50 protein-coding genes, 1 pseudogene and 1 riboswitch (2 of these 52 running past the window's edge) are annotated in these 57,671 nt (G+C 72.3%); of the genes and pseudogenes, 16 read left to right on the forward strand and 35 right to left on the reverse strand.

Translation table 11 applies throughout. The features are described 5' to 3' along the window. Positions 1-255, forward strand: a pseudogene (locus tag ACZ56V_RS25950) (alkaline phosphatase D family protein) (its annotated part extends 1,434 nt beyond the left edge of the window); the annotation flags it as partial. Here the strand turns inward: ACZ56V_RS25950 and ACZ56V_RS25955 are convergent. Continuing rightward, positions 243-833, reverse strand: a complete 591-nt coding sequence (locus ACZ56V_RS25955) for a dienelactone hydrolase family protein (RefSeq protein WP_398912732.1) — start codon at positions 831-833, stop codon at positions 243-245. The pseudogene ACZ56V_RS25950 and the gene ACZ56V_RS25955 overlap by 13 nt on opposite strands. Positions 834-938: 105 nt before the next feature. Between ACZ56V_RS25955 and ACZ56V_RS25960 the strand changes: the two genes are divergently transcribed. Then, a complete protein-coding gene (locus ACZ56V_RS25960) occupies positions 939-2,087 on the forward strand; it encodes a mechanosensitive ion channel family protein (protein ID WP_356363043.1) in 1,149 nt (382 codons plus the stop codon). A gap of 24 nt (positions 2,088-2,111) precedes the next feature. Here ACZ56V_RS25960 and ACZ56V_RS25965 read toward each other — a convergent pair whose 3' ends face one another. The 5 genes from ACZ56V_RS25965 to ACZ56V_RS25985 all read right to left on the reverse strand — a co-directional run bounded on the left by ACZ56V_RS25965 (position 2,112) and on the right by ACZ56V_RS25985 (position 6,668). Beyond that, positions 2,112-3,698, reverse strand: coding sequence for a Na+/H+ antiporter (locus ACZ56V_RS25965; protein ID WP_356363045.1), 1,587 nt, complete (start codon positions 3,696-3,698; stop codon positions 2,112-2,114). Between the two features lie 103 nt (positions 3,699-3,801). Continuing rightward, positions 3,802-4,290, reverse strand: coding sequence for a GNAT family N-acetyltransferase (locus ACZ56V_RS25970; protein WP_398912734.1), 489 nt, complete (start codon positions 4,288-4,290; stop codon positions 3,802-3,804). Next, complete coding sequence (locus tag ACZ56V_RS25975; protein WP_356363049.1) at positions 4,287-5,231, reverse strand: RluA family pseudouridine synthase; 945 nt, start codon at positions 5,229-5,231, stop codon at positions 4,287-4,289. Before ACZ56V_RS25975 ends, ACZ56V_RS25970 begins: the two co-directional genes overlap by 4 nt. A gap of 61 nt (positions 5,232-5,292) precedes the next feature. Then, the gene (lspA, locus tag ACZ56V_RS25980; RefSeq protein ID WP_356363051.1) at positions 5,293-5,898 is read right to left on the reverse strand and encodes a signal peptidase II; all 606 of its coding nucleotides are present in this window, start codon (positions 5,896-5,898) and stop codon (positions 5,293-5,295) included. 68 nt (positions 5,899-5,966) lie between these two features. After that, a complete protein-coding gene (locus tag ACZ56V_RS25985) occupies positions 5,967-6,668 on the reverse strand; it encodes a TraR/DksA family transcriptional regulator (protein WP_356363054.1) in 702 nt (233 codons plus the stop codon). Positions 6,669-7,217: 549 nt separating this feature from the next. Between ACZ56V_RS25985 and ileS the strand changes: the two genes are divergently transcribed. Next, positions 7,218-10,373 carry an isoleucine--tRNA ligase gene (gene ileS / locus ACZ56V_RS25990; protein WP_468945575.1) on the forward strand — a complete coding sequence of 1,052 codons (3,156 nt, stop codon included), beginning with the start codon at positions 7,218-7,220 and terminating at the stop codon, positions 10,371-10,373. A gap of 148 nt (positions 10,374-10,521) precedes the next feature. Here the strand turns inward: ileS and divIVA are convergent, their stop codons facing one another. From divIVA to rsmH, 16 genes are all read right to left on the reverse strand, one after another. Beyond that, the gene (gene divIVA / locus ACZ56V_RS25995) at positions 10,522-11,697 is read right to left on the reverse strand and encodes an apical growth/hyphal branching protein DivIVA (RefSeq protein ID WP_468945577.1); all 1,176 of its coding nucleotides are present in this window, start codon (positions 11,695-11,697) and stop codon (positions 10,522-10,524) included. Between the two features lie 55 nt (positions 11,698-11,752). Next, positions 11,753-12,037: a YggT family protein gene (locus ACZ56V_RS26000; RefSeq protein ID WP_007448661.1), complete on the reverse strand. Its 285-nt coding sequence runs from the start codon at positions 12,035-12,037 to the stop codon at positions 11,753-11,755. A gap of 81 nt (positions 12,038-12,118) precedes the next feature. Continuing rightward, on the reverse strand, positions 12,119-12,760 hold the full coding sequence (locus ACZ56V_RS26005; protein WP_104635812.1) for a cell division protein SepF: 642 nt from the start codon (positions 12,758-12,760) through the stop codon (positions 12,119-12,121). Between the two features lie 128 nt (positions 12,761-12,888). Beyond that, a complete protein-coding gene (locus ACZ56V_RS26010; protein WP_104635813.1) occupies positions 12,889-13,608 on the reverse strand; it encodes a YggS family pyridoxal phosphate-dependent enzyme in 720 nt (239 codons plus the stop codon). A 6-nt stretch (positions 13,609-13,614) separates the two neighbouring features. Further along, positions 13,615-14,343 (reverse strand): peptidoglycan editing factor PgeF, encoded by a 729-nt coding sequence (gene pgeF, locus ACZ56V_RS26015; RefSeq protein WP_468945581.1) that lies wholly within the window; start codon positions 14,341-14,343, stop codon positions 13,615-13,617. After that, positions 14,340-15,542, reverse strand: coding sequence for a cell division protein FtsZ (gene ftsZ / locus ACZ56V_RS26020; RefSeq protein ID WP_030186508.1), 1,203 nt, complete (start codon positions 15,540-15,542; stop codon positions 14,340-14,342). The genes pgeF and ftsZ overlap by 4 nt, the downstream gene beginning before the upstream one ends. A 288-nt stretch (positions 15,543-15,830) precedes the next feature. Continuing rightward, positions 15,831-16,625 (reverse strand): cell division protein FtsQ, encoded by a 795-nt coding sequence (gene ftsQ, locus ACZ56V_RS26025; RefSeq protein WP_398912748.1) that lies wholly within the window; start codon positions 16,623-16,625, stop codon positions 15,831-15,833. Positions 16,626-16,650: 25 nt separating this feature from the next. Continuing rightward, positions 16,651-17,745: an undecaprenyldiphospho-muramoylpentapeptide beta-N-acetylglucosaminyltransferase gene (gene murG, locus ACZ56V_RS26030; protein ID WP_059299072.1), complete on the reverse strand. Its 1,095-nt coding sequence runs from the start codon at positions 17,743-17,745 to the stop codon at positions 16,651-16,653. A 6-nt stretch (positions 17,746-17,751) separates the two neighbouring features. Beyond that, complete coding sequence (ftsW, locus tag ACZ56V_RS26035; RefSeq protein WP_467383034.1) at positions 17,752-19,122, reverse strand: putative lipid II flippase FtsW; 1,371 nt, start codon at positions 19,120-19,122, stop codon at positions 17,752-17,754. A gap of 77 nt (positions 19,123-19,199) precedes the next feature. Continuing rightward, the gene (gene murD, locus ACZ56V_RS26040) at positions 19,200-20,615 is read right to left on the reverse strand and encodes a UDP-N-acetylmuramoyl-L-alanine--D-glutamate ligase (RefSeq protein WP_468945586.1); all 1,416 of its coding nucleotides are present in this window, start codon (positions 20,613-20,615) and stop codon (positions 19,200-19,202) included. Between the two features lie 8 nt (positions 20,616-20,623). Then, the gene (mraY, locus tag ACZ56V_RS26045; protein ID WP_059299069.1) at positions 20,624-21,715 is read right to left on the reverse strand and encodes a phospho-N-acetylmuramoyl-pentapeptide-transferase; all 1,092 of its coding nucleotides are present in this window, start codon (positions 21,713-21,715) and stop codon (positions 20,624-20,626) included. Then, positions 21,715-23,130 carry a UDP-N-acetylmuramoyl-tripeptide--D-alanyl-D-alanine ligase gene (locus ACZ56V_RS26050; RefSeq protein WP_104635818.1) on the reverse strand — a complete coding sequence of 472 codons (1,416 nt, stop codon included), beginning with the start codon at positions 23,128-23,130 and terminating at the stop codon, positions 21,715-21,717. The genes mraY and ACZ56V_RS26050 overlap by 1 nt, the downstream gene beginning before the upstream one ends. Before the next feature lie 49 nt (positions 23,131-23,179). Next, a complete protein-coding gene (locus tag ACZ56V_RS26055) occupies positions 23,180-24,700 on the reverse strand; it encodes a UDP-N-acetylmuramoyl-L-alanyl-D-glutamate--2,6-diaminopimelate ligase (RefSeq protein WP_467383035.1) in 1,521 nt (506 codons plus the stop codon). A gap of 228 nt (positions 24,701-24,928) precedes the next feature. Continuing rightward, the gene (ftsI, locus tag ACZ56V_RS26060) at positions 24,929-26,893 is read right to left on the reverse strand and encodes a cell division protein FtsI (protein ID WP_468945590.1); all 1,965 of its coding nucleotides are present in this window, start codon (positions 26,891-26,893) and stop codon (positions 24,929-24,931) included. Further along, a complete protein-coding gene (ftsL, locus tag ACZ56V_RS26065) occupies positions 26,890-27,453 on the reverse strand; it encodes a cell division protein FtsL (RefSeq protein WP_468945592.1) in 564 nt (187 codons plus the stop codon). The genes ftsI and ftsL overlap by 4 nt, the downstream gene beginning before the upstream one ends. A gap of 79 nt (positions 27,454-27,532) precedes the next feature. Further along, the gene (gene rsmH / locus ACZ56V_RS26070; RefSeq protein ID WP_398912759.1) at positions 27,533-28,489 is read right to left on the reverse strand and encodes a 16S rRNA (cytosine(1402)-N(4))-methyltransferase RsmH; all 957 of its coding nucleotides are present in this window, start codon (positions 28,487-28,489) and stop codon (positions 27,533-27,535) included. Between the two features lie 428 nt (positions 28,490-28,917). On the opposite strand from rsmH, the gene ACZ56V_RS26075 reads away from it, so the two are divergent. The 4 genes from ACZ56V_RS26075 (at position 28,918) to ACZ56V_RS26090 (ending at position 34,732) form a co-directional block, all read left to right on the forward strand. Then, positions 28,918-29,466, forward strand: coding sequence for a beta-class carbonic anhydrase (locus ACZ56V_RS26075; RefSeq protein WP_398912761.1), 549 nt, complete (start codon positions 28,918-28,920; stop codon positions 29,464-29,466). Positions 29,467-29,722: 256 nt separating this feature from the next. Next, the gene (locus ACZ56V_RS26080) at positions 29,723-30,796 is read left to right on the forward strand and encodes an AAA family ATPase (protein WP_398912763.1); all 1,074 of its coding nucleotides are present in this window, start codon (positions 29,723-29,725) and stop codon (positions 30,794-30,796) included. Continuing rightward, a complete protein-coding gene (locus ACZ56V_RS26085; protein ID WP_468945597.1) occupies positions 30,796-32,160 on the forward strand; it encodes a DUF58 domain-containing protein in 1,365 nt (454 codons plus the stop codon). Before ACZ56V_RS26080 ends, ACZ56V_RS26085 begins: the two co-directional genes overlap by 1 nt. 181 nt (positions 32,161-32,341) lie before the next feature. Then, entirely contained in the window at positions 32,342-34,732 is a 2,391-nt protein-coding gene (locus ACZ56V_RS26090; RefSeq protein ID WP_468945600.1) for a transglutaminase TgpA family protein, read from the forward strand. Positions 34,733-34,913: 181 nt separating this feature from the next. Here ACZ56V_RS26090 and ACZ56V_RS26095 read toward each other — a convergent pair whose 3' ends face one another. The 3 genes from ACZ56V_RS26095 to ACZ56V_RS26105 form a co-directional block, all read right to left on the reverse strand. Beyond that, positions 34,914-35,321: a spore wall synthesis complex protein gene (locus ACZ56V_RS26095; RefSeq protein ID WP_011028137.1), complete on the reverse strand. Its 408-nt coding sequence runs from the start codon at positions 35,319-35,321 to the stop codon at positions 34,914-34,916. A gap of 277 nt (positions 35,322-35,598) precedes the next feature. Next, positions 35,599-36,426, reverse strand: coding sequence for a methyltransferase (locus ACZ56V_RS26100; protein WP_398912769.1), 828 nt, complete (start codon positions 36,424-36,426; stop codon positions 35,599-35,601). Between the two features lie 150 nt (positions 36,427-36,576). Next, entirely contained in the window at positions 36,577-37,164 is a 588-nt protein-coding gene (locus tag ACZ56V_RS26105; protein ID WP_468945604.1) for an SAV_6107 family HEPN domain-containing protein, read from the reverse strand. 183 nt (positions 37,165-37,347) lie between these two features. On the opposite strand from ACZ56V_RS26105, the gene ACZ56V_RS26110 reads away from it, so the two are divergent. Then, entirely contained in the window at positions 37,348-37,977 is a 630-nt protein-coding gene (locus tag ACZ56V_RS26110) for a TetR/AcrR family transcriptional regulator (protein WP_356363102.1), read from the forward strand. Positions 37,978-38,421: 444 nt separating this feature from the next. Continuing rightward, positions 38,422-39,942, forward strand: coding sequence for a phytoene desaturase family protein (locus ACZ56V_RS26115; protein WP_468945608.1), 1,521 nt, complete (start codon positions 38,422-38,424; stop codon positions 39,940-39,942). Positions 39,943-40,010: 68 nt separating this feature from the next. On the opposite strand, the gene ACZ56V_RS26120 is transcribed toward ACZ56V_RS26115, so the two are convergent. The 6 genes from ACZ56V_RS26120 to ACZ56V_RS26145 form a co-directional block, all read right to left on the reverse strand. Beyond that, positions 40,011-41,006, reverse strand: a complete 996-nt coding sequence (locus ACZ56V_RS26120; RefSeq protein ID WP_467383048.1) for an SCO2102 family sporulation regulator — start codon at positions 41,004-41,006, stop codon at positions 40,011-40,013. Between the two features lie 56 nt (positions 41,007-41,062). Next, on the reverse strand, positions 41,063-41,986 hold the full coding sequence (gene metF / locus ACZ56V_RS26125; protein WP_356363108.1) for a methylenetetrahydrofolate reductase [NAD(P)H]: 924 nt from the start codon (positions 41,984-41,986) through the stop codon (positions 41,063-41,065). A gap of 158 nt (positions 41,987-42,144) precedes the next feature. Beyond that, a complete protein-coding gene (thiE, locus tag ACZ56V_RS26130; protein ID WP_398912777.1) occupies positions 42,145-42,816 on the reverse strand; it encodes a thiamine phosphate synthase in 672 nt (223 codons plus the stop codon). Positions 42,817-42,945: 129 nt separating this feature from the next. Next, positions 42,946-43,311 (reverse strand): Rv2175c family DNA-binding protein, encoded by a 366-nt coding sequence (locus tag ACZ56V_RS26135; RefSeq protein WP_398912779.1) that lies wholly within the window; start codon positions 43,309-43,311, stop codon positions 42,946-42,948. 41 nt (positions 43,312-43,352) lie between these two features. Next, positions 43,353-44,630 carry an NAD(P)/FAD-dependent oxidoreductase gene (locus ACZ56V_RS26140; protein ID WP_467383052.1) on the reverse strand — a complete coding sequence of 426 codons (1,278 nt, stop codon included), beginning with the start codon at positions 44,628-44,630 and terminating at the stop codon, positions 43,353-43,355. Between the two features lie 32 nt (positions 44,631-44,662). Further along, a complete protein-coding gene (locus ACZ56V_RS26145) occupies positions 44,663-45,013 on the reverse strand; it encodes an avidin-fold protein (RefSeq protein WP_398912784.1) in 351 nt (116 codons plus the stop codon). Between the two features lie 52 nt (positions 45,014-45,065). Then, positions 45,066-45,177, forward strand: a riboswitch (TPP riboswitch). On the opposite strand from ACZ56V_RS26145, the gene thiO reads away from it, so the two are divergent. From thiO to pknB, 4 genes are all read left to right on the forward strand, one after another. Then, a complete protein-coding gene (gene thiO, locus ACZ56V_RS26150) occupies positions 45,175-46,368 on the forward strand; it encodes a glycine oxidase ThiO (RefSeq protein WP_398912786.1) in 1,194 nt (397 codons plus the stop codon). Its footprint overlaps the riboswitch before it by 3 nt. After that, positions 46,365-46,565 (forward strand): sulfur carrier protein ThiS, encoded by a 201-nt coding sequence (gene thiS, locus ACZ56V_RS26155; RefSeq protein ID WP_052841451.1) that lies wholly within the window; start codon positions 46,365-46,367, stop codon positions 46,563-46,565. Before thiO ends, thiS begins: the two co-directional genes overlap by 4 nt. Before the next feature lie 2 nt (positions 46,566-46,567). Beyond that, a complete protein-coding gene (locus ACZ56V_RS26160; RefSeq protein WP_398912788.1) occupies positions 46,568-47,362 on the forward strand; it encodes a thiazole synthase in 795 nt (264 codons plus the stop codon). Positions 47,363-47,522: 160 nt separating this feature from the next. Beyond that, positions 47,523-49,496, forward strand: coding sequence for a Stk1 family PASTA domain-containing Ser/Thr kinase (pknB, locus tag ACZ56V_RS26165; RefSeq protein ID WP_468945616.1), 1,974 nt, complete (start codon positions 47,523-47,525; stop codon positions 49,494-49,496). 649 nt (positions 49,497-50,145) lie between these two features. Here the strand turns inward: pknB and ACZ56V_RS26170 are convergent. After that, positions 50,146-50,739 (reverse strand): CU044_2847 family protein, encoded by a 594-nt coding sequence (locus ACZ56V_RS26170; protein ID WP_468945619.1) that lies wholly within the window; start codon positions 50,737-50,739, stop codon positions 50,146-50,148. Between ACZ56V_RS26170 and ACZ56V_RS26175 the strand changes: the two genes are divergently transcribed. Next, entirely contained in the window at positions 50,721-51,608 is an 888-nt protein-coding gene (locus ACZ56V_RS26175; protein ID WP_398912793.1) for a deoxyribonuclease IV, read from the forward strand. The two genes, ACZ56V_RS26170 and ACZ56V_RS26175, sit on opposite strands and share 19 nt — an antisense overlap. 22 nt (positions 51,609-51,630) lie before the next feature. Here ACZ56V_RS26175 and ACZ56V_RS26180 read toward each other — a convergent pair whose 3' ends face one another. Beyond that, positions 51,631-52,278, reverse strand: coding sequence for a sulfite oxidase-like oxidoreductase (locus ACZ56V_RS26180; protein ID WP_356371030.1), 648 nt, complete (start codon positions 52,276-52,278; stop codon positions 51,631-51,633). 192 nt (positions 52,279-52,470) lie between these two features. Between ACZ56V_RS26180 and bfr the strand changes: the two genes are divergently transcribed. Next, positions 52,471-52,974, forward strand: coding sequence for a bacterioferritin (bfr, locus tag ACZ56V_RS26185; protein WP_007448529.1), 504 nt, complete (start codon positions 52,471-52,473; stop codon positions 52,972-52,974). A 13-nt stretch (positions 52,975-52,987) separates the two neighbouring features. Here the strand turns inward: bfr and ACZ56V_RS26190 are convergent, their stop codons facing one another. Both ACZ56V_RS26190 and ACZ56V_RS26195 read right to left on the reverse strand, forming a co-directional pair. After that, positions 52,988-53,221, reverse strand: a complete 234-nt coding sequence (locus ACZ56V_RS26190; protein WP_030869393.1) for a (2Fe-2S)-binding protein — start codon at positions 53,219-53,221, stop codon at positions 52,988-52,990. Positions 53,222-53,386: 165 nt separating this feature from the next. Further along, positions 53,387-54,739 carry a class II 3-deoxy-7-phosphoheptulonate synthase gene (locus ACZ56V_RS26195; RefSeq protein WP_398912796.1) on the reverse strand — a complete coding sequence of 451 codons (1,353 nt, stop codon included), beginning with the start codon at positions 54,737-54,739 and terminating at the stop codon, positions 53,387-53,389. Positions 54,740-54,901: 162 nt separating this feature from the next. Between ACZ56V_RS26195 and ACZ56V_RS26200 the strand changes: the two genes are divergently transcribed. Beyond that, positions 54,902-57,671 carry the 5' portion of an N-acetylmuramoyl-L-alanine amidase gene (locus ACZ56V_RS26200; RefSeq protein ID WP_468945623.1) on the forward strand. Its footprint extends 59 nt past the window's final position, so 2,770 of the gene's 2,829 nt are visible here — the first part of the coding sequence; the start codon lies at positions 54,902-54,904; the stop codon falls past the right edge of the window.

Genomic DNA, 57,671 nt, shown 5'->3' on the forward strand with positions numbered 1-57,671 from the left:
GACGACATGGTGAAGGTCCCCGAGGGCACCGTCTCGGCGGTCGCGGCGCCGGTGATCCGGGCCGCGAACCGGCACGTCCACTGGGTCGACACCGACCGGCACGGCTACGGCGTCCTGGACATCACCGCGGACCGGGCACAGATGGACTACTACGTCGTCTCCGACCGCAGCGACGCGGCGGCCACCTCCGCCTGGACCCGCTCCTACCGCACACGCAGCGGCACGCAGCGGGTCGAGCGCGTCTACACCCCGGTCTGCGCCTCCCGGAGGGACTCGAGGAAGCCGAGCGCCACCCGCCAGGTGGCCTCGGCCGCCTCGGCGTCGTAGTCGGGCAGCTCCGGGTCGGTGTAGAGGTGACCGGCCCCGGGATACCTGTGCACCTCGACGTCGGCACCGATCCGGCCCATCTGGAGGTACCAGGCGCTCAGCCAGTCGTCCGTCTCGAAGGGGTCCGGCTCGGCCACGTGCAGCTGGACCGGCAGCTCGTCGACCGAGGCGTTGGGCGCGAGGTCCGAGGTGCCGTGCAGGAGCAGCAGCCCGCGCGCCCGGTGGTCGCCGAGGGCGAGGGTCTGGGCGATGGAGGCGCCGAGCGAGAACCCGGCGTACACCAGCCCCCGCTCCGAGTAGGGCGCGGCGGCCAGCACGGCCCGCTTCAGGAGCTCCTCCCGGCCGATCCCGTCCTGATGGGCCATGCCCTCCTCGACCGAGTCGAACGTCCGGCCCTCGTAGAGGTCCGGGGTCCACACCTGGTGCCCGGCTTCGCGCAGCCGGTCGGCGGCCTGCCGCACCGCGGGCCTCGGGCCGAGGGTCGAGTGAAAGAGCACGATGTTCATGAGGCCATGGTGCCAGCCGGGTGTGACGGGGTCGCGCGCGGTGATACCCCGCACACGACAGAGGTCTCAGGTTCACGACGCCCTGCGGCCGGTTACGTTCGAGGGATGGAGACGATACTCCGCCCGCTGATCGTGGTCGGCGGCTCGGTCCTGCTGACCCTGGTCATCGGCTGGGCCACCGACCTGTTGCTGCGCAAGGCCGACGGACGCCACCCCGAGACACCACTGTGGGGGCTGCTGCGGCGTGCCCGCGTGCCCTACCAGATCGCGCTGTGCGCGGGCCTGCTGAGAGGGTCGTACGTCGAGGCCGCGGTGTTCCCCGAGCACCGGACCGGGGTCGGGCGGACGCTGACACTGGCGCTGATCGGCTCGGTGGCCTGGCTGGTGGTCCGGATCGCCGCGGCGGTCGTCGAGACGTCCTACTCCCGCTACGCGCACGCCCATGCCGAGCGGGACCCGGCCCGGGTGCGCCGGGTGCGGACCCAGGTGTCGTTGATCATGCGGGTGGTCACGGCGATCGTCGGCGTGGTCGCCGTGTCGTCGATGCTGCTGACGTTCCCGGCGATGCGCGCCGCGGGCGCCTCGCTGCTGGCCTCGGCCGGCATCATCGGCATCGTCGCCGGTGTGGCGGCCCAGTCCACGCTGGGCAACCTGTTCGCCGGGTTCCAGATCGCCTTCGGCGACATGGTGCGCATGGGCGACACGGTCGTGGTGGACGGCGAGTGGGGCACCGTCGAGGAGATCACGCTGACGTACCTGACCGTGCGCACCTGGGACGAGCGCCGGATCACGATGCCGGTGTCGTACTTCACCTCGAAGCCGTTCGAGAACTGGTCGCGCGGCACCCCGCAGATGACCGGGACCGTGTTCTGGCACCTCGACCACTCGGCGCCGCTCGACGCGATGCGGGAGCGGCTGCGCGACCTGCTGCGCGAGTGCCCGGCCTGGGACGGGCGCAGCTACAACCTGACCGTCACGGACACCACCCCGACCACCATGGAGGTGCGGGCCCTGGTGACGGCGAAGGACGCGGACGACATCTGGACGGTGCGGGTCGCGGTCCGCGAGGGGATGATCCGCTGGCTGGCCGACGAGCACCCCCACGCGCTGCCGCGGGTCAACACGGCGGACGCGGCCCCGCGCCCGTCCCGCGACGGCCTCCCGCACGCCCGCCGCTCCCATGACGCGGACGCCCGGCGTCCGTCCGGGGCGGGCTCCCGCCACTTCACGGAACGGCCGACGAAGAGCCGGTGACCGGCGCGGGGGCGCGCCCGCGGGTCAGCGCAGGCTGCGTACGTCGAGGTGGCGCAGGACCCGGTCGACGATCTCCGGGTCGGCGCCGGGCTCGCTGCGGGCGGCCAGCACCTCGTGCCGGGCGGCGCTGAGCATCTCGCCCTGGATCCGCCGGACCCGTTTGATCCGCCGCGCCCGCTGCTCCTGCGCCTCCCTCCGCTCCTCGTCGCCGAGGTCCGGGCTGATGCGTATGCCGATGTCGAAGGCGCGCCGCAGCATCTGCTCGGACAGCTCCTCCGGCAGTTCCTCCACCGACTCGATCTCCTTGAGCCGCTGCTTGGCCGCCCGGGCCGCCCGCAGCGCCAGGTCCCGCTCGAACTCCTGCTCCCGCTCGGTGTCCGCCCGCACCCCGAGCCGGCCCACCAGCCAGGGCAGGGTCAGTCCCTGCAGCAGCAGCGTGCCCATGATCACCCCGAACGCGATGAAGACGATCTCCTCCCGGTGCGGGAAGGGCGCTCCGTCGTCCGTCTCCAGCGGGATCGCCAGGGCCAGCGCGACCGAGGCCACGCCCCGCATCCCCGCCCACCACATGACCACCGTCTCCCGCCAGCTGGTCGGGATGTCCTCGTCCTGGTCGCGCCGGGCGTGCAGCCGCTGGGTCAGCCAGGTGGCCGGCAGCAGCCACAGCAGCCGGACCAGGACGACCACGACCAGGATGGCCCCCGCCCAGCCGAGCAGTTCCGTCCACCGGCCGGAGGCGGTGCGGACGGCGTTGTGCAGCTCCAGTCCGATCAGTCCGAAGGCCACCCCGGTGACCAGGGTGTCGACCACGTCCCAGACGGTGTGCCCGCCGAGCCGGGTCATCACGTCGTCGGCGTCGGAGGCGTACTCGGCGAGGAACATGGCGGTGGTGAGCACGGCGAGCACGCCCGATCCGTGCAGTTCGTCGGCGGCGACGTAGCTCACGAACGGCACCAGCAGGGTCAGCCCGATCTGCAGCGTCGGGTCGCCGAGCACACTCATGAGCTTGTTGGAGCCCCAGCCCAGGGCGAGTCCGATCGCGACGGCGACGACGGCGGACAGCACGAGGTCGAATCCGGCCCGCCACGGCGAGAAGGAACCACCGACCGCGGCGGCGATGGCCACGTGGTACAGGACGATGGCCGTCACGTCGTTGAAGAGGCCCTCGCCCTCCAGGATGGACACCAGGCGGCGCGGCAGCCCCAGTTGTCCGGCGACGGCGGTCGCGGCGACCGGGTCGGGCGGCGCCACCAGCGCGCCCAGTGCGAAGGCGGCGGCGAGCGGCAGCCCCGGCACGATCGCGTGGGCCACGGAGGCCACGCAGACCATGGTGACGAGGACCAGCGCGACGGCCAGCAGGAAGATCGGGCGTTTGTTGGCCGCGAACTGCCGCCAGGAGGTGCGCCGTACGGCGGCGTACAGCAGCGGCGGCAGCAGCCCGGGCAGGATCAGTTCGGGCGGGATGTCGACGTTGGGCACGAAGTCGAGCAGGGCCAGGACGATCCCGAGGAGCGTCATCAGCACCGGCGCCGGCAGCCCGAGCCGGGCACCGATCGGGACGCTCAGCAGGGCCCCGAGCAACAGCATGAACAACAGGGCCAGCTGATCCACGGTCACCGCTCCGGTGGGGTCTAGGGGCTGTGGTCTGGGCATTCACCCGGCGAACCCCAAGCCTGCCACGCCACCCGCCGCACCGGCCGGTTCGGCGCCCCCGCTACAGGGAGCGCCGCATCGCGCGGTGGGGGATCCCGGCGTCGGGGAACTCCGGTCCGTACGCCTGGTACCCCAGTCGCTCGTAGAAACCCAGGGCGTGGGTCTGCGCGTGCAGGTCCACGGCGGTGAGTCCCCGCGCGCGTGCGGCGTCCTCGACGGCCCGCACCAGCGCGGCCCCGACGCCCAGACCGCGGGCGGCGGCGGTCACCGCGAGCCGGCCCAGGGAGCCGACGGCCGGGTCGCCGTCGCCGTTCTTCGCGGCGGCGGCCGCACCGTGCAGCAGCCGGCCGGTGCCGAGCGGCACGCCGTCCCCGCGGATGGCCAGGACGTGCACGGCACCGGCGTCGTAGGCGTCGTACTCGATGTCCTCGGGGACCTTCTGCTCGGCGACGAAGACGTCCTTGCGGACGGCGAAGCAGGCCTCGCGGTCGGCGGGGTCCTCGGCGACACGCACCTCGTAGGCGGCCGGGGCCGGGCTCGGGGCGCTCATCCGTAGGTCTCCTCGCGGACCAGGTCCAGGGCCTGCTGGAGGTCCTCGGGGTAGTCGCTGGCGTACTCGACCCAGTCGCCGGTGCCGGGGTGCTCGAAGCCGAGCCGCACGGCGTGCAGCCACTGGCGGGTCAGGCGCAGCCGCTTGGCGAGGGTGGGGTCCGCGCCGTAGGTCAGGTCGCCGACGCAGGGGTGGCGGTGGGCGGCCATGTGGACGCGGATCTGGTGGGTGCGGCCGGTCTCCAGCTTCACGTCGAGCAGGGAGGCGGCGCGGAAGGCCTCGATGAGGTCGTAGTGCGTGACGGAGGGCTTGCCCTCGGCGGTGACGGCCCACTTGTAGTCGTGCTGCGGGTGGCGGCCGATGGGGGCGTCGATGGTGCCGCTGGTCGGGTCGGGGTGGCCCTGCACGAGCGTGTGGTAGCGCTTGTCGACCGTGCGCTCCTTGAACTGGCGCTTGAGCGAGGTGTAGGCGCGCTCCGACTTGGCCACCGCCATCAGTCCGGAGGTGCCGACGTCGAGGCGGTGCACGATGCCCTGGCGCTCGGCGGCGCCGGACGTGGAGATGCGGTACCCGGCGGCGGCCAGTCCGCCGATGACCGTCGTCCCGTTCCAGCCCGGGGACGGGTGGGCGGCGACGCCGACGGGCTTGACGATCACGACCACGTCCTCGTCGTCGTGCACGATCTCCATGCCCTCGACGGGCTCGGCGACCACCTGCACGGGCGCGGGCGCCTGCGGCATCTCGACCTCGAGCCAGGCGCCGCCGTGGACCCGCTCGGACTTGCCGACCACCGATCCGTCGACCTGCACCTTGCCCGCCGCGGCAAGCTCCGCGGCCTTGGTACGGGAGAAGCCGAACATGCGGGAGATGGCGGCGTCGACGCGCTCGCCCTCCAGGCCGTCGGGCACGGGCAGGGTACGGATCTCGGGAATCGTGCTCACCCCGTCGAGTATGCCGGACGGCCCGGACACTCCCGAACGCGCGCTCAGTCCCGGTGCCCGCTCAGTCCTTGTGGACGGTCCCGTCCGGGTCCAGCCCCCGGAAGGAGAGGATCACGATCAGGATGCCGCCGCAGACGATCGCCGAGTCGGCCAGGTTGAAGACGGCGAAGTGCTTGGGCGCGATGAAGTCCACGACCGCGCCCTCGAAGACGCCGGGGGCGCGGAAGATCCGGTCGGTGAGGTTGCCGAGGGCGCCGCCGAGCAGCAGGCCGAGCGCGATCGCCCAGGGCAGGCTGCGGAGCTTGCGCGCGAGGCGGGCGATCACGACGATCACGGCCGCCGCGATCACCGTGAAGATGATCGTGAAGGCCTCGCCGAAGCCGAAGGCCGCACCCGCGTTGCGGATCGCGGCGAACCTCAGCCAGTCGCCGATGATCTCGATCGGCTCGTGGTGCTCCAGCTTGGCGACCACGATCATCTTGCTGACCAGGTCGAGCAGGTAGGCGAAGACGGCGACCGCGAACAGCACGGCGACCCGCCGCTTGCCCCGAGGGCGCTCAGGAGCCTGCTCCTGCTTCCGCTCCTGCTCGGCGTCGGGCCGCTCCCGCCCGTCCCCCGCCGCGTCCGGGGTGTCCGGAGTACCGATGATGCGCTCCGCCTCTGCCACGTGAGTCCCTCAGCCTAGGTCCTTGACTGAGCACGAGGGTACGGCACACTTCCCGTCCCGGCTGCGGCTCAGTACCGGCGCTCCTGCTTCTGCTTGCACTCGACGCAGAGGGTGGCGCGCGGGAAGGCCTGCATCCGCGCCTTGCCGATCGGGTTGCCGCAGTTCTCGCACAGGCCGTAGGTGCCCGCGTCCAGGCGTTCCAGGGCGCGCTCGGTCTGGGTGAGCACCTCGCGCGCGGTGGCGGCCAGCGCCAGTTCGTGCTCGCGCGTGATGTTCTTGCTGCCGGTGTCCGCCTCGTCGTCGCCCGCGCCGTCGCCGGAGTCCCGCATCATGCCCTGCAGCGACCGCTCGGAGGTGTCGATCTCGGTGCGCAGCCGGTCGGCCTCGGACTCCAGCCCGCCGCGTGCCTCCTCGACCTCCTGCGGGGTCCAGGGTTCCTCGCCGGGGCGTACCGCGAGGTCACCGGGGTCCGCGGCGGTGCCGCGGGCCTTGGGAACAGCGGTCTTGGCCGCCGTGGCCGTGCCAGGAGTCTTCTTCGCAACCACCGTCGTGGCTCCCGTCTGCTCCGCGGCCTCGGCCGCGCCCACTTTCTTGGCCGTGCTCTTCTTCGCCGTGCTCTTCTTCGCGGCGGTCTTCGCCGCGGTCTTCTTGGCCCCGGTCCTCTTTGCCGGGCTCTTCCCCGCCCCCGCCTTCTTCGCGGGGTCCTGCTCCGCGGCGCCCTCCTCGGCGGCGCCCTGCTTCGCGGCCGTCGTCTTCTTCTTCGCCACCATGGCCGCGGCCCCTTCACATATTGTGATCTTGCGCGCGAATCGTGCTGGGACGATAAATCGACTCCGCCCTCGCGGCAACGGGGCACGCCGCCCGATTCGCCCGCCCACCGTGCGCCGCGCGGCGAGCATGCATGCGTTGTGCCCAGCTCCCCGCCCGGTAATCCGCCGGAAGCCCCCCGGCCCGACGGCTCGGGACCCGGACCCGGGACGGCGGCATTCGGGTCACACCGAAACCGGTCGGCCGCTGTCCGCCCGGCGCCGTACACTGGGCGGAGCGAAAAGCGTGGATGGGGACGAGTAGCGGCGTCAGCAGCCCAGAGCGACCCGGGGACGGTGTGAGCCCGGGGGCCAGCGCGACGTGAAGATCACCCCGGAGCCGCCGGAAGAAAGCCGTGGCAGGCCAGCCGCGGCGAGTAGAACCGGCTCGCGACCCCAATGAGGGGGCTCACCGGAGCACACGACGCACCGGCGGGCCAAGGAGGGTGGTACCGCGGGAGCACGGCTCTCGTCCCTCCGACGGAAGGCAGCACGTCCGCCGGAGGAAGCTCGTTGAATACGCAGCCGCAGTACCGCCAGGTGCCCGCCCAGGTCGACCTGCCCGCGCTCGAACACGCGGTGCTCGACTTCTGGCGTGAGCAGAAGATCTTCGCCAAGAGCCTGGAGCAGTCCGAGGGCCGCCCCGAGTGGGTGTTCTACGAGGGCCCGCCCACCGCCAACGGCATGCCCGGCGCCCACCACATCGAGGCGCGGGTCTTCAAGGACGTCTTCCCCCGCTTCCGCACGATGCGCGGCTACCACGTGGGCCGCAAGGCCGGCTGGGACTGCCACGGCCTGCCGGTGGAGCTGGCGGTGGAGAAGGAGCTGGGCTTCTCCGGCAAGCAGGACATCGAGGCGTACGGCATCGCCGAGTTCAACGCGAAGTGCCGCGAGTCGGTGACCCGGCACACCGACGCCTTCGAAGAGCTCACGACGCGCATGGGCTACTGGGCCGACCTCCAGGACCCGTACCGCACGATGGACCCCGAGTACATCGAGTCCGTCTGGTGGTCGCTGAAGGAGATCTTCAACAAGGGCCTGCTGGTCCAGGACCACCGCGTCGCCCCCTGGTGCCCCCGCTGCGGCACCGGCCTGTCCGACCACGAGCTGGCCCAGGGCTACGAGACGGTGGTCGACCCGTCCGTCTACGTCCGCTTCCCGCTGACCTCGGGCCCGCTGGCCGGCGAGGCCGCGCTGGTCGTCTGGACGACGACCCCGTGGACCCTGGTCTCCAACACGGCGGTCGCCGCGCACCCCGACGTCACCTACGTCGTCGCGACGAAGGGCCCAGAAGGAGCGGAGAAGCTGGTCGTCGCCGAGCCGCTGGTGGAGAAGGCCCTCGGCGAGGGCTGGGAGACCACCGGCCAGTCCTTCACCGGCGCCGAGATGGAGCGCTGGACGTACCAGCGCCCCTTCGAGCTGGTGGAGTTCCCGGAGCCCGCGCACTACGTGGTGAACGCGGACTACGTCACCACCGAGGACGGCACCGGCCTCGTCCACCAGTCCCCCGCCTTCGGTGAGGACGACCTCAAGGTCTGCCGCGCGTACGGCCTGCCCGTGGTCAACCCGGTCCGCCCGGACGGCACCTTCGAGGAGGAGGTCCCGCTGGTCGGCGGCGTCTTCTTCAAGAAGGCCGACGAGAAGCTGACCGAGGACCTGGACACCCGGGGCCTGCTCTTCAAGCACATCCCCTACGAGCACAGCTACCCGCACTGCTGGCGCTGCCACACCGCGCTGCTCTACTACGCGCAGCCGTCCTGGTACATCCGCACCACCGCCATCAAGGACCGCCTCCTCCAGGAGAACGAGAAGACCAACTGGTTCCCGGAGGCGGTCAAGCACGGCCGGTACGGCGACTGGCTGAACAACAACATCGACTGGGCGCTCTCCCGCAACCGCTACTGGGGCACCCCGCTGCCGATCTGGCGCTGCGAGGACGACCACCTCACGGTCGTCGGCTCCCGCGCGGAGCTGACCGGGCTGTCCGGCACCGACCAGTCGGCCCTGGACCCGCACCGCCCGTACATCGACGACGTGACCTTCTCCTGCCCCCAGGACGGGTGCGGGAAGACGGCCACGCGCGTGCCGGAGGTGATCGACGCCTGGTACGACTCGGGTTCGATGCCGTTCGCGCAGTGGGGCTACCCCTACAAGAACAAGGAGCTGTTCGAGAGCCGCTACCCGGCGCAGTTCATCTCCGAGGCCATCGACCAGACCCGCGGCTGGTTCTACACGCTGATGGCGGTCGGCACCCTGGTCTTCGACAAGTCCTCCTACGAGAACGTGGTCTGCCTCGGCCACATCCTCGCCGAGGACGGCCGCAAGATGTCCAAGCACCTGGGCAACATCCTCCAGCCGATCCCGCTGATGGACCAGCACGGCGCCGACGCGGTCCGCTGGTTCATGGCGGCCGGCGGTTCGCCCTGGGCCGCCCGCCGGGTGGGCCACGGCACCATCCAGGAGGTCGTCCGCAAGACGCTCCTCACGTACTGGAACACGGTCGCCTTCCAGGCCCTGTACGCCCGCACCTCGGGCTGGGCACCGAGCGAGACGGACCCGGCCCCGGCCGACCGCCCGGTCCTGGACCGCTGGCTGCTGTCCGAGCTGCACGCGCTGACCGACCAGGTGACGCAGGCGCTGGACGCCTACGACACCCAGCGCGCCGGCAAGCTGCTGTCCGCGTTCGTCGACGACCTGTCCAACTGGTACGTGCGCCGCTCCCGCCGCCGCTTCTGGCAGGGCGACAAGGCGGCGCTGCGCACCCTGCACGAGGTCGTCGAGACGGTCACCAAGCTGATGGCGCCGCTGACCCCGTTCATCACCGAGCGGGTCTGGCAGGACCTGGTCGTACCGGTCACCCCGGGCGCGCCGGAGTCGGTGCACCTTTCCTCATGGCCGGAAGCCGACCTCACGGCGATCGACCCGGAGCTGTCGAAGCAGATGCTCCTGGTCCGCCGCCTGGTCGAGCTGGGCCGTGCCACGCGCGCGGAGTCGGGCGTCAAGACCCGTCAGCCGCTCAGCCGCGCGCTGATCGCGGTGGCGGGCTTCGACACGCTCTCCCCCGAGCTGCACACGCAGATCACCGAGGAGCTGAACGTCGCGTCCCTCGCGTCGCTGAGCGAGGTCGGCGGCTCCCTGGTCGACACGACGGCGAAGGCCAACTTCCGGGCGCTGGGCAAGCGGTTCGGCAAGCGCGTCCAGGACGTGGCGAAGGCCGTCGCCGCCGCGGACGCCGCCGCGCTGTCCCTCGCCCTGCGCGAGGGCACGGCCTCGGTGGAGGTCGACGGCGAGACCGTGACGCTCGCTCCCAACGAGGTGATCATCACGGAGACGCCGCGCGAGGGCTGGTCGGTCGCCTCCGACTCGGGCGCGACGGTGGCGCTCGACCTGGAGATCACGGAGGAGCTGCGCCGTGCGGGCCTCGCCCGGGACGCGATCCGCCTGATCCAGGAGGCCCGCAAGAACAGCGGCCTCGATGTCGCCGACCGGATCGCCCTGCGCTGGACGGCCACGGACCCGGCGACGATCGCCGCCCTGACCGACCACTCCGGCCTGATCGCCGACGAGGTCCTGGCGACGGACTTCGCCCAGGGCGAGGCGGACGACACGTACGGGGAGCCGTTCACGGACGAGGGCCTGTCCCTGGTGTTCCGCCTGCGCAAGGAGTAGCCGCAGCCCGAACAGAGGGGCCCGCATCCCTGGACCGGGATGCGGGCCCCGCTGCTTGCCTCGGCTGCGCCCACAGCAAAGGGAGGGCCCCGGGTCAGAAACCCGGGGCCCTCCCTGAACGTTGCCGAAGGCTACGCCGTACTACAGATCAGTTGTCGTCCTCGTCGATCAGGAACCCGCGCATCGGCGAAGGCGCCTGCCCCATCGGCGACGGCCCCTGGGGCCGCACCGGTGCCATCGGCTGGGTCATCGCCGGCGACATCTGCTGCTGACCGCCGTAGGACGGACCGGACTGGCCCGGACCGCTGCCCATCGACTGGTTGCCGCCGTAGGACGGCGCACTGGCGCCGGCCGGTGCCATCGAGGGCGCCGGGGACGGCGGCAGGGAGGCCGTCGCGGGCGTGCGCGGGGGGGCGAGCGAGTCGTCCGCCTGGGTCTCCAGCTGGCGCAGCTGCGACTCCAGGTAGGACTTCAGCCGCGTGCGGTACTCGCGCTCGAAGCCGCGCAGGTCCTCGACCTTGCGCTCCAGCGTGGCGCGGGCGGACTCCAGGGAGCCCATCGCGACGCGGTGCTTCTCCTGCGCGTCCCGCTCCAGGGCGTCCGCCTTGGCACGGGCGTCCCGCTCCAGGCCCTCGGCACGCGAACGCGCCTCACCGACGATCTTGTTGGCCTCGGAACGGGCCTCGGCGATCGCCTGGTCGGCGGTCTGCTGGGCCAGCGAGAGCACGCGGGCGGCACTGTCGCCGCCGGGGCCACCCTGACCGGGCATGCCGGGACCACCGGGGCCCTGCGGGCCGCCCATGGGGCCGCCCATCGGACCGGGACCCATCTGGCCCTGCATCGGACCCGGTCCCTGGCCCATCGGCCCGGGACCCTGGCCCATCGGGCCGGGACCCTGCGGGCCACCCTGTCCGCCGGGGCCGGCGGGCAGCTGCGGGGCACCGCTCGGCAGCTGGGGCGGGCCACCCATGGGGCCACCCATCTGCTGCTGCGGCGGGCCCGATATGCCGGCGGGCACCGGAGCGCCGGGACCTCGCATGCCCTGCTGCGGCATACCGCCCTGCTGCGGGGGGTGCCCCTGCTGGTGCTGCGGCTGCTGATCCTGCGGAGGTTCCGGAGGCTTGCGCATGTTCTGCTGGTTCTGCGCGGCCGCGCGCGTCGCCGCAGCCAGCTTGGCGCGCAGGTCCTCGTTCTCGCGGAGCAGCCGGGTCAGTTCGGCTTCGACCTCGTCGAGGAAGGCATCGACCTCGTCCTCGTCATAGCCTTCTCGGAGGCGGACGGTCGTGAACTGCTTGTTCCGCACGTCCTCGGGGGTCAACGGCATCTCTTCACCTCAACGTTGTCGTCGGCATTCGGCAAGCCCGTATCTCTCTCATCGATCACAGCCGGCTCACGATCGAGATCAGGATGTAGACGATGATCATCAGTACGAAGAAGGACAGGTCGAGCGCCACGCCCCCGAGACGCAGCGGCGGGATGAACCGCCGCAGAAGCTTCAACGGTGGATCGGTGACAGTGTAGGTGGCCTCCAGAACGACCACCATCGCCTTGCCGGGTTGCCACGAGCGGGCGAACTGGAAGACGTAGTCCATGACCAACCGGAAGATGAGCACGATGAGGAAGCACATCAGCGCGATGTAGACGACATCCAGGACCACGCTCATGACCTGTGCTTCCCTCTCCCCTGAACCATCTCTCGGACCCTTCCTCGGGCCCGTGTTCTTGCTCTGTACCGGTGGTGCGTCTCAGCTCTGGTTGAAGAACCCGCCCTCTGCGATGCGGGCCTTGTCCTCCGCCGTGACATCGACGTTAGCAGGAGACAGCAGGAACACCTTCTGCGTCACCCGCTCGATACTGCCGTGAAGACCAAACACCAAACCGGCCGCAAAGTCGACAAGTCGCTTCGCATCTGTGTCATCCATCTCAGTGAGATTCATGATCACCGGCGTGCCCTCACGGAAGTGTTCCCCGATGGTACGGGCCTCGTTGTAGGTCCGGGGGTGAAGTGTGGTGATCCGGTAGGGCTCTCGTTCGGACACGACCTTGGGCATGATGACCGGTGCGCTCTTTTCCAGGCTTGCGCGTTCTTGTGTGATGGACGCCACGGGCGCGATCCGCGCCGGACGGCCGGATTCCGCCGCGAGCGAAGAGGAACGGGGCATCGGCTCGCGCTGCGCGGGCGGTTGTACGACTCGTACCTCTTCGTCCCTTTGGGGCTGATGCGCACCGTGTGACTGGTGCGCCGGTTCGTGACGCCGGTGATCCCGCTCGGGTTCCGGGTCCAGTTCGGGTTCGAAGTCGTCGTCGGGGTCGAACCCCCGGCCGTCGTACCCATCGTCCTCCACGAGGCCGAGGTAGACCGCCATCTTGCGCATCGCGCCGGCCATGCTCTGAGTCCTCCGCTCTGTGGTGGATCTGCCGACGACTCCAAGTGCCTGCGATCCACGAGGTCGTTGCGTCCGCCTTTCGGCGGTAATGACCATATTTTCTGCTGTGGTCCGACTTCTTGGCGACGTTACCCGAGCCTGGGTCGGACTCCGAGTACCGCAGTGCCGACGCGTACATGTGTCGCTCCGGCGGCCACGGCCTGTTCGAGGTCCGCACTCATCCCCGCGGAGACCATGTTCGCAGCCGGATGGGTTCGGCGCACGTAGGTCGACAAATCCATGAGGTGCTCGAACGCCGCCTGTTGGCGTCCCGCGTACTCGCCGGTGAGCGGGGCCACGGTCATCAGCCCGTCGAACCGCAGCCCGTCCGATCCGGCGACCAGGTCGGCCAACTCTTCGATTCCGGCGGGTGCGACGCCACCGCGCTCCCCGCGCCCGCTCTCCCCCGCGTCGAGTGCGACCTGGAGGAGACAGCCCACCTCGCGGCCGGCCCGTACGGCCTCCTTCGACAGGGCCGTGACCAGCCGGGCCCGGTCGACCGACTGCACCACGTCGGCGTAACCGACCACGGAACGCACCTTGTTGGTCTGCAACTGACCGACGAAGTGCCATGAAAGCGGCAGGTCGGAGCAGGCGGCGGCCTTGGGTGCCGCGTCCTGGTCGCGGTTCTCCGCGACGTGGCGCACCCCGAGTTCCGAGAGAATGCGCACATCGTCCGCGGGGTAGGTCTTGGTGACCACGATGAGGGTCACGTCCTCGCGCGGGCGGCCCGCGGCCGCGCAGGCGGCGGTGATGCGCTCTTCCACTTTCGCCAGGTTCGCGGCGAGTTCGTGCTTACGGTCCGTCATGCCCCATCAGTCCAGCCACACATAGCCCGCGAGCCGCCCGGTGGTGCGGTCGCGTCGGTACGAGAAGTGGTCCGCCGACTCCCGGGTGCACACCGGCGACTGCGCCCGGTCGCGCACCCCGAGGCGCGAGAGCTGCGCGTGCACTCCGGCGCCCACGTCGAGCGCCGGTGTGCCCCAACTGGTGTCGGCGTACGCCGCGGGCTCGACGGCGGCCACCTCGGCGCGCATCTCCTCGGGCACCTCGTAGCACCGGCCGCACACGGCGGGTCCGGTGCGGGCGACGATCCGGGCGGGGTCCGCGCCGAGTCCGGTCATGGCCCGTACGGCGGCGGGAACCACCCCGGCGACCAGGCCGGGCCGGCCCGCGTGGGCCGCGGCGGCGACGCCGGCGACCGGGTCGGCGAGCAGGACGGGCACGCAGTCGGCGGTGAGGACGGCGAGGGCGAGACCGCGTTCGGCGGTGACGACCGCGTCGACCCGCGGGACCGGGCGGTCTCCCCAGGGCGCGTCGACCACGGCGACGTCGGCGCCGTGCACCTGGTTCATCCAGACCACCCGGGCCGGGTCGACGTCCAGCGACTTGGCCGCCAGTTCCCGGTTGGCCGTGACGGCGGCGGGGTCGTCACCGACCGCGCCGCCGAGGTTGAGCTCCTCGTACGGAACGGCGCTCACTCCGCCCCACCGGTCGGTGAAGCCGAAGTACGCGCCGTTCACGGTGTCGCGCTGTCCTATCACTTCAGGAAGTCCGGCACGTCCAGTTCCTCGGCCGCGCTGTCCGAGTAGGTGCGCGACGGCGGGACCGGCGGCGGCGAGACCGGCGGCAGGTCGGCGACCGGCTCCGGCGCGGGCGCCTGCTCGGGCTCCTCCTTCGGCTTGACGCTGCCGAGCGAGCCGAAGGACGGGCGGCTCTCGGACTGCCGGGCCGGGGTGGGCTCCTCGCGCTTGGCCGAGGACGACCCGAGGACGTTGTCCCGCTTGGACGGCGGCTGGCCCCCGTCGAAGCCGGCCGCGATCACGGTGACCCGTACCTCGTCGCCGAGGGCGTCGTCGATGACCGCGCCGAAGATGATGTTGGCCTCGGGGTGGGCGGCCTCGCTGACCAGCTGGGCGGCCTCGTTGATCTCGAACAGGCCGAGGTCGGAGCCGCCGGAGATGGAGAGCAGCACGCCCCGGGCGCCGTCGATGGACGCCTCGAGCAGCGGCGAGGAGATCGCCATCTCGGCCGCGGCCACCGCGCGGTCGTCGCCGCGGGCCGAGCCGATGCCCATGAGCGCGGACCCGGCCTCGGACATGACCGACTTCACGTCGGCGAAGTCGAGGTTGATCAGGCCGGGGGTGGTGATGAGGTCGGTGATGCCCTGCACACCGGAGAGCAGCACCTGGTCGGCGGACTTGAACGCGTCGAGCACGCTGACCTGGCGGTCCGAGATGGACAGCAGGCGGTCGTTGGGGATGACGATGAGGGTGTCGACCTCTTCGCGGAGCTCGGCGATGCCGTCCTCTGCCTGGTTGGCCCGGCGCCGTCCCTCGAAGGTGAACGGGCGGGTGACCACGCCGATGGTGAGGGCGCCCAGCGAGCGGGCGATGTTGGCCACGACGGGCGCGCCGCCGGTGCCGGTGCCGCCGCCTTCACCGGCTGTCACGAAGACCATGTCGGCCCCCTTGAGGACCTCCTCGATCTCCTCGCGGTGGTCCTCGGCGGCCTTGCGGCCGACGGCCGGGTTGGCTCCGGCGCCGAGTCCGCGGGTGAGTTCGCGGCCGACGTCGAGCTTGACGTCGGCGTCGCTCATCAACAGCGCCTGTGCGTCGGTGTTGATGGCGATGAACTCGACGCCCTTGAGACCGACCTCGATCATCCGGTTGATGGCATTGACACCACCGCCGCCGACACCGATGACTTTGATGACTGCGAGGTAGTTCTGCGGTGCTGCCACGTCGAAGGCCTCTCGCCTCGAGTTACGTGTCGCCCGGTCACCGAAGCTCTGATGCCCCCGCGACCCGACGACTGATGCCGATTGGGACGGTCCGTAGCGCCGACCCGAACCCTAACGCTGAAGTTTAGGGTTACCAGTGTGTCTGTTCCTTGGACTCTTCCGAACAGGACACTAAGTCGACAAGTGGCGCACGTTCAACGAACACGCCGAACCTCCCGTTTTTCTTTTCACCCTATGTGATCAGCCGTAGCGCTGCCCAACCAGGGTGCTGGCCTGCGCGTATACCCGTCAACTCCCCGATGACGCCGGGGCGGTGGGGACACTCACGTCGAAGTGCCGCGCATCGGGCGTCGCTTTCATCAGCGCGGTGAGCGCGCGGGCTTTGCGCTCGCCCTGCTCACCGCTCCCCCACGCCACGGTCCTCCCGCCGCTCAACTCCAGCGAGATGTCGTCGTAGGAACGAACCTTGACGACCCGTGCGGCCCGGGCGACCTTGTCCGGGAGCCGCCCGGCCACCCGCACCGCCTCGCGCACCAGGCGGTCGTCGTCGAAGCGGCGCAGGCTCGCCGCGGCGGAGCCGGAACGGGAGGGTTCCAATTCCAGCGCGGGCACGCCTTTCGGGGCCTTGGAAATCGTGGCGAAACGGACGCCTTCATCGTCCACTTCCACGAAGTTTCGGCCCTTTTGGGCAATCAGGACCGGAGTACGCTCGGTCACTTTCAGTCCGATTCCGTGCGGCCAGGAACGCTCCACCTCGACCTCGTCAATGCGGGGCAATTTCCGGCGCAGCCGGGCCTCTACGGCCTCCATGTCGACCGAGATCAGCGGGTCCCCCACCGGCACGTCGGCGGCCTCGCGCACCTGAGCGGGCGTCAGAACACGCGTACCCGAGACGGACACGTCTTCGAGACGCGTCCAGTTCGAGCCGTAGAGCACCCAGACCGTTCCGCCGGCGACGAGCACGAGCGTGACGGCGAGGATGATGATCGTACGAAGGCGGGGCGGCCGGAAGCGGCGGGCCCGGGGCGGGCCGGACGACTCCTCCTGGCGTGCACCGCGCTCGGCGGTGGTCGGTCCGGCCACTACCCCTGCCTTCCGTCAGACGTGTCTAGCGGTGCGCGCGGGCGGCGATCGCCTCGTACACCATGCCGACGAGGAGGTCGTCGGCGTCCCGGCGGCCGAACTCGGCGGCTGCGCGGGACATCTCGTACAGCCGGTGCGGGTCGGCGAGCACCGGCAGGACGTTCTGCTGGAGCCACTCGGGCGTGAGTTCCGCGTCGTCGACCAGCAGCCCGCCGCCGGCCTTGACCACCGGCTGGGCGTTCAGTCGCTGTTCGCCGTTGCCGATGGGCAGCGGGACGTAGGCGGCCGGGAGGCCGACGGCGGAGAGTTCGGCGACGGTCATCGCGCCCGCGCGGCAGAGCATCATGTCGGCGGCGGCGTACGCGAGGTCCATCCGGTCCAGATAACTTACCGGGATGTACGGGGGCATCCCCGGCATCTGGTGGACCTGCGGCAGTTCGTTCTTGGGGCCGACCGCGTGCAGGATCTGGATCCCGGCCTGCTGGAGCCAGGGCGCGACCTGCTGGATCACCTCGTTGAGACGGCGGGCGCCCTGCGAGCCGCCGGTGACCAGCAGCGTCGGCAGGTTGGGATCGAGCCCGAACATCGCGCGGGCCTCGGGACGCGCGGCGGCGCGGTCCAGGGTGGCGATGGAGCGGCGCAGCGGGATGCCGATGTAGCGGGAGTTGCGCAGCTTGCTGTCAGGAGTGGAGACGGCGACCTGGGCGGCGTAGCGCGAGCCGATCTTGTTGGCCAGACCGGGGCGGGCGTTGGCCTCGTGGACGACGATCGGCACGCCGAGCCGCTTGGCCGCGAGGTAGGCGGGCAGCGCCACATAGCCGCCGAAGCCGGCCACCGCGTCCGCCTTGGTGCGCTCCAGGATCTGCTCGGTCGCCTTGATGGTGCCGCGCAGCCGGCCCGGGACGGTGATCAGCTCGGGGGTGGGCTTGCGCGGCAGCGGTACGGCCGGGATCAGCGCCAGCTCGTAACCCCGCTCGGGCACCAGGCGGGTCTCCAGGCCGCGTTCCGTGCCCAGGGCCGTGATCCCCACGGTCGGATCCTGCCTGCGCAGGGCGTCCGCGAGGGCGAGCGCGGGCTCGATGTGGCCCGCGGTTCCTCCGCCGGCGAGTACGACATGCACCGAAATTCACCGCTCTCCGGACGAGCGCGCCGCCGAGGCGCGCCGTCGCATCGTGTTCCAACTCCCAGGGCTCCGCTTGCCCGCGGGTGCCCTGGCTCCCCGCTTTCTACCAAAGCGAGGTTGCCGCAACGCAAGCGCCGCCCGCGCACCGGGTTCATCACGCGCGAACGCGATCAGCAGACCGATGGCGAACATGGTCGGCAGCAGGGCGGAACCCCCGTAGGAGAACAGCGGGAGCGGGACACCGGCGATCGGCAGCAGCCCGAGGACCGCACCGATGTTGATCACGGCCTGGGCCGTGATCCAGGTGGTCACGCCTCCCGCGGCATACCTCACGAAGGGGTCCTCCGTGCGTCCGGCCACGCGGATACCCGCATAGCCTAGGGCCGCGAAGAGGGCGAGCACCGACAGCGTCCCCGCCAGGCCCAGTTCCTCACCGGTGACGGCGAAGATGAAGTCGGTGTGCGCTTCGGGGAGTTGGCCCCATTTCTCCACACTGGCACCGAGCCCGGATCCGAACAGTCCGCCCGAGGCGAGGGCGTAGATGCCGTGCACGGCCTGCCAGCAGGAGTCGCCGGGACCCGGGTCGGTGGCACCGAGGCAGTTGAGCCGGGCCATGCGGTTCGCGCTGGTCTTGATGAGGATGAAGCCGAGCAGCAGGGCGATCGAGAGCACGCCCGCGAACAGCCGGGTGGGCGCGCCGGCCAGCCACAGCAGACCGAACAGGATCGCCGTGAGGATGATCGCGGTACCCATGTCGCCGCCGATCATGATCAGCCCGAGCAGCATGAACGCGGCCGGCACCAGCGGCACCAGCATGTGCTTCCACTGGGTCAGCAGCTTCTTGTCGTGCTTGCGCGCGAGCAGGTCCGCGCCCCACAGCACCAGGGCCAGCTTGCCGAACTCGCTGGGCTGGATCTGGAAGGAGCCGCCCAGCGAGATCCAGTTCTGGTTGCCGTTGACCGCGACTCCTATCCCCGGCACCTGGACCAGGATCATCAGGAAGACGGCCCCGGCGAGGATCGGATAGGCCAGCGCGCGGTGCAGTTTGACCGGCATCCGCATGGCGGCGACCATGAGGCCGGCGCCGATGAGCGCCGCGAGCGCCTGCTTGCGGAAGAAGTACGAGCCGGGCAGCGAGAGCTGGAGCGCGGTGATCTGGGACGCCGAGTAGACCATCACCAGGCCGAGCACGGTGATCAGCAGACTGCCGCCGAAGATCAGGTAGTACGCGGTCAGCGGCCGGTCCCAGGCGCGGCGCAGCCGGTGGTAGAGGCGGAGCACGGGGTTCTCGTGCGGCGGCCCCGGTGTGGCGGGTCGCCTGACGGACCGCTGTACGGGCGGGCGTCCGGTGCGGCTCTGGGGACTACCGGGCATCGCGGCCTCCGCTGTCCTTCGGCATGGACCGTCCCACGCGTCCTCCCGAGTTCACCCGGCGGCAGGAGGCGGCCGGGTCAGGCGCCGAGTTCGCGAACGGCCTGCGCGAACGCGTCACCGCGCTGGTTGTAGTTGGTGAACATGTCCATGGAGGCACAGGCCGGTGCCAGCAGCACCGTGTCGCCGGGCCGGGCGAGCCGCCGCGCCTCCTGGACGGCCTGGAGCATCGCACCAGTGTCGGTCCGGTCGAGGTCGACCACGGGTACTTCGGGCGCGTGTCGCGCCAGGGCTTCGCGGATCAGGGCGCGGTCGGCGCCGATGAGGACGGCGCCGCGCAGCCGCTTGGCCGCGCCCGCGACCAGTTCGTCGAAGGTCGCGCCCTTGGCCAGTCCGCCGGCGATCCACACGATCGACTCGTAGGCCGCCAAGGAGGCTTCGGTCGCATGGGTGTTGGTGGCCTTGGAGTCGTCCACGTACGCCACCCCGTCCACGTCGGCGACGTGCGCGATGCGGTGGGCGTCCGGGGTGAAGGCGCGCAGCCCGTCCCGTACGGCGGCGGCACAGACGCCGAAGGCACGGGCGAGGCCCGCGGCGGCAAGGGCGTTGGCGATGTTGTGCGGGGCCGGCGGGTTGACGTCGGAGATCTCGGCGAGTTCCTGGGCGTTCTTCTGCCGGTCCTCGACGAAGGCGCGGTCGACCAGGAGGCCCTCCACGACGCCGAGTTGGGAAGGGCCGGGCGTGCCGAGCGTGAAGCCGACCGCCCGGCAGCCCTCCTCGACGTCGGCGGCGCGGACCAGGTCCTCGGTGGCCTTGTCGGCCACGTTGTAGACGCAGGCCACGCGATTGCCCTCGTAGATGCGGCCCTTGTCGGCCGCGTAGGCCTCCATCGAGCCGTGCCAGTCGAGGTGGTCCGGGGCGAGGTTGAGCACGGCGGCGGAGTGGGCGCGCAGGGAGGGCGCCCAGTGGAGCTGGTAGCTGGACAGCTCCACGGCGAGGACGTCGTACTCCTCCTCGCCGGTAACCGCGTCCAGCAGGGAGACGCCGATGTTGCCGACGGCGGCGGTGCGCAGACCGGCCGCCTTCAGGATCGACGCGAGCATCTGGACGGTGGTGGTCTTGCCGTTGGTGCCGGTGACCGCCAGCCAGGGGGCGGGCTTCCTGCCGTCCAGGCCGCGCAGCCGCCAGGCCAGCTCCACGTCGCCCCAGACCGGGACGCCGACCTCTCCGGCCGCCGTGAACAGCGGCTTGGTGGGCTTCCAGCCCGGTGCGGTGACGATCAGCTCGGTGCCCTCGGGCAGCGTGTCCCCGTCGCCGAGGCGCACGGCGACACCGAGCGCCTCCAGCTCCGCCGCCTGCGCCCGGGCGCGCTCGTCGGCGCCGTCGTTGACGACGGTGACGTGCGCGCCGAGCCCGTGCAGCACCTTGGCCGCCGGGACGCCGGAGACGCCGAGTCCGGCGACGGTGACGTGCTTGCCGGTGAATTCCGAAGGCACCGAGGAGGTCACTTGTCCGCTGCCCATCCCGCGTAGAAGAGGCCGAGTCCGACGATCACACAGATGCCCTGGATGATCCAGAAACGGACCACGACAAGGACCTCGGACCAGCCTTTGAGTTCGAAGTGGTGCTGGAGTGGCGCCATCCGGAAGACCCGCTTGCCGGTGAGGCGGAAGGAGCCGACCTGGATGACCACCGACATGGTGATCAGGACGAACAGGCCGCCGAGGATGGCCATCAGCAGTTCGGTGCGCGAGCAGATCGCCAGACCCGCCAGCACACCGCCGAGCGCGAGCGAACCGGTGTCGCCCATGAAGATCTTGGCCGGCGAGGTGTTCCACCACAGGAAGCCGAGGCAGGAGCCCATCAGCGCGGAGGCGACCACCGCCAGGTCGAGCGGGTCTCTCACCTCGTAGCAGGCGCCCGGGTTGGTCAGGGTCAGCGCGTTGGCGCAGGACTCCTGGAACTGCCAGACGCCGATGAAGGTGTAGGCGCCGAAGACCAGGACGGAGGCGCCGGTGGCCAGGCCGTCCAGGCCGTCGGTGAGGTTCACGCCGTTCGACATCGCGAGGATCATGAACAGCGCCCAGATGACGAACAGCACCGGGCCGATGGTCCAGCCGAAGTCGGTGATGAACGACAGCTTCGTGGACGCCGGGGTGTTGCCCCGGTTGTCCGCGAACTGCAGCGAGAGCACGGCGAAGCCGATGCCGACGATCAGCTGGCCGGCCATCTTCGCCTTGGCCCGCAGGCCCAGCGAACGCCGCTTGACGATCTTGATGTAGTCGTCGAGGAAGCCGACCAGGCCCATGCCCACCATCAGGCCGAGCACCAGCAGACCGGAGAAGGTCGGCCCCGCGTCGATGTCGGGGTCCAGATAGCTGGTGATGCCCTTGGCGAGGAAGTACGCGGCGACCGTCGCCAGGATGAAGGCGATGCCACCCATGGTCGGCGTACCGCGCTTGCTGGCGTGCTCGCGCGGGCCGTCGTCGCGGATGTACTGGCCGTAGCCCTTGCGGGCCAGGAGCTTGATCAGCAGCGGGGTGCCGACCAGCGTCAGGAAGAGGCCAATGACTCCTGCGAACAGGATCTGCTTCATCATCGGGCGGCAACCTCACCCTCGGTGCCGGTCTCCAGCAGCGCCGTGGCGACGCTCTCCAGACCCACCGAACGGGACGCCTTCACGAGCACGACGTCCCCCGGGCGCAACTCGCTGCGCAACAGGTCGACCGCCGCCTGTGCGTCGGACACGTGCACCGACTCCTCACCCCACGAACCCTCGTTATATGCGCCCAGTTGCAGCCATTGGGCTTCCCTGCCCCCGACCGCGACGAGCTTGCTGACGTTGAGCCGGACGGCGAGCCGTCCGACCGCGTCGTGCTCGGCGAGCGCCTCGTCCCCGAGCTCGGCCATCTTGCCGAGCACCGCCCACGTGCGACGCCCCTTGCCGATGGCCACGAGGGCACGCAGCGCGGCCTTCGTGGACTCGGGGTTCGCGTTGTAGGCGTCGTTGACGACCGTCACGCCGTCCGGGCGCTCGGTGACCTCCATCCGCCAGCGGGAGAGGGAGCCCGCCTCGGAGAGCGCGGTGGCGATCTCGTCTGCGGACATGCCCAACTCGTGGGCGACGGCGGCCGCGGCGAGCGCGTTCGACACGTGATGCTCACCGTACAGGCGCATGGTCACATCGCTTGCACCGGAGGGTGTGTGAAGGCTGAAGGAAGGCTGTCCGGTGTCCGTGAGTCGCACGTTCTCGGCGCGAACGTCCGCTTCGCCGGACTCTCCGAAAAGGATCACCTTCGCCTTCGTTCGGGAGGCCATGGCCCGTACGAGGGGGTCGTCCGCGTTGAGGACCGCGGTGCCGCCCTCCTCGGCCGGCGGCAGCGCCTCGACGAGCTCGCCCTTGGCCTGGGCGATCTGCTCCCGGCCGCCGAACTCGCCGATGTGCGCGGAGCCGACGTTGAGGACGAGGCCGATCCGCGGCGGGGTCAGCTCGCACAGGTACCGGATGTGGCCGATGCCGCGGGCGCCCATCTCCAGGACGAGGAACTTCGTCTCGTCGGTGGCGGTGAGCGCGGTGAGCGGCAGCCCGACCTCGTTGTTCATGGAACCGGGCGTGAAGACCGTGGGCGCCTTGCGGCGCAGGACCTGGGCGATCAGGTCCTTGGTGCTGGTCTTGCCGGCCGACCCGGTGAGGGCCACGAGGGTGGTGCCGAGGCGTCGCACGACGTGCCGGGCGAGGGCGCCCAGGGCGGTCTGGACGTCGTCCACGACGATCGCGGGCACGCCGACGGGGCGGGAGCCGAGGACGGCCACCGCTCCCGCTTCGACGACCTGCGCCGCGAAGTCGTGACCGTCCACCCGTTCGCCCACGAAGGCGACGAAGAGGCTGCCGGGCCCCGCTTCCCGGGAGTCCCGGACGACCGGCCCGGTGACGGCGGCGGACGCGTCCGGTATGTCGTGCATCCGCCCGCCGACGACTTCTGCGATCTCGGCGAGTGAGAGGGTGATCACAAGTTCGTCCCCTGCATCGGGATCAGGATCGGCTGGATCATTCGGGATCTCATCCCTGGGTCTTCTGGATGGCTTCGCGCAGCACCTGGCGGTCGTCGAAGGGACGGACGACCCCGGCGATGTCCTGGCCCTGCTCGTGGCCCTTGCCGGCCACCAGCACCGTGTCGCCGGGCCGGGCCCGGGCGACGGCGGCGGCGATCGCGGCGGCCCGGTCCTCGAAGACCTGCACCTCGCCGCGTTCGTGCGCGGGGACGGACGCCGCGCCCTGGAGCATGGTGGCGAGGATCGCGAGGGGGTCCTCGGAGCGGGGGTTGTCGGAGGTCAGTACGGCGGTGTCGGCGAACCGGGCCACGGCGGCGCCCATCGGCTCCCGCTTGGTGGTGTCCCGATCGCCGCCGCAGCCGAGCACCACGTGCAGCCTGCCCTCGGTGACCTTGCGCAGGGCCCGCAGCACCGACTCGACGGCGTCGGTCTTGTGGGCGTAGTCGACCACCGCGAAGAAGGGCTGGCCCTCGTCCACGCGCTCCAGCCGGCCCGGCACGCCCGGTACGGCGGCGACACCGTCGGCGGCGCTCTGCGGATCGAGTCCGGCGGCGGCCAGGGCGACGATCGCGGCGAGGGTGTTCGCCACGTTGAACGGACCGGCCAGCGGCGATCTGGCGGCGATCCGCTCGCCCTTCGGCCCGAGCACGGTGAACGTGGAGTCAAGCGGGCCGACCTCGACCTCGTCGGCGCGCCAGTCGGCGTCGGGGTGGCCCTCGGCGGAGTAGGTGACGACCGGGACGGTGGCCTCGTTGGCGAGGCGCCGTCCGTACTCGTCGTCGACGTTGACCACGCCGAGTCTGCTGCGCCTGGGCGTGAAGAGCTGCGCCTTGGCCTGGAAGTAGTCCTCCATGCCGGAGTGGAACTCCATGTGCTCCGGGCTGAGGTTGGTGAAGACCGCGATGTCGAAGACGCAGGCGTCGACGCGGCCGAGCACCAGGGCGTGGCTGGAGACCTCCATGGCGACCGCCTCGGTGCCGCGCTCGCGCATCACCGCGAACAGCGCCTGGAGGTCGGTGGCCTCGGGCGTGGTGCGCTCGGACTTGATGCGCTCGTCGCCGATGCGCATCTCGACCGTGCCGATCAGGCCGGTGGACTTCGCCGTGCGCAGGCCGCCCTCGACGAGGTAGGCGGTGGTGGTCTTGCCGGAGGTGCCGGTGATGCCGATCTGGAGCAGGTCGCGGCCGGGGTGGCCGTAGATCGTGGCCGCCAGCTCGCCCATCCGCGCGCGCGGGTCGTCGACGACGAGCGCCGGCAGACCGGCGGCCGCGGCACGCTCCGCGCCGGCCGGGTCGGTCAGCACGGCGACCGCGCCGAGGCCGGCGGCCTGGGTGACGAAGTCGGCGCCGTGCAGGCGGGCTCCGGGGAGGGCGGCGTAGAGGTCACCGGGGCGGACGGCACGCGAGTCGTGGGTGATGCCCGTGACCTCGGCGGAGCCGTCCGGCGCGGCGACACCCAGCTGATCGGCGAGTTCCGCGAGGGGTGTGGCGGAGATCCGCACCGGCCGGGGCGGTCCCGGGTATGTCACGGGGTGGCCCTTCTGGGTGGTTTGGGACTGATCAGGGTGTGGCACGGCGGTGAGCGTACCGGCAGTACCCGCTTCCCGGCGAAGCGAGGGCTGGGAGGCGCCCTGGGAGGCGCTCTGGTTCCCGGGGTCCGGGGTGATCGTTGTCACGGGTGGTTCCTGGTGGCTCGGTACGGAAACGGCGCTGGCTCGGTACGGGCTCGATGCTGGGGCCGGGCGGGGCGGTACGGCTCAGGGCTTGAAGGTGACCGGGAGCCTCGCGGGGGCGGCCCCGGTCGGCGGGACCTGGAGGGTCTTCAGGGCGAACTCCATGACCTGCTTGTAGATGGGGCCGCAGATCTGGCCGCCGAAGTAGCTGCCCTCGGTGGCGTTCTGGATGGCGCAGTAGACGGTGACGCGGGGCTTGTCGGCGGGGGCGAATCCGGCGAACGACGAGGTGTAGCCGTGGTACTTGCCGGTGGCCGGATCCACCCGGTTGGCCGTGCCCGTCTTGCCCGCCACCCGGTAGCCGGGGATGCGGGCCTTGGTGCCGGTGCCCTCCTCGTCGTCGACGACGGACTCCAGCATCTGCGAGAGGGTCTTGGCGGTCTTCTCGCTGGTCACGCGGGTCTTCTCGGGTTCGGGGGCCGGGGTGAAGCGTCCGTCGTCGCCCTTCGTGCCGCGGACGAGCGTGGGTTCGATCCGGATGCCGCCGTTGGCGATGGTCGAGTAGATCGAGGCCGCCTGGAGCGCGTTCAGGGAGACGCCCTGGCCGAAAGGAATCGTGTACTGCTGCGAGGTCGACCACTGGCCGGGCGGCGCGAGGATGCCCTTGGTCTCCCCCGGGAAGCCGAGGCCGCTGTAGTCGCCGAGGCCGAACTTGCGCAGGTAGGAGTAGAGCACCTTGTTGGCCTCGGCCTGGGTCTTGCCCAGTTCGCCGGTGGCCATGATCGTGCCGATGTTGCTGGACTTGGCGAGCACGCCGTTGAGCGTGAGGTACCAGGTCGGGTGGTCAATGTCGTCCTTGAAGAGCCGGTCGCCGCGCTTGAGCCGGTTGGGGACGGTGATGTGGGTGTCCGGAGTGGCGACGTTCTCCTCCAGCACGGCCGCCATCGACAGCACCTTGGCGGTGGAGCCCGGTTCGAAGGCGTCCTGGAGCGCGGCGTTGCCCAGCGCCGCGGGGTCGGCGTGGGCGAGGTCGCCCGGGTCGAAGCCGGGCGAGTTGGCCATGGCGAGGATCTCGCCGGTCTGCGTGTCCTGGACGATGACGTAGCCGCCGTCCGCCTTGGACTTCTCCACCTGCTCGCTGATGGCGTGCTGCGCGGCCCACTGGATGTCGCGGTCGATGGTCAGCTCGACGTCGCTGCCGGGCACGGCGGGGGTCTCGGTGGAGCCGGCGGTGGGCACCTGGCGCCCGCCGGACTGCGCGTAGCGGATCTTGCCGTCCTCGCCGGCCAGCGTCTTGTCCAGCTTCCGCTCCAGGCCCCCGCCGCCCTTGCCGTCGGCGCCGACCCAGCCGAGGATGCCGGCGGCGAGGTCGCCGCCCGGGTACACGCGCTTGCTGCTGGGGTCGGCGAAGACGCCCGCGAGCACGTTGACGGTCGACCTGTCGGTCTCCGCCTTCGTGGTGAGCGCGGTCTTCAGGTCCTTGATCTGGTTCCAGACCTGGGGGGTCTGCCGGCGCGCGAGGCGGACGTAGCGCAGGTCCTTGTTCTTCGGGCGGAGCGTCTTGGCCAGCTGCTCCTGGTCCTCGCCGAGGATGGGCGCGAGGAGCGCCGCCGCCTGCTCGGGCCCGTCGTCGACCTTCAGCTGCTCGCGGGTGAACATCGTGGGGTCGGCGGTGATGTCGTAGGAGTCCACGGTGGTCGCGAGGGCGACGCCGTTGCGGTCGGTGATGCCGCCGCGTTCGGCGGGCAGGGTGTGCACGACGTAGCGGTTCTGCTCGGCCTTGGCGGAGTACGTGCCGGCGTCGACGGCCTGCACCTGGAGGAGCCGTACGACGAAGGCGGCCAGCACCAGGGTCAGCGCGAGGCCGATCATGCGCAGCCGGGGGCGCGGGCTGCCCAGCCGGAAGGCGCGGGGCGTCCGCCGGGGCGGTGCCGGCCTGCGGGCCGGCCGGGCGCCCGGTCCCGGGCGGCGCGCACCGCCGGGGCGGACGGGCCTCGCGGGTCCGGGCACCCGGCGGCGCGGCGGTTCCCTGTCGGACACTTCCGTCACCTGCCGGGAGTCGGGGTCGGGGTGGGCGTCGCCGCTGCGGTGGGGGTGGCGGCTGTGCTGGGTGTGGCGGCGGCGGTGGGCGTGGGGGCCGGTGCCGAGGGAGCGGTGTAGGGGGACGGCGTGCCCGTGGCCGCGCCGGCGGACGTGGAGGCCAGCGCCTCGGGGGCGAGCACGAGCGGGGTGGCCGCGGCGGGCGCGGGGCTGGGCGAGCCCTTGACGGTGCCGTCGGGGTCGAGGAAGGCGGGGTCGCCGCCGGGCACCATCCCCAGTTCGCGGGCGCGGCGCTGGAGGGCCTGGGGGGCGGAGTAGCCGTCGATGTCCCGCTGGAGCGCCTGTTCCTCGTCGCTGAGCTCCTTGGTGCGCTGCTTGAGGTCGTCCAGCTGGAAGGAGCCCTCGCTCAGGGCGGAGTTCAGTACGAGGAGCCCGATGAGGCCGCCGCCGAGGAGGAGGACGACCAGCAGGACGAAGGGCGCCCGGGCCGCCTGGCCGCGGGTGCCTCCGGTCGGGAGGAGCCGGGCGAGCCGGGCCGCCCGGCCCTTCAGTTCGGGTTTCCTGCTCACGCGCCCTCCCCTCGGCCCCGGGTGGGCCGTCCCCACCCTTGCCCGGCCTGCCTCGCTCGTGCCACCCGCCGCGCTGCCTTCACCCGAGGGACTCCCTGATGCGCTCGGCGCCGCGCAGCCGTGCCGGTGCCGCCCGCCGGTTCTCGGCGATCTCCTCCTCGGTGGGGAGTTCGGCTCCGCGGGTGAGCAGCTTGAGCCGGGGCGCGTACTGCTCGGGGACGACCGGCAGACCGGGCGGCGCGGTGTTGGCGGCGCCGGCCGCGAACACCTGCTTGACCAGCCGGTCCTCCAGCGAGTGGTACGACAGCACCGCGATCCGTCCGCCCACCGCGATGGACTCGACGGCGGCCGGGATCGCCCGCTCCAGGACCGACAGCTCGCCGTTGACCTCGATCCGCAGGGCCTGGAAGGTGCGCTTGGCCGGGTTGCCGCCGGTGCGCTTGGCGGCCTGCGGCAGTGCCGCGCGGATCAGCTCCACGAGGCGGGCGCTGTTGGTGAACGGCTCCTTCTCGCGCTCGCGCACGATCGCGGACACGATCCGTTTGGCCTGCTTCTCCTCGCCGTACGCCCGCAGGATGCGGACGAGTTCGCCGGGCGGGTAGGTGTTGAGGACCTCGGCGGCGCTCATGCCGGTCGTCTGGTCCATCCGCATGTCGAGCGGGGCGTCCTGGGCGTAGGCGAAGCCGCGGCCGGCCTCGTCGAGCTGCATGGAGGAGACGCCGAGGTCGAACAGGACGCCCTGGACGCGGGGGACGCCGAGCCGGTCGAGCACGTCGGGCAGCTCGTCGTAGACGGCGTGCACGAGGGTGGCGCGCTCGCCGTACGGGGCGAGCCGCTCGCCGGACAGGCGCAGGGCCTCCTTGTCGCGGTCGAGCGCGACGAGCCGGGCCTCGGGGAAGCGTTGGAGGAGCGCCTCGCTGTGCCCGCCGAGCCCCAGCGTGCAGTCGACGACCACGGCTCCCGGCTCCTGGAGGGCGGGCGCCAGCAGGTCCAGACACCGCTGGAGCATCACCGGGACGTGTCGACTCTGGCTCAAGTGGGGCGGCCTCTCAGGTCCGGCGCGGCGTCACGCACTGCCGGGTCCCCTCCCGCTCGCATCTGAAGGGGAGGCCTGCCGGCGCCAAGAGCGTCGGCCGGCCGGGAGCGGGAGGAGGCCGAGCCGTACGTACGCGCCGCGCACGTGGGGAGATCTGGCGGGACGTCGCCCAGGTCTCCGGGGAATTCAGTCCAGCAGGGAGGAACTCGCCTCCCGCTTCGCGTCACTTTAGTCCACCGTGTCGCCCGGTCAATCAACCGGCCTGCGCGTCGCGGACCCCGGCGTCCGCAAACCGGCATCGGGCGGCTTTTCACTCGGACGGCCGCATCCGCACCACCCTGTGGGTTGGCTCACAACAAGCCACGATGACGTTCTTTGTCCCGCTTCACAGCGGGCCACGCGCGGGGACGGCCAGTAACGTCATGGATATGACGACTTCTGCATCGGTACCCGCAGGCCCCGAATCCGCCATAGTGGCCGACCACACCGTCACCGACCGGCTCGTCGAGGCGAACGAGCGCTATGCCGCCGCGTTCACCGACCCCGGGATGGACGCCCGCCCCGTACAGCGCGTGGCGGTCGTCGCCTGCATGGACGCGCGCCTGGACCTGCACGCGGCGCTCGGCCTGAAGCTCGGCGACTGCCACACCATCCGCAACGCGGGCGGTGTCGTCACCGACGACGTGATCCGTTCCCTGACCATCAGCCAGCGGGCGCTCGGCACCCGCAGCGTGGCCCTCATCCACCACACGGGCTGCGGCATGGAGACCATCACCGAGGAATTCCGGCACGATCTGGAGCTGGAGGTCGGCCAGCGTCCGGCGTGGGCGGTGGAGGCCTTCCGGGACGCCGACCAGGACGTGCGGCAGTCGATCGAGCGAGTGCGCACCTCGCCGTTCCTGCTGCACACCGAGGATGTGCGCGGTTTCGTCTTCGACGTGAAGACCGGCCTGCTGCGCGAGGTCGACCCCGCCTGATCCGGTGGCCCGCCCCGGCGATTCCGCTGCGCAAGCGCCGCAAAGGCCGTAAGGGCCGACATATCGCGGCCAGTTGTCCACAGGCGAGTGACACGAATCGGTAACGGCGGCAAGAATGCGGGAAGTGGTGTCGCGCGGAACTTTTTCCGTGCGGCGTCCGTGATTCGGGGTGGGCCTTCCGCGCTGCGGGGCCGGCCCGGCAAGTTGGGGAACCCCCTCTTCCCAGGGAGTGCGGGGAAAGGCCGAGGAGGGCCGGGTGACGACCTATGACGATCGGGCGAGCCATGGGGGTGCCCCCTCGGGAGCGTATTCCAGCGTGGGGGACGATCTGAGCGCGGTGGTCGAGCGGGTACGCGGCTCGGTGGAGGGCGTGATCGAGGGCAAGCCCGAGGTCGTACGGCTCTCGCTGACCGTGCTGCTGGCCGAGGGGCACCTGCTGATCGAGGATGTGCCGGGGGTCGGCAAGACCATGCTGGCCAAGGCGCTGGCGCGGTCCATCGACTGTTCGGTGCGGCGGATCCAGTTCACGCCGGACCTGCTGCCCTCGGACATCACCGGGGTGTCCATCTGGGACCAGCAGCGCCGGGACTTCGAGTTCAAACCGGGTGCGATCTTCGCGCAGGTGGTGATCGGCGACGAGATCAACCGCGCGTCGCCGAAGACGCAGTCCGCGCTGCTGGAGTCGATGGAGGAGCGCCAGGTCACCATCGACGGCCAGACCTACGAGCTGCCCGCCCCCTTCATGGTGGTGGCGACGCAGAACCCGGTCGAGATGGAGGGCACCTACCCGCTCCCGGAGGCCCAGCGGGACCGTTTCATGGCCCGGGTCTCCATCGGCTATCCGAGCCCGGAGGCCGAGCTGCAGATGCTCGACGTGCACGGCGGGGTCAATCCGCTGGACGACCTGCAGCCGGTGGCGCACGCGCACGAGATCCTGAAGCTGATCGAGGCGGTCCGCGGCGTCCACGTGGCGGACCCGGTCCGGCGGTACGCGGTGGACCTGGTCGCCGCCACCCGCTCCCACCCGGACCTCAGACTCGGCGCCTCGCCGCGTGCCACGCTGCATCTGCTGCGCGCGGCGAAGGCGTCCGCCGCCCTGAGCGGCCGGGAGTACGCGCTGCCGGACGACGTGCAGGCCCTCGCGGTCGCCGTGCTGGCCCATCGGCTGCTCCCGACCGCGCAGGCCCAGCTCAACCGCCGCACCGCCGAGCAGGTGGTGGAGGAGATCCTGCAGCGCACCCCGGTGCCCGCGGCTCCCCAGCAGCAGCCGGGCTTCGGCGTGGGCCGCGGCACGCCGGCGTACGGTCAGCAGCCGCCGCGGAGGCTGTGATGGACGCCGGGGGGACGGACGGGCCCGAGGCCGACCGGGGCGAGGGCGGCGGTGTCCGGACCGCCCTGGCCGGTCTGACCACCCGCGGGCGTTCCTTCCTGGCCGCCGGTATCGCCGCGGCGGTCTGCGCGTACGTCCTGGGGCAGAGCGATCTGCTGCGGGTCGGGCTGCTCCTGGGCGCCCTGCCGCTGGTCTGCGCGGCCGTGCTCTACCGCACGCGGTACCGGGTCGCGGGCAGCCGCCGGCTCTCCCCCGGGCGGGTGCCCGCGGGCAGCGAGGCCCGGGTCCATCTGCGCGTCGACAACGTCTCCCGGCTGCCCACCGGCCTGCTGATGCTCCAGGACCGGGTGCCCTACGTGCTCGGTCCGCGCCCCCGCTTCGTACTCGACCGGGTGGAGCCCGGCGGTCGCCGCGAGGTGTCCTACCGGGTCCGTTCCGACCTGCGCGGCCGTTACCCGCTGGGCCCGCTCCAACTGCGTCTGACCGATCCGTTCGGCCTGTGCGAGCTGACCCGTTCCTTCTCGACGTACGACACGCTGACCGTGATCCCGCGCGTGGAGGCGCTGCCGCCGGTGCGGCTGAGCGGCGAGGCGAAGGGGTACGGCGAGGGCAGGCAGCGCTCGCTCGCCCTGGCCGGCGACGACGACGTGATCCCGCGCGGGTACCGCTACGGCGACGACCTGCGCCGCGTGCACTGGCGCTCCACCGCGCGCTACGGCGAGCTGATGGTGCGCCGCGAGGAGCAGCCGCAGCGGGCCCGCTGCACGGTGCTGCTCGACACCCGGGTCGTGGCCTTCGAGGGCGCGGGCCCCGACTCGGCCTTCGAGTGGGCGGTGTCGGGCGCGGCGTCGGTGCTGGTGCACATGCTGGAGCGGGGCTTCTCCGTCCGGCTGCTCACCGACACCGGCAACTCGGTGCCGGGCGAGGGCGCGGACGGCTTCGCGGGGGCGAGCCAGGGCACGGCCGACGCGGCCGGGCTGATGATGGACACCCTCGCCGTGATCGACCACTCCGACGACACGAGCCTGTCGCGGGCGTACGACGTGCTGCGCCGCGGGAACGAGGGGCTGCTGGTGGCGTTCTTCGGCGACCTGGACGAGGAGCAGGCCACGGTGGTGGCCAAGATGCGGCAGCGCAGCGGCGGCGCCGTCGCCTTCGTCCTGGACAGCGAGACGTGGGCTCGGGAACCGGGCGAGGTGCCCGGCCCGTTGGACGGGGGCTCGGAGCGGCTGCGGATGCTCCGCGAGTCGGGCTGGACCGCCGTGACCGTCCCACGGGGCGCCACCGTGGAGGAGCTGTGGCGCCTGGCCGACCACGAACGCACCACCCTCACCACGCCGACCGGCGGAAAGGGGACGCCATGAGCGGGCGGGCGCGGCCGACGCGACGTGGACCGGTCCGCGGGCGGGGCGCGGGTGCCGGACCGGCCGGGCGGGCACGGCCGGTGACGCATGTCCGCGGCGCGGCGTCCGGGACCGGCGGGCGACGGGGCGACGCCTCGCACGCCTGTTCCGCCACCGAGGTCAGCGGGCGGGAGGCGGGGCGATGAGCGGGCGGGCGCGGTTGGCCGTGTGTGCCTGGGCGGCCACCTTGATGGCGGCCTGTGCGTTGCTGCCGTTGGTCGAGCCGGCCACCTGGATCCTTCAGGCGGCGGTCCTGCTGGCGGTGCAGTCAGGCGTGGGCGCGGTGGCGCGGCGGGTGCCGCTGGCCCGGCCGCTGACCATCGCGGCGCAGGCCCTGGTCACGCTGCTGCTGCTGACCCTGGTCTTCGCCCGGCAGCAGGCGCTCGCCGGGCTGATCCCCGGCCCGCAGGCCTTCCAGCGCTTCGCCGACCTGCTCCAGCAGGGAGGCGACGACATCGCCCGGTACGCGATCCCGGCGCCGCTGGAGTCCGACGGCATCCGGCTGATGCTGGTCGGCGGCGTGCTGGTGATCGGGCTGCTGGTGGACACCCTCGCGGTGACCTTCCGCAGCGCCGCTCCGGCCGGCCTGCCGCTGCTCGCCCTCTACTCGGTGGCCGCGGGGCTGTCCGACGGCGGCGCCGACTGGCTGTGGTTCCTGGTCGCGGCGGTCGGCTATCTGACGCTGCTCCTGGCCGAGGGACGCGACCGGCTCTCGCAGTGGGGCCGGGTCTTCGGCGGCTCGGCGCGTGCCCCGGGCCCGGAGCAGGGGCGTGCCCTCGCCCCGGTCCGCACCGGCCGGCGTATCGGCGCCTTCGCGCTGGGCATCGCCCTGGTGGTACCGCTCGCCCTGCCCGCGATGGACGGCGGGCTGCTGGACAGCGCCGGCAGCGGCGTGGGCTCCGGCACCGGGGGCGGCGGCACGATCTCCGCGGTGAACCCGCTGGTCTCCCTGCGGGACAGCCTCAACGTCAACGAGGACCGCCAGGTCCTCTCCGTCCAGACGGATTCCGAGGACCTGTCCAACCTGTACCTGCGCATCGTGTCCCTGGACGACTTCGACGGCACCACCTGGAAGCCGTCCAAGCGGCACATCACCGCCGTGCCGGACGGCACGTTCCCCACCCCGGCCGGACTCGGATCCGACATCAAGCGCACGGAGTCGCGGACCCTGGTGTCGGCCGCCGACTGGTACGCCCAGGACTGGCTGCCCATGCCCTACCCGCCCAGCGGCGTGCGCGTCGCGGGCAACTGGCGCTACGAGCCCGTCGGCATGACCCTGGTCGGCGATCACGGCCAGAACACCCGCGGGCTGAAGTACGAGGTACGCAGCCTGAACGTGCAGCCGACGGCGGAGCAGCTCGCCGCGGCGCCCCCACCGCCGGCGGCACTCCTGCGCGAGTACACGCGGCTGCCGGACTCGCTGCCCGCGGTGGTCTCCCGCACCGCCCGCGAGGTCACGGCCGGCGCCGCGAACCCGTACCAGCAGGCGGTCAGGCTCCAGGAGTACTTCGCGGTCAACGGCGGTTTCGAGTACGACACCCAGGTCAAGGTCGGCAGCGGCTCGGAGGCGATCGCCCGGTTCCTGAAGGACAAGGAGGGCTTCTGCGTTCACTTCTCCTTCGCCATGGCGGCGATGGCCCGCTCCCTGGGCATTCCGGCCAGGGTCGCGGTCGGTTTCGCGCCGGGCTCCCCGCAGGCGGACGGCTCGGTGTCCGTGGGGCTGCGGGACGCGCACGCGTGGCCCGAGGTGTACTTCGAGGGCGTGGGCTGGACCCGCTTCGAGCCGACGCCGACGCGTGGCTCGACCCCGTCGTACACCATCACGGACCGGCCGGGCAGCTCGGTGCCGGAGCCGGTCGTGCCGTCGCAGAACACGGAGACCGAGCCGTCGGCGGCGCCCTCGTCGAGCGACACCTGTTCCCCGCAGGACAAGAAGCTGGACGCCTGCTCCACCGAGACCGCGGCGGCCCTGCCCGTCACCGGCGGCGACGGGCCGAAGTGGTACGCGCTGCTGGCCTGGGCCCTGGCCGGGCTCGCGGTGCTGTTGATCCCGCTCGCCCCGATGCTGTGGCGGCTGCGCGCCCGGGCGGTACGGCTCGGGTCGCACGGCCGCGGTGCGGCGGACGCGGGCCCGCACACCCTCGCGGTGTGGCGGGAGCTCACCGACACGGCGTGGGACCTCGGCATTCCGCCCCAGGAGTCGCAGACCCCGCGCAAGGCGGCGGACCGCATCGTCCGGCTGGGCCGGCTGGAGCCGACGGCCGCGCAGGCGGTGCACCGGGTGGCGGACGCCGTGGAGCAGGTCCTCTACGCGCCCCACCCGCGCCTGACGGCGGGGCTGACGGAGGACGCCCGGCTGGCGGCCGCGGGTCTGCGGGCCGCGGTCGGCCGCGGCACCCGGCTGCGCGCACGGTTCGCCCCGCGTTCGGCCATTCGGGTGACCTGGACGGTGTCGTCCCGGTGGACGGCCCTGAAACGACGCGCCGCGACGGCCCGGCCGACGTGGCGGAAAACCTCGGACCAACAGGGCTGAGCCCGCCGGGCCGGTGGGGCTGAGCACGTCGAACGGCAGGGCGAGGCGGCGGTCCCGCCGCGGCGGGGGGAGAGATGGCGGCCCCGGCGTCCTCAGATGCTCCTGAGCATGGGTGAGGGGGTGACCACCGTCGGGGTGGTCACCCCCTCACGCGGATGTCCTGGTGAGCGGCTCGGCGGTGCTACTGGCCGCCCTGCTGCTCATCCCTGCGGCGCTGCCAGCGCTCGTCGATGCGATCCATCATCGAGCGTTTCTGGCGTCCTTGGCGGCGTGCTGCCTGCGGACCGGCACCGGCCGCCTGCTGCTGCTCGCCCGGCTTGGGGGCCTTGCGCCAGCCGGTCACGGCGAGCACCGCGCACCCCAGCATGACCAGGAAGCCCACCACACTGAGCCACACCTGCTGGGCGACCATACCGGCCATGAGGAGCGCAATACCTACGAGGAAGCCCGCGACCGCCTGGTAGACCCGTCGCCGGGTGTACGTACGCAGCCCGCTTCCCTCGAGCGCTGTCGCGAACTTGGGATCTTCGGCGTACAGCGCTCGCTCCATCTGCTCGAGCATGCGCTGCTCGTGCTCCGAGAGCGGCACGGAGTCCTCCTCATCGTGCAGTCGCCGGGGCGACCCGGGGGGTCCCTTCAGGATAGGCAGGGAATCGCCCCCGTGAAACCCGCCCCTCTGCGCCAATTGACCAACCGGACTCCGTCATGGCCGTACCGGCTCGCTGAAGTTCCCATTCCCCAGCGGCCGACCCGTCATGCCGGGCGGTCTCCCTCGATCATACGGCGACTGCCCCCCGTTCGGGGGGCCTGTGGCGTACTCCATCTGCAGTCGCGCCCCTGATCAGCGCCTCACCCCACCGGTCGGCTCAGACCCCGTCGGTCCCCGGCGTCTCACCGAGCACATGGAGCTGTGTGGCCACGGAGTGGAACGCGGCGAGTTCGGCCGCCGCGGCCTCCAGCTTCAGCAGGGCGTCCATGGCGCCGGGCTCGGTGTCCACCAGCCCGCCGGGGACGAGGTCGGCGAAGACGCGTACGCCGTGCACGGCGCCGACCCGGAGCCCGGCGGCCTCGACCAGCCCGGTGAGCTGCTCGGCGGTGAAGCGCCGCGGCACGGGGTCACCCGTGCCCCAGCGGCCGTCCGGGTCGTCCAGGGCCTGCCGGGCCTCGGTGAAGTGACCGGCGAGGGCACGCGCGAGCACGGCGCCGCCGAGGCCCGCGGCGAGCAGGCTGAGGACGCCGTCGGCGCGCAGGGCCGCCACCACGTTGCGGACGCCCTCGGCGGGGTCGTCCACGTACTCCAGGACGCCGTGGCACAGCACCGCGTCGTAGCCGCCGCGCTCGACCACGTCGAAGAGGCCGCGGGCGTCGCCCTGGACGCCCCGCACGCGGTCGGCGACACCGGCCTCGGCGGCTCGGCGCTCCAAGGCGAACAGGGCGTTGGGGCTCGGGTCCACGACGGTGACACGGTGGCCGAGGCCGGCCACGGGCACCGCGAAGTTGCCGCTGCCGCCGCCGGTGTCGAGGACGTCCAGCGTCTGGCGGCCGGTGGCCTTGACCCGGCGGTCCAGTGCGTCCTGGAGGACGTCCCAGACCACGGCGGTGCGCAGGGCGGCCCGGGACCGGGAGGGCTCGGGGCGCGGAGCCGCCGTGTGCGGTCGGGGCTGGGAGGCGGGCGGGCGCATCGGGTCCGACACGGCAGTTGACTCCTCGGCGCGGCACCGCCTCGGACACGGGCGGAGCGGAACGGGCTGCCGCCCCCGGCCCGGTGCGGGGAGGGGGAGGCTTCAGGCGACTCCCACCCTATTGCCTGCGCCGCGCCCGCCGGGCATCCGTCCGTCACCCGCTCATCCGGCGTCCGGCAGGTCGCGGCCGGGGCGACCGGCGTCGGAGCGGCCGGACCGCTCGGGGCCCGGTGGGTCCGCGTCGGGCCGGGGCTGGGGCAGGACCGGCTGGAGGACCAGCATCCGCTCCACCAGGCGCAGGAACATCGCCACGTCGCGTATCAGGTCGTCGGCGTCCCGGGTGCCCGCTGCGCCCTGGATGCCCGCCTCGGCGCGGGCCCGGCGCCCTGCGCCGGAGGCGAACAGCGCGCTCCAGTCGGACAGCTCGGGCGCGATCTCGGGCAGCACCTCCCAGGCGCTGCGGATGCGGGCCCTGGCCCGCGGGCTGGTCTCCGGGCGGCCGCGCGCGGCCAGCACGGCGGCGGCGGTGCGCAGGGCGGCGAGGTGGGCCGTCGCGTACCGCTCGTTCGGCGTTTCCAGGGCGGTGGCCTCCTCCAGTCCGGCCCGGGCCTGGGCGAGCAGGTCGAGGGCGGCGGGCGGGGCGGTCGTCCGGCGGAGCACGGGGTGCACGTCGCTCGCCGGTCCGGTCAGTGAGGGTGCAGGGCCGGCTGCGCGGCGCCGCCGGGAGGCGGCTGCGGACGAGTGGGCCATGACGATCCTCCTGTCGTCTCCGTGACGGCACGCCCCCTGGCAGGAGGTGCCGTATGTGCCCATCGTGAGGTATGGCACTGACAATCCGTTCTGACCTGGACCTTTGATTCGATCGGCCGTTCGGTTCGGGTCCCGGGGGCCTGCGGTGACGCCCCGGTGCGGGGTGCTGTGAGAATCGGGACCATGGAAAGCAGCAGCACCGCCCCGCAGAGCGGCAGCCGTCGCGAGGCCACCCGGCAGAAGCTCTACGAGGCGGCGGTCACCCTCATCGCCGAGCAGGGCTTCTCCGCCACCACCGTGGACGAGATCGCCGAGCGGGCCGGGGTCGCGAAGGGCACGGTCTACTACAACTTCGCCAGCAAGTCCGTCCTCTTCGAGGAGCTGCTGCGGCACGGTGTCGGCCTGCTGACCGCCTCGCTGCGCCAGGCCGCGGAACAGACCGCCCGGGAGGGCCGCGGCCGGGTCGACGCCCTGGACGCGATGATCCGCGCGGGGCTCGTCTTCATCGACCGCTATCCGGCCTTCACCCAGCTGTACGTCGCCGAGCTGTGGCGCACCAACCGGGCCTGGCAGTCCACGCTGCTCGTGGTCCGGCAGGAGGCCGTGGCGGTGGTGGAGGGGGTGCTGCGCGCGGGTGTGGCGAGCGGTGAGTTCAGCGAGGAGATCGACGTGCCGCTGACCGCCGCCGCGCTGGTCGGCATGGTCCTGGTGGCCGCGCTGGACTGGAAGGCGTTCCAGCCGGAGCGCTCCCTGGACGACGTGCACGCCGCGCTGTCGCGGCTGCTCCAGGGACGCGTGAGCGGCCGGGGCTGAGCGAGGAGCGGGCGGGGCGGGCCCGCACGAAGAACGCCGGTCCGTGGTGGCCGCGTCCCCCGCGGGCCGCCGTCGGACCGGCGCCTTCTCCTGCTCCCCCGTACGTCCCCCCGTAGGAACTCCCGTCGCCGGTCGTCCCTCCGGGCTCCCCCGGTCTCGCTCCCGCCGACCACGGTCGGCGGAAGGAGCGGATCGCGGGCCCGGCTCCGTTCCGGCGCCCCGTGCCGCCGGTGCCGGAGCCGTGCCCCTCTCCGTGCCTCCACTCTCTCGTTCCCGCAGGTCGGAGCCCATCCGCCCGCGTACTCATCTGCAGGACTAGGTACGGCTACTCAGCCCTGGGCACCCCGCCCCACGGCGCGGCGCCGCCGACCGGTCACCTGGACGTCCGTCGCGGTGCTCAGCCCTCGCACGGCGGTGCCGGTGGCGGCGGATAAAGTCCCTGGCATGGCATGGATTGCGGTGATCGGCGCCGGGATGGGCGCCATGGCGGCGGCCGCCCGGCTGGCCGTCGCGGGCCACCGGGTGGTGGTGTACGAGCGGACGCGGACGTACGGCGGAGCCCTGGGCCGGTTCGAACGGGACGGGTTCTCCTTCGACACCGGCCCCGGTCTGCTCCCGCTGCCCGCGGTCTGGCGCGATCTGTTCGTGAAGACCGGCAAGGAGCCGCTGGAGTCGTGCGTCGAGCTGGTCCAGGTCGACCCGTCGTCCCGGCACGTGTTCGCCGACGGCACCGCAGTCTCGCTGCCGAACGCCTCGCGCGCGGGTGTCGTCGCCGCCCTGGACGCGGCGCTCGGTGCGGGCGCCGGGCAGCGCTGGGGCGACTTCCTGGTGCGGGCCCGGGAGACCTGGGACCGGACGCGCCGCCCCCTGCTGGAAGAGCCGCTGTGGCCGAACTGGCGGGTGCTGGCCGAGCGCGAGCCCTATCCGGCGGTCCCGCACAAGCGGCTGCTGCGCACCCGCCGGGCGGGAACGCTCGCCGAGGTCGGCGCCTGGGAGCTGCGCGACGCCCGGCTCGCCGCCCTGCTGGAGGGCCACGCGCTCGCCCACGGCCTGGACCCGCGCACCGCCCCGGCGAACACCGCCGTCCTGCCGTACATGGAGTACGCGTTCGGCGTCTGGTACGTGCGCGGCGGCGGTCTGCGGGAGCTGGCGCGGGCGGTGTACGAGCGGTGCCTGGCCCGCCGGGTCGAGTTCCGCTTCGGGGCGGAGGTCACCGGGATCGTCGAGAAGGACGGCCGGGTGGCGGGCGTGGAGCTGGCCGAAGGGGCCCTGGAGGAGGCCGAGTTCGTGGTCTCCGGCGTGGCGCCGGAGGTACTGGACCGCCTGTGCGGTGGAGCGCCGGTGCGCGGCGCGGACGAGGTGCCGGCGCGGCGCGGCGGGTCGAGCCGGCTGACGGTGCTGCTGGCACTGCGGGGCGGCCGGCCCGAGGGCACGGCGCACCGGACGGTGGTGCACGCGGCGGACCGTGAGGCCGAGTTGGACCGCCTGTTCGGCGCCGCTCCCGGGATGGCCGCGCGGCCGACCGTCACCGTCCTGCGGCCCGAGGACCCGGCGCTGGTACCGGACCCGGACCACGAGGCGGTGACACTCGGCGCGACGGTGCCCGCCCTGGACGGCGCGTCCGACCGGGCCACGACCGAGGTGTTCGCCGGCTGGGCCGAGCAGTTGATCGACGTCGCCGCGCGGGCGGTACCGGACCTGCGCGACCGCCTCCTGTGGCACGAGGTGCGCACCCCGGCCGAGGTCGCGGCGGACACCGGCGTGGCGGGCGGCGCGATTCCGGCGCCGGCGCTGGCGGGCGCCGGCGGACGGCTGCTGCACCCGGCGAACGGCATGCGTACCGAGGGCCTGTTCACGGTCGGCGGCTGGTCGCACCCAGGCGGCGGTCTGCCGCACGCGGGGATGTCGGGCGCGCTGGTGGCCGGACTCGTGGTGGAGGGGCCGGAGTTCCGCGGCTCCCAGTGAGCGGCCGACGGGCCGGTCACCGGGCGCCGGAGGCCCCGTCGGCGGACGGGGACCTCAGGAAGGGCTCCTCAGTAGCGGTACTGCTCGTCGTAGCCCTGGCCTTGACCCTGGCCCTGCGGCTGGCCGTTGCCCTGGTAGGGGTACTGCGCCTGCTCGGGCGGGAGTTCGCCGCCGTAGGGGTCGTCGGTGCTGCGCTGCTGCGGCACCCACACCCCGCCGGCCGGGGTCTCGCCGCCGTAACCGCCGGGCGCGCCGGTGGCGTACTGGTCCTGCCCGTAGCCCTGCTGGCCGTAGTTCTGCGCACCGGGCGTGTCGTAGCCGCCGGTGTCGTACGCCCCGGCGTCGTAGGTGGGGGTGCCGATGTACGGGTCGGAGTAGGCGGCGTACTGCTGCTGGGCGCCGGTGTCGTAGCCGTAGTCCTGCTGCTGGCCGTAGCCGGAGTAGTCGTAGGCGTAGGCCTGGTCGGCGCCCGGCGCGGTGGCCGCCTGCTGCTGGCCGGTGCCGTAACCGGCGTCGGTGTACACGCCGTACGAAGCGGTGTCGTCCGGCATGGGCTGCGGTTCGTAGACGGCGGTGGTCTCCGCGGCCGAGGGGTCGGCGGTGGGCCGGGCCGGAGTGAAGACGTCGTCGCGGTCGTAGTCGTCGTGCCCGTAGGGCGGGACGTCCTGACCCGGGGTGTGGGCCCGGGCGCGCTCGTCGTAGCCGTCCTGGTGGCCCCGGTCGCCCTCGGCGGGTCCGACCCCGGAGACCTCCAACGTCGGTTTCCGGCGGCCCCGTTCGGGGCGCCCGCGCTTGCCGACGAGGCTCGCCGGGGCGTTGACCGCCCAGCCGGCCTCGAAGCCGCGGCGGAACGACAGCGTGACGTAGGTCTGGCCGACCGCGAAGGCGGCGGCGCCGAGACCGATGACGAGCACGTTCGACATCAGCACGCCGGCGACGACGCCGACGAAGCCGCCGAAGGCGAGCAGCCGCCAGCGCAGCCGCGCCTTGTACTGCAGCAGCACCTCGCCGAGCAGCCACAGCGCGACGACGCCGAACGCGATGTAGAGGACCGTCCAGCCCATGTACGCCCCTCTCCCAGTGGCCGTTACGCAGTGTGTCGCAAATACGTGCGGCCGGTCTAGGCCCGCGGTGGGTGGTGCAGGCCCAGGTTCTCGTAGATTTCCAGGGTCGCCGTGGAGTTGTTGAGCGTGATGAAGTGCAGTCCGGGCACCCCTTCGGCCAGCAGCCGCGCGCAGAACTCCGTGGCGAACTCGATGCCGATCGAGCGTACAGCCGCCGGATCGTCCTTGGCCGTGAGGATCCGCTCTTTCAGCTCCGGCGGGAACGAGGCGTTGCTGAGCTGCGGCAACCTCTCCAGCATCTTCACACTGGTCACCGGCATGACCTCGGGGATGACCGGGGTCGCGCAGCCGGCCGCGGCGACCCGGTCGCGCAGCCGGAGGTAGGACTCGGGCTGGAAGAACATCTGGGTGATGGCGTAGTCGGCACCGGCCCGGCACTTGTCGACGAAGTGCGCCACGTCCGTGTCCCAGTCCGCGGAGCGCGGGTGCATCTCGGGGAAGGCCGCGACGCCGACGCAGAAGTCGCCCGACTCCTTGATGAGCCGGACCAGTTCGGCGGCGTACGTCAGGCCCTCGGGGTGCGCGATCCAGTCGGCGCCCGGGTCGCCGGGCGGGTCGCCGCGCACGGCCAGCATGTTGCGGATCCCGGCGTCGGCGTACTGGCCGATGATGTTGCGCAGTTCGGCGACCGAGTGGTCGACGGCGGTGAGGTGGGCCACCGGGGTCAGCGTGGTGTCGGCGACGATCTGCTGGGTCTCGCGGACCGTGCCCGCACGCGTGGAGCCGCCGGCACCGTAGGTCACGGAGACGAAGTCCGGGGCCACGGCCTCGACCCGCCTCAGCGCGCTCCACAGGTTCTTCTCGCCCTTGGGCGTCTTCGGCGCCGAGAACTCGAACGAGTACGTCGTCTTGCCGGTGGCGAGGATGTCACGCACCGTGCGGGCGCGATCAGTCCTCGTGCTTGCGGTTCCGAGGGCCATATGGGCAGGTTAGCCAGGGTGCGGCGGCCACCCAACCGGATGCGGGATATTTGTCCACATTGTCGAGTTGTTGTCCACCCTTTGGACACCGGCCCGTCGGAGACCCGCTGGAGACTCGTCGGGGACCGCCGGAGACGACGCGCCGCGACGGCGTGCGGCTACGCCGGTGCCGGGGCCGCCTGCCGCAGCCGCTTCGCGAACTCGGCCGCCGCCGCGCCCGGGTCCTCGGCGGCGGTGATCGCGCGGACGACGACCACGCGCCGGGCGCCCGCGTCCAGCACCTCGTCGAGGTTGCCGAGGTCGATGCCGCCGATCGCGAACCAGGGGCGGTCGGTGCCCAGCGCCGCCGTGCTGCGGACCAGGTCCAGGCCGGGTGCGTGGCGGCCGGGCTTGGTGGGGGTCGGCCAGCAGGGGCCGGTACAGAAGTAGTCCACGCCCTCCTGGGCGGCGGCTGCGGCGGCCTCGGACTCGGCGTGCGTGGAGCGGCCGACGAGGACGTCGTCGCCGAGAATCGCCCGGGCGGCGGGCACCGGCAGGTCGCCCTGGCCGAGGTGCAGCACGTCGGCGCGGGCGGCGTGGGCGACGTCCGCGCGGTCGTTGACGGCGAGGAGCTTGCCGTGGCGGGCGCAGGCGTCGGCGAAGACCTCCAGGTGCTCCAGTTCCTCGGCCGCCTCCATTCCCTTGTCCCGCAGTTGCACGATGTCGACGCCGCCGGCGAGCACGGCGTCCAGGAACTCGGGCAGGTCGCCCTGGCTCCGGCGGGCGTCCGTGCACAGGTACAGCCGGGCGTCGGCGAGCCGGGCGCGGGCGGTGGTGGCGGTGTCGGGCATGCGGGTGTCCCCCGGGTGAGGTGGCGCGGGCCCATGACGGGCCGCGCGATGGTGGCGTACGGGCACGGGCGCCCGGCGTGCGCGGCGGCCCGTACGCCGGGCGGTGTGGCGGATCGGCGAGGGGGCCGGTCAGACGGCGAGCGCCTGGGCGCGGCGCTTCACCTCCGTACCGCGATTCTCACTCAGGGCCTGGGCGGGGGTGCCGGGCAGGCTCGGGTCGGGCGTGAAGAGCCACTCCAGCATCTCCTCGGCCGTGAAGCCGTCGTCCCGCAGCAGCGTCAGGGTCCCGACCAGGCCCTTGACGACCTTGTCCTCGTCGATGAAGGCCGCGGGGATGTGCAGTGCGCGGTTCTCACCGCGGCGTACGGCGATGAGCTGGCCTTCTCTGATCAGCTGGCGCACCCGGGTCACCTCGACACCGAGCATCTCGGCGATGTCGGGAACGGTGAGCCAGGCGGGCACGAGAGCATCAATCTTTGCGTCAATCTCGGTCACGCCTCCAGCCTGCCACCTGGCACTGACAGTCGGAAACCCGACTACGCCGTGGCCGTCGCCGCCTTCAGCGGCTTCGCCGGGTCGGCCAGCAGGTCCGGGTCCATCGGCGTGCCCGCCTGGATCAGGCGCTTGCCCTGCGCCAGGTCGCGGGGGCGGCCCACCGCCAGCAGGGCGACCAGGCGGCCCTCGCGCAGCCAGCAGACCGTCCAGGCCTCACTCGCGGGGTCGCCGCGCCACAGGGTGGTGTCGGCGTCCGTGTGGTGGCCGGCGTACTGGACGAAGCGGCCGAACTGCTCGGACCAGAAGTACGGCACCGGGTCGTACGCCGCCGGGGTCTGGCCGGCCGGGGCGCCGACGATGTCGGCGGCGACCGTGCGCGGGCCCTGGAGGGCGTTGTCCCAGTGGTGCACCAGGAGCCGCTCGCCGTAGCGGGCGGAGGGGAAGGAGGCGCAGTCGCCGACCGCGTGGACGTCCGGCGCGGAAGTGCGCAGGAGGTCGTCGGCCAGGACCTCGCCGTGCGCGCCGAGGGCGATGCCGGAGCCGGCCAGCCAGCCGGTGGCGGGGCGGGCGCCGATGCCGACGACGACCGCGCCCGCGGCCAGCCGGGTGCCGTCGTCGAGGACGACCCGCCCGGACTCACCGGGGCCGCCGGGCTCGACGCGCTCCACGCGCGCGCGGGTGCGCAGTTCGGCGCCGGCGTCGGCGTACCAGGCGGTCATCGGCGCGGCGACCTCGGCGGGCAGCGCGTCGGCCAGCGGCCGGTCGGCGGCCTCCACCACGGTCACCGCGCAGCCCGCCTCGCGCGCGGCGGTGGCGAATTCGGCGCCGATCCAGCCCGCACCGACCACCACGATGTCGTGCTGCCGGGCGAGCACCGGCCGCAGCCGCTCGGCGTCGTCCAGGGTGCGCAGCAGGTGCACGCCGGGCACGCCCTCGGCACCCGGGAGGCGGACCGGTTCGGCGCCGGTCGCCAGGACGAGGACGTCGTACGGCACGGGCCCCTCGGAGGTGTCCAGGACGTGCTCGCCGGGGCGGACGCCCAGGGCCTCGCAGCCCAGCCGCAGGGTGATGCCGAGCGCCTCGAAGTCGACGTCGAAGGCGGAGCCCTCCGCGGTGCCGAGCAGGACGGCCTTGGACAGCGGGGGGCGGTCGTACGGTTGGTGCGGCTCCGCGCCGATCAGGGTCACCGGGCCGGTGAAGCCCTGCTCGCGCAGGGCGACCGCGGTCTGCACCCCCGCCATCCCGGCGCCCACGACGACCGCACGCCGCTCCGCGTCCGCCGCCGGTCCCTGTCCCCGTTCCCGCGTCTGCTCGCTCACCTGATCACCATAGACACCCGGCGTTTCACCGGTCAGTGCCCGCGCGCGGTGAGCTGCTCCACCACGCTGGTCCCGCTGCCCGGCTGCGACTCCCACTCCCAGGTCTCGTCCAGTCGAACGCGCCCGTCCGGCAGTTCGACGACGGTGGACACGCAGTGTCCCGACGACGTGCTGCCGTCGGTCTTGAGCTGCACGTACCGGAAGTCGAGACGGTCGCCCTCCCTGGTGCCCACCAGGTGCCCGCGGACGACGTCGCCCCCCGCGTACTCGGCCCACACGGCGCCGTCCCGCTCGTGGTAGGTGAACCGGGTCCGGGTGCCCACCTGGCCGGGCGCCTGGTCGGCGACGGGGGCGAGGACGAGGCCGTCGAGTGATCGCGCCACGGGTGGAGGCTCCCTTACACGTGCGATGCGCTGCGGGCTAGGGTGGCCAACGTAAGGCACTCGCGGGAGCCCGGACGCACCGGGCTGAGAGGGAGGCTGGCGGCCTCCGACCGTACGAACCTGATCCGGGTCATGCCGGCGAAGGGAGGGGCTGGACGCCCATGTCGTCTCCACCGCACACGCCTCGTACGTCTCGTACACCCGACGTCCTCGTCGTCGGCGGCGGGATCATCGGGCTCGTCACCGCCTGGCGGGCCGCGCAGCGCGGGCTGGTCACGGCTCTCGTGGACCCCGAGCCGGGGGGCGGGGCGGCCCAGGTGGCGGCCGGGATGCTGGCCGCCGTCACGGAGCTGCACTACGGCGAGGAGACGCTGCTCGCGCTGAACCTCGCCTCGGCCCGCCGTTACCCGGAGTTCGCGGCCGAGCTGACCGAGCTGACCGGCCACGACCTCGGTTACCGCCGCTGCGGCACGCTCGCCGTCGCGCTGGACGCCGACGACCGTGCCCACCTGCGCGAACTGCACGCGCTCCAGCAGCGCTCCGGCCTGGAGTCCGAGTGGCTGTCGGGGCGCGAGTGCCGACGTCTGGAGCCGATGCTCGCGCCGGGCGTGCGCGGGGGCCTGCGGGTGGACGGCGACCACCAGATCGACCCCCGCCGCCTCGCCCGCGCGCTGGTGGCCGCCTGCGAACACGCGGGCGTGGTCTTCCACCGGGCGTGGGCCGAGCGGCTCACCGTCGGCCCCGGGGACCGGGCCGCGGGCGTCGTCACCGCCGACGGCACCGCGCTGGAGGCCGGGCGGGTGGTGCTGGCCGGGGGCAGCCTGAGCGGGCGGCTCACGGGCGTGCCGGAGGCCGTACTGCCGCCGGTACGGCCCGTGAAGGGGCAGGTGCTGCGGCTGACCATGCCGCGGACACCGGGGCCGCTGCTGAACCGGACCGTGCGTGCCGTGGTGCGCGGCAACCACGTCTACCTGGTGCCCCGGGAGAACGGTGAGCTGGTCGTCGGCGCCACCAGCGAGGAGCTGGGCTGGGACACGACGGTCACCGCGGGCGGCGTCTACGAGCTGCTGCGCGACGCGCACGAGCTGGTCCCCGGCATCACGGAGCTGCCCCTGACGGAGACCCGCGCGGGTCTGCGCCCCTGCTCCCCGGACAACGCGCCGCTGCTCGGCCCGACCGCGCTGGACGGCCTGCTGCTGGCCACCGGTCACTACCGCAACGGCGTCCTGCTCACCCCCGTCACCGGCGACGTCGTGGCGGACGCCCTGACCGGCGGGGAGCTGCCGGAGGAGGCCCGCCCCTTCAGCCCCCGGCGCTTCAGCGCCGCCCCCGCACTCTCGGAGCAGCCCGCATGAACATCTCCGTCAACGGCGAGCCGCGCGAGGTGGCTCCCGGCACCGCCCTGGACGCGCTGGTGGGCACGCTCACCCGGGCGCCGTCCGGGGTGGCCGCCGCCCTGAACGAGACCGTCGTCCCGCGCGCGCGGTGGTCCGCCACCGCGCTGTCCGAGGGCGACCGCGTCGAGGTCCTCACCGCCGTCCAAGGAGGCTGACCATGGCCGACGATCCCTTTGTCCTCGGCGGCACGACGTACGCGTCCCGCCTGATCATGGGTACCGGCGGGGCGCCCAGCCTGGAGGTGCTGGAGCGCGCGCTGGCGGCCTCCGGTACGGAGCTGACGACCGTCGCGATGCGGCGGGTGGACGCCTCGGTGCACGGCTCGGTGCTGTCCGTGCTGGAGCGGCTCGGCATCCGGGTGCTGCCGAACACGGCCGGCTGCTTCACCGCCGGGGAGGCGGTGCTCACCGCGCGGCTGGCGCGCGAGGCGCTCGGTACGGACCTGGTCAAGCTGGAGGTCATCGCCGACGAGCGCACGCTGCTGCCGGATCCGGTCGAGCTGCTGGACGCGGCGGAGACGCTGGTCGACGACGGGTTCACCGTGTTGCCGTACACCAACGACGACCCGGTGCTCGCGCGGAAGCTGGAGGACGTCGGCTGTGCGGCGATCATGCCGCTGGGCTCGCCGATCGGGTCCGGGCTCGGGATCCGCAACCCGCACAACTTCCAGCTGATCGTGGAGCACGCGCGCGTGCCGGTGATCCTGGACGCGGGGGCCGGTACGGCCTCGGACGTGGCGCTGGCGATGGAGCTGGGGTGTGCGGGTGTGATGCTCGCCTCGGCGGTGACGCGGGCGCAGGAGCCGGTGCTGATGGCTGCCGCGATGCGCTCCGCGGTGGAGGCGGGGCGGTTGGCTCGGCGGGCCGGGCGGATTCCGCGGCGGCATTTCGCCGAGGCGTCGTCTCCCGCGGAGGGCTTGGCGGTGCTGGATCCGGAGCGGCCTGCCTTCTAGACACCGGTGCGATCGGATCTGGGAGGTACCCCCATCGCCCACCCGTGCCGCCCCAGCGCCACGACTGCCCGCAGTTGCGTACGTCACAGGTCCGCTGCAGACCCGACCCGATTCTGGTCGGCGACGCGGGGTGTCCGTGGTGGCTCGTAGACTCACCTGCGTGGACACGACCCTTCAGGACCCTCTCGTCGGGCAGGTGCTCGACGGCCGGTACCGCGTCGAGGCGCGGATCGCGGTCGGCGGGATGGCCACGGTCTACCGGGCCGTGGACACCCGCCTGGACCGCGTGCTCGCGCTGAAGGTGATGCACCCGGCGCTCGCGACCGACGCCACCTTCGTCGAGCGGTTCATCCGCGAGGCCAAGTCGGTGGCCCGGCTCGACCACCCCAATGTCGTCCAGGTCTTCGACCAGGGTGCCGAGGGGGCGTACGTCTACCTGGCGATGGAGTACATCGCGGGCTGCACCCTGCGGGACGTGCTGCGCGAGCGCGGGGCGCTCAGGCCGCGGGCCGCGCTGGACATCCTGGAGCCGGTCCTCGCCGCGCTCGGTGCCGCGCACCGGGCGGGGTTCGTGCACCGGGACATGAAGCCGGAGAACGTGCTGATAGGCGACGACGGCCGGGTCAAGGTCGCTGATTTCGGCCTGGTCCGCGCCGTGGACACCGTCACCAGCACCACCGGTGCCGTCCTCGGCACCGTCTCCTATCTGGCGCCCGAGCAGATCGAGCAGGGCACCGCCGACCCCCGGGTCGACGTCTACGCGTGCGGTGTCGTGCTGTACGAGATGCTGACCGGCGCCAAGCCGCACGACGGGGACTCCGCCGCGGCGGTGCTGTACAAGCACCTCCACGAGGACGTGCCGCCGCCGTCGGCGGCCGTGCCGGAGCTGGCGTACGAGCTGGACGAGCTGGTCGCCGCGGCCACCGCGCGCAACCCGGAGATCCGGCCGCACGACGCCGTGGCGCTGCTCGCGCGGGCCCGCGAGGCCCGTGAGGCGCTGAGCACGGCCCAGCTGGACGCCGTGCCGCCGCAGGCGCTCGCCGCGGAGCACGACAACGCCGAGGACCGCACGAGCGTGATCCCGCGCGCGCTGACGATGCCCCGGCCGCTGCCCGTCAACGAGGACGACGAGGCCGACGGCACGGAGGCTCGCTTCGCCTCGGACGGCGGCTTCGGCGCGGGCGGGGTCAACCGCACCAGCCGGCTCACGGCTTCCCCGGCGCCCGCCGCCCCGTCCCGGCGGCTCCGGCTGCGCCGCGGCCCACTGACGATCGTCGTGGCCTTCCTGCTGGTGCTCGGGGTCGGCACGGGCATCTGGTACATCAACTCCGGCCAGTTCACCAAGGTGCCGCCGCTGCTGTCCAAGACCGAGGCACAGGCCCGGGACCGGCTGGACGGCGCCGGTCTCGACGTCGGCAAGGTGCGGCACGCCTACAGCGACACCGTGGAGCGCGGCAAGGTCATCAGCACCGACCCGGGGGTGGGCGACCGCATCCGGAAGAACGACTCCGTGTCACTCACCGTCTCCGACGGCCCCGACACCGTGAAGCTGCCGGACGTGGCGGGCTACAAGCTGGACAAGGCCCGGACGCTGCTCGAGGACGAGGGGCTGGAGCCGGGCATGGTGACCCGGGCGTTCAGCGACGAGGCGGCCAAGGGCTTCGTGATCTCCACCAAGCCCGGATCGGGCACCACGGTGCGCGCGGGCTCCGCGGTCGCCCTGGTCGTCAGCAAGGGCAGCCCGATCGACGTCCCGGACGTCACCGGCGACGGCCTGGACGAGGCGCGGGCCGAGCTGGAGGAGGCCGGTCTGAAGGTGAAGGTCGCCGAGGAGCGGGTGAACTCGGAGTACGACAGCGGCCAGGTGGCCCGGCAGACGCCGAAGCCGGGCGGCCGGGCCGCCGAGGGGGACACGGTGACGCTCACGGTGTCCAAGGGCCCCCGGATGATCGAGGTCCCGGACGTGGTCGGGGACAGCGTGGACGACGCCAAGCGGAAGCTCGGGGACGCGGGCTTCGAGGTGGACGAGGACCGCGGTCTGCTCGGACTGTTCGGCGACACCGTCAAGAAGCAGTCCGTGGACGGCGGGGACACGGCTCCCGAGGGCTCGACCGTCACCATCACGATCCGCTGACCCGGCGGCCGAACAGGCCGAACACCTGGTCAACCGGCTGCGCGCAAAGGGTTGTTGTCCCTCTGCTTCCCCCGGCGGGGACCGCTACTGTGGCGGCTCCGCAGACGGTCGGGGCCTGCGGTGGCGGACGGCGGGAGGGCGTCGTGGCGGCGGAACCGGTCGTACGGACGGCCGTCACCGACGACTGGCAGGTGAGCATCCTCGGCCCGGCCGGGAACCCGGTCGGCGGCGGCGTCATCGTCCCGCCGCGTCACGTGCTGGCCTGCGCCCACGTCGTGACGTCGGCCATGGGCGGCCGTCTGGAGGACGACCCGCACGCCACCGTCACGGTGACCCTCAGCAGCGGGCTGAAGCTGACCGGCTCCCCGGGCGGCGGGCACCGCTACACGGGCGGGAGCCACCACGAGGACGTCTCGGTGCCCACCCTGCACGGCGACCTGGGGCAGGCGGGCGGACAGTTCCCCACCTCGCACGCCCATCTGTCCACCGGCGGCTGCGCCGCGAAGCGGCCCATGCAGGTCTACGGCTATCCGCAGGGCCAGCCGCACGGGGTGAGGGCGGACTGCCTGATGGCCGGGCGGGGCGGCCCGGAGTCGGCGCTGATCCAGCTGAACGACGCACCGGACACCGGCCGCCGGGTGGCCCGCGGCTACAGCGGCTGCGGCGTCCGGGACGCCGTGACGTCCCGCGTCGCCGGGCTCGCCGTGCTCCGCGGCAAGTCGCCCGAGGCGGGCGTGACCTGGATGATCCCGCTGGAGCGGCTGGCCCGCGACTGGCCCCCGTTACGGGCGGCGCTGGCGCTGTCCGGCGACCGTCCCGCGCCGCCGCCCGCGCCGGGTCCGCCGGACCCGGACGACGGCCCGTTCGACGACGAGGTCTCCCCGCTGAGCTTCACCCCGAACTCCAGTTCCAGCCGTTGCGGGGCGACGTCGAGGGACGTCAGGCGGGTGTGCGCCTCGGCGGCCATGCGCCGGATGCCGTCGAGGGCCTCGCCGAGGCCCTCCTGGGCCCGCCGGACGACCGTGCTCCCGTTGACCGAGATCTCCTGCAGTCCGTAGACGTCCTCGTCGACCGGTTCGGCCAGGACCCGGCCGCCGTCCGGCAGCGCGAAGCTGACGACGTCCCCCATGTGCACCCTTCCCAGGATCTGCAGCGCCGGTGCGCTGGTGCAGTCGTACCCTGATCCGGGGTCCGCCCACACGTCCTGGCATCCTTGGTGCGGACATGAGCACCGCATCCGCATCCTCCTCCCCCCTGCCGCGCAACCCCGTCGGCGGCCACGTCCCCGTGGCCGGCGGGCTGCACTCCGTCGGCCTGTCCTACGCCCGTGAGCTGAAGGCGGAGACCGTGCAGGTCTTCGTCGCCAACCCGCGCGGCTGGGCCACCCCGGCCGGCAACCCGAAGCAGGACGAGGCCTTCCGGGAGGCCTGCGCGGCCGGCTCGGTCCCGGCGTACGTGCACGCCCCGTACCTGATCAACTTCGGCTCGCACACCGAGGCGACGGTGGAGCGGTCGGTTCACTCGCTGCGGCACTCGCTGCGACGCGGGCGGGCCATCGGGGCGCTCGGCGTGGTGGTGCACACCGGGAGCGCGACCGGCGGACGGGAGAGGTCGGTGGCGCTGAAGCAGGTCCGCGAGCACCTGCTGCCGCTGCTCGACGAGCTGACCCACGAGGACGACCCGTACCTGCTGCTGGAGTCGACGGCGGGCCAGGGCGCCTCCCTGTGCGCGCGGACCTGGGACTTCGGGCCGTACTTCGAGGCGCTGGACGCCCACCCGAAACTGGGCGTGTGCCTGGACACCTGCCACATCTTCGCGGCGGGACACGACCTGACCGGCCCGTCCGGCATGCACCAGACCCTCGACCTGCTGGTGGACACCGTCGGCGAGGGCCGGCTGAAGCTGATCCACGCCAACGACTCCAAGGACGTGGCCGGAGCCCACAAGGACCGGCACGAGAACATCGGCGCCGGTCACATCGGCGAGGACCCGTTCCGCGCGCTGATGACCCACCCGGCGACCGAGGGCGTGCCGCTGGTCATCGAGACGCCGGGCGGCAAGGAGGGGCACGCGGCGGACGTGGCGCGGCTGAAGAAGCTGCGCGACGGCTGAGCGCCGAGCGGCCCCCGAGGGGTCACAGCTCGGGGCCGTCCCCGGGCTCCTCCTGGTAGGAGTAGCGCTGCTCCCGCCAGGGGTCGCCGATGTTGTGGTAGCCGCGCTCCTCCCAGAAGCCGCGCCGGTCGGCGGTCATGTACTCGATGCCGCGCACCCACTTCGGGCCCTTCCAGGCGTACAGGTGCGGGACGACCAGCCGCAGCGGGAAGCCGTGCTCGGCGGTGAGCAGCTCGCCGTCCTTGTGGGTGGCGAAGAGGGTGCGCTCGGCGGCGAAGTCGGACAGCCGGAGGTTGGAGCTGAATCCGTACTCGGCCCACACCATCACATGGGTGACGTCGGGCGCGGGCGGGGCGAGCCGAAGGATCGTGGCGGCCGGGACGCCGCCCCACTCGGCGCCGAGCATGCTGAACTTCGTGACGCAGTGCAGGTCGGCGACGACCGTGGTGTAGGGCAGGGCGGTGAACTCGTCGTGGGTCCAGCCGTGCTTCTCGTCGTCGGTGGTGGCGCCGAAGACCCGGAACTCCCAGCGCTCGGGGCGGAACTTGGGGACCGGTCCGTAGTGCGTGACGGGCCAGCCGCGCTGCAGCCGCTGCCCGGGTGGGAGCTCGAACCGCGACGCCCCCCGCGAACCGTCTTCTCCCGATCCGTCTTCCACCGGCTGACCCATGCCTCCATCCTGACAGACCCGGACCGATGCCCCTGACGCACCTCACTTACATTCGGGCAAACAGCACCAAAGGGCGACCAAGCCGACTAAGCCTGTACTTACTTACTAAGTCAACACTTACTGGACGATCTTCGACGCCGGTGCAATCATGCCGCGCAACACGCCTGTTCCCGTTCGAAGGAGCCTCAAGCGATGCAGGGCGACCCGGAAGTCATCGAGTTCCTCAATGAGCAGCTGACCGCCGAGCTCACGGCGATCAACCAGTACTTCCTGCACGCGAAGCTGCAGGACCACAAGGGCTGGACCAAGCTCGCGAAGTACACGCGCGCGGAGTCCTTCGATGAGATGCGCCACGCCGAGGTGCTCACCGACCGCATCCTGCTCCTGGACGGCCTGCCGAACTACCAGCGGCTCTTCCACGTGCGGGTCGGCCAGAGCGTGACCGAGATGTTCCAGGCCGACCGGGAGATCGAGCTGGAGGCGATCGACCGGCTGCGCCGGGGCATCGAGGTGATGCGGGCCAAGCACGACATCACGTCGGCCAACGTCTTCGAGGCGATCCTCGCCGACGAGGAGCACCACATCGACTACCTGGAGACCCAGCTCGACCTGATCGAGAAGCTGGGCGAGTCGCTCTACCTGTCGACGGTGATCGAGCAGACCCAGCCGGACCCGTCCGGACCGGGCTCGCTCTGACCGGACACGGACCTCAGGCCGCCTCGGGAAGCTCGGCGAGGACCGGGGCGCCCTGGTCGGCCAGCTGCCGGCGGGGGCAGGCGCCGCGCCCGAGCAGGGCCTGGATGCGCCGCACGCAGCCGCCGCAGTCGGTGCCCGCCTTGCAGGCGGAGGCGATCTGCCGGGGCGTGCACGCGCCGGCCTCCGCGTGGCTCTTCACCTGTTCCTCGGTGACACCGAAGCAGCTGCAGACGAACACGCGGTTCACCTCCCGGGCGGGGTACAAGGTCGTGCCGTACCGACGACCGGGGGGCCCGACTGATCGGTGAGGCAAACCTAACCTTACCCACCGCACCAGGCCGGCAAAAGTGGGAGGGGCGCGGATCCCGTGTGACCCGCGCCCCATTTCACCCGCCCGTCGAGAGGCGGACCGTCACTGGTCCCGGTACATCTCCGCCACCAGGAACGCCAGGTCGAGCGACTGGCTGCGGTTCAGCCTCGGGTCGCAGGCCGTCTCGTAGCGCTGGTGCAGGTCGTCGACGAAGATCTCGTCGCCGCCGCCCACGCACTCGGTGACGTCGTCGCCGGTCAGCTCGACGTGGATGCCGCCCGGGTGGGTGCCGAGCGACTTGTGCACCTCGAAGAAGCCCTTGACCTCGTCGAGCACGTCGTCGAAGCGGCGGGTCTTGTGACCGGAGGCCGCCTCGTAGGTGTTGCCGTGCATCGGGTCGGTGATCCAGGCGACGGTGGCGCCGGACGCGGTGACCTTCTCCACCAGCTCCGGGAGCTTGTCGCGGATCTTGTCCGCGCCCATCCGGACGATGAAGGTCAGCCGGCCGGGCTCGCGCTCGGGGTCCAGGCGCTCGATGTACTGCAGCGCCTCCTCGGCCGTGGTGGAGGGGCCGAGCTTGATGCCGATCGGGTTGCGGATCTGCGAGGCGAACTCGATGTGCGCGTGGTCCAGCTGCCGGGTGCGCTCGCCGATCCACACCATGTGCCCGGAGACGTCGTACAGCCGGCCGGTGCGCGAGTCGACGCGGGTGAGGGCCGACTCGTAGTCCAGCAGCAGCGCCTCGTGCGAGGAGAAGAACTCCACGGTCTGGAACTCGGCCGGGTCCGTCCCGCAGGCCCGCATGAAGTTCAGCGCGTTGTCGATCTCCCGGGCGAGCTGCTCGTAGCGCTGGCCTGAGGGGGAGGACTTCACGAAGTCCTGGTTCCAGGCGTGCACCTGCCGGAGGTCGGCGTAGCCGCCGGTGGTGAAGGCGCGCACCAGGTTCAGCGTGGACGCCGAGGCGTGGTACATGCGCTTGAGCCGCTCGGGGTCCGGGATCCGGGCCTCTTCGGTGAACTCGAAGCCGTTGACGGAGTCGCCGCGGTAGGTCGGCAGGGTCACGCCGTCGCGGGTCTCGGTCGGCTTGGAGCGCGGCTTGGAGTACTGGCCGGCGATCCGGCCGACCTTCACCACGGGCACGGAGGCGGCGTAGGTGAGGACGGCGCCCATCTGGAGGAGGGTCTTCAGCTTGTTGCGGATGTGGTCCGCGGACACCGCGTCGAAGGCCTCGGCGCAGTCGCCGCCCTGGAGGAGGAACGCCTCTCCCTTGGCGACGGCCGCCATCCGGGCGCGCAGCTGGTCGCACTCGCCCGCGAAGACGAGCGGCGGATACGACTCGAGGTCCGCGATCACTGCGCGCAGAGCCTCAAGGTCGGGGTACTCGGGCTGCTGCGCCGCGGGCAGGTCTCGCCAGGTGTTGCCAGCGCTCGGGCTGGTCTTAGCGTTCACGGTCACCCCTCAACACTACGGGGTCGCGTCACGCGGTTTTCGCGTGGCTCGACAGGTGAGACGGGACCCCGGTGCGGGCCGCCGTAGCCGCATTGGTAGTCTCACGCGCCTTCGAAATCGAATCGCGGGCAACTCAAATTCATATCGAGCGCATATCGGGGTGGGGTTTTGAGCGCGGAGCACCGCAGGGACCGCAAGAAGAAGAGACTGCTCGTCTACGGCGTCGCCTCGGCGGTGGCCGTCGCCGCCACGGCCGGCGGCCTGGCCCTGGCCTCACCGGGTCTGCTCGGCTCGGACCAGGCCCAGGCCGCCGTCGCCCCGGGGGCCCGGCTGCAGAGCGAGTTCGAGCAGGCCGCCGAGGAGTTCGACGTCCCGCAGAGCGTACTGATGGCGGTCTCCTACCGGCAGACGCGCTGGGAGGACCACGACGGGCTGCCGAGCACCACCGGCGCCTACAACGTGATGGGCCTCACGGACGTCGACGCGGACAGCCTGGAGAACGACGGCGCCGCCGAGGAGCGCGAGCACCGGCTCGAGCACATGAACCGCAGCGGCGACCCGGTCGTCGAGAGGCACTTCGACGCCGACAAGGCGCTCAAGAGCCTCGACGAGAAGCCCGTCGACACCGACGACCCGCGGCTGCACACCCTGGACGAGGCGGCCGGCCTCATCGACACGTCGGCCGAGAAGGTGCAGAGCGACACCGGCGAGAGCATCCGGGCGGGCGCCGCGCTGCTGGCCAAGTACCAGAAGGACGCCACCGGTTCGCTGCCCTCGGACCCCGGCGCCTGGTACCCGGCGGTGGCCCGCGCCAGCCAGGCCCCGGACACCAAGGGCGCGCAGCTCTTCGCGCAGCGCGTGTTCGATTCGATCAAGACCGGTGAGCAGCGCGTCACCGCCGACGGCCAGTCGCTCAGCCTGCCGGCCGACCCGGCGGTGAAGCCGAGGAAGACGACGGACCTGGAGCTGGCCGCGGCCTCCGCCGCCCCGGCCCCCGAGTGCCCGTCCGGCCTGAACTGCGACTTCCGCCCCGCCGCCTACAAGCAGAACGGCGCCATCGACGACTGGGGCAACTACAACATCGCCAGCCGCCCCACGGCCGGCCACGAGATCACCTCGATCGTGATTCACGACACCGAGGGCAGCTACAGCAGCGCCCTGGGCGTCTTCCAGAACTCCCTGTCGTACGCCAGCGCCCACTACCTGATCCGCGCCTCCGACGGTCTGGTCACCCAGCTGGTCGAGAACAAGAACGAGGCGTGGCACGCGGCCAACAAGACCCTCAACATGCACTCGATCGGCATCGAGCACGAGGGTTACGCGATCAAGGACGGCAGCTGGTACACCGAGCCGCAGTACGAGTCCTCGGCCGCGCTGGTGAAGTACCTGGCCGGCAAGTACGACATCCCGCTGGACCGTGAGCACATCCTCGGCCACGACGAGGTCCCGGGCGTCCTGGACGGCAACGTGAAGTCCCAGCACTGGGACCCGGGCCCGTTCTGGGACTGGAACCACTACATGGACCTGCTGGGCGCCCCCACCGGCGCCGAGGGACCGGGCGGCCCGTACAAGGCCGGCCAGGTGATCCGCGTCGTCCCGCCGTTCACCACGGCCAACCAGCCGAAGATCACCAACAGCGGCTCCTCGGTCCCCGCGCAGCCGGCGAACTTCACCTACCTGTACTCCTCGCCGTCCACCTCCTCGGCCACCCTCACCGACCCGTACCTGGGCAGCCAGACCTGGACCGAGGGCTGGAACTGGGGCAACAAGGTCCTGGCCGGCGGCGAGTTCGTGGTCGCCGAGGCACGGCAGGACTGGACGGCCATCTGGTACGGCGGCAAGAAGGCCTGGTTCTCCAACCGGGGCGGCCAGTTCGCCGCCCCCGTCGGCACCCCGGACGTGGTCACGCCCAAGGCCGGGTCGAGTTCGGTCCCGGTGTACGGGCGCGCCTACCCCGAGGACAGCGCGTACACGGGGACCGGAGTGCCGGTCCAGAGCAAGAACAACGAGTCGCTGACCAAGTACGGCGTCCTGGCCGGGCAGAAGTACGCGCTGGCCGGTGGCGCCATGAAGGGCTCGTACTACAACAGCGGCAACATCGACGGTTCGGGCGAGGCCTCGCGCACGGTGGTCGTGGGCAGCACCACGTACTACCCGATCCGCTTCAACCACCGCATCGGCTACGTCCGCACGGCCGACGTCCAGCTGGTCAAGGGCACCGCGCCCGACCCGGGCACCGACCGGTACGACGTCCTCGGCCGGGACGCGTCGGGCGTGCTGTGGCAGTACCAGGGCACCGGCAGCGCGTCCTCGCCGTTCTACGGCCGCTTCCGCGTCGGCGGCGGCTGGAACACCTACAACGCGGTGACGACGATGACCGCGCTGCGCGCCGACGGCACCGGTGACGTGGTGGCCCGCGACAAGAGCGGCGTGCTCTGGTACTACAAGGGCAGCGGCGACCTGACGGAGCCCCTCGCGGCCCGCGCCCGGGTCGGCGGCGGCTGGTCCGTCTACGACACGATCACCGGCGCCCGGGACCTCTCGGGTGACGGCAAGGCGGACCTGATCGCCCGCGACAAGAGCGGTGTCCTGTGGCTCTACAAGGGCACCGGCAACACCTCCGCGCCGTTCGAGACCAAGTCCAGGATCGGCGGCGGCTGGTCCGCCTACAACGCGCTGACCGACACCGGCGACCTCTCGGGGGACGGCAAGGCGGACCTGATCGCCCGCGACAAGAGCGGTGTCCTGTGGCTCTACAAGGGCACCGGCAACGCCGCGTCGCCTTTCGAGGGCCGCAGCAGGGTCGGCGGCGGCTGGTCCGCCTACGACGTGCTGAACGGTCCGAGCGACCTGAACCGCGACGGAGTGCCGGACCTGATCGCCCGCGACAAGGACGGCGTGCTCTGGTTCTACCAGGGCACCGGCAGCGCCTCGGCGC

It is taken from the genome of Streptomyces sp. NPDC034099 (assembly GCF_055575415.1).

Coding starts and splice junctions, on each gene's coding strand:
- ACZ56V_RS26110 (WP_356363102.1), top strand. CDS start 37,348: ATGGAAAGCAGCAGCACCGCCCCGCAGAGCGGCAGCCGTCGCGAGGCC.
- ACZ56V_RS26105 (WP_468945604.1), bottom strand. CDS start 37,164: ATGGCCCACTCGTCCGCAGCCGCCTCCCGGCGGCGCCGCGCAGCCGGC.
- thiS (WP_052841451.1), top strand. CDS start 46,365: ATGAACATCTCCGTCAACGGCGAGCCGCGCGAGGTGGCTCCCGGCACC.
- ACZ56V_RS26115 (WP_468945608.1), top strand. CDS start 38,422: ATGGCATGGATTGCGGTGATCGGCGCCGGGATGGGCGCCATGGCGGCG.
- metF (WP_356363108.1), bottom strand. CDS start 41,986: ATGGCCCTCGGAACCGCAAGCACGAGGACTGATCGCGCCCGCACGGTG.
- ACZ56V_RS25985 (WP_356363054.1), bottom strand. CDS start 6,668: ATGGTGGCGAAGAAGAAGACGACGGCCGCGAAGCAGGGCGCCGCCGAG.
- divIVA (WP_468945577.1), bottom strand. CDS start 11,697: ATGCCGTTGACCCCCGAGGACGTGCGGAACAAGCAGTTCACGACCGTC.
- ACZ56V_RS26175 (WP_398912793.1), top strand. CDS start 50,721: ATGAGCACCGCATCCGCATCCTCCTCCCCCCTGCCGCGCAACCCCGTC.
- thiE (WP_398912777.1), bottom strand. CDS start 42,816: ATGCCCGACACCGCCACCACCGCCCGCGCCCGGCTCGCCGACGCCCGG.
- ACZ56V_RS25960 (WP_356363043.1), top strand. CDS start 939: ATGGAGACGATACTCCGCCCGCTGATCGTGGTCGGCGGCTCGGTCCTG.
- ACZ56V_RS26180 (WP_356371030.1), bottom strand. CDS start 52,278: ATGGGTCAGCCGGTGGAAGACGGATCGGGAGAAGACGGTTCGCGGGGG.
- ACZ56V_RS25955 (WP_398912732.1), bottom strand. CDS start 833: ATGAACATCGTGCTCTTTCACTCGACCCTCGGCCCGAGGCCCGCGGTG.
- ftsW (WP_467383034.1), bottom strand. CDS start 19,122: ATGCCCGGTAGTCCCCAGAGCCGCACCGGACGCCCGCCCGTACAGCGG.
- ACZ56V_RS25970 (WP_398912734.1), bottom strand. CDS start 4,290: ATGAGCGCCCCGAGCCCGGCCCCGGCCGCCTACGAGGTGCGTGTCGCC.
- ACZ56V_RS26000 (WP_007448661.1), bottom strand. CDS start 12,037: ATGAGCGTGGTCCTGGATGTCGTCTACATCGCGCTGATGTGCTTCCTC.
- ACZ56V_RS26010 (WP_104635813.1), bottom strand. CDS start 13,608: ATGACGGACCGTAAGCACGAACTCGCCGCGAACCTGGCGAAAGTGGAA.
- ACZ56V_RS26170 (WP_468945619.1), bottom strand. CDS start 50,739: ATGCGGATGCGGTGCTCATGTCCGCACCAAGGATGCCAGGACGTGTGG.
- mraY (WP_059299069.1), bottom strand. CDS start 21,715: ATGAAGCAGATCCTGTTCGCAGGAGTCATTGGCCTCTTCCTGACGCTG.
- ACZ56V_RS26090 (WP_468945600.1), top strand. CDS start 32,342: ATGAGCGGGCGGGCGCGGTTGGCCGTGTGTGCCTGGGCGGCCACCTTG.
- ACZ56V_RS26085 (WP_468945597.1), top strand. CDS start 30,796: ATGGACGCCGGGGGGACGGACGGGCCCGAGGCCGACCGGGGCGAGGGC.
- ACZ56V_RS26120 (WP_467383048.1), bottom strand. CDS start 41,006: ATGGGCTGGACGGTCCTCTACATCGCGTTCGGCGTCGTCGCGCTGTGG.
- ACZ56V_RS26075 (WP_398912761.1), top strand. CDS start 28,918: ATGACGACTTCTGCATCGGTACCCGCAGGCCCCGAATCCGCCATAGTG.
- ACZ56V_RS26005 (WP_104635812.1), bottom strand. CDS start 12,760: ATGGCCGGCGCGATGCGCAAGATGGCGGTCTACCTCGGCCTCGTGGAG.
- bfr (WP_007448529.1), top strand. CDS start 52,471: ATGCAGGGCGACCCGGAAGTCATCGAGTTCCTCAATGAGCAGCTGACC.
- ACZ56V_RS26160 (WP_398912788.1), top strand. CDS start 46,568: ATGGCCGACGATCCCTTTGTCCTCGGCGGCACGACGTACGCGTCCCGC.
- thiO (WP_398912786.1), top strand. CDS start 45,175: ATGTCGTCTCCACCGCACACGCCTCGTACGTCTCGTACACCCGACGTC.